Source organism: Thalassoglobus sp., from assembly GCF_048270125.1.
GTDB lineage: Bacteria > Planctomycetota > Planctomycetia > Planctomycetales > Planctomycetaceae > Thalassoglobus.
The window spans coordinates 173015-230685 of the sequence record NZ_JBLWTN010000001.1 but is presented as its reverse complement, the minus strand read 5'-3'; the positions used below and the strand labels follow the sequence as shown (position 1 = coordinate 230685).

Sequence of the window (57671 nt, the reverse complement as noted above, 5' to 3'; positions counted from 1 at the left end):
CAGCCCGCAACGACTTTGTTCCTTTTGTTCACGAACTCGTTTTTCGATTCGCGGGGATGGAAACCGCTCACAATGTTCATGTCGGCATGCCTATTCAAGTGGAACTGCAGGAAGATCAGCGACCGCGCGATTTCCTGGTCACCGGGCCGGGAATCGAAGGTGCAATCCCTGAGTTCGCACGGCAAGGAAAAAACAACTTTGCGTCATTCAGCGAGACATCGATCCCCGGGCGATACACTTTTCACGAAGTCAATGCCCCGCAGGATTTGGGTATTCCATTTGTCGTGACAGATGACAGGGAAGAATCAAACCTGACACCTTTGAACGATCTGGCGTGGGAATCACTGCTCGGAAAGGATCGGATGCGGAAGATCGATACGATGAGCGATCTGACGAAACGGGTTCAGGCAGAGAATTCCCAGACAGAATTATGGTGGGTGCTTTTATTATTTTTACATGCGATGCTCATCGGTGAGGTCGCCCTCACAAGAAAGATGCTTCATGATGGGCACGCAGAACTGGAAACTGACATCCCGGCGGACTCTTTGGATGCGGTCGGTGCATGATTTTTTCTGATGCCGAATTCATAGCAAATCCCGATCAGTGAATCTCACATTATTTTGACGGTTGCTGAAATGAGAGTCTTCGATACTCTCCATTCAAATCATCGCGCCACGAGCGGACGACATCGATCTCAATTACATAGTAAGCGTTAACACTGTAAGCGTTTCTCATGCAAACCATAGAATCATCAGCAACACCTGCGACAGCAGTCTCTTTCTGGCGACGGCTCAAAGACCTTCTCGGGCTGATCCGTTTTAGCCACACCGTATTCGCTTTGCCGTTCGCCCTCCTTGCAGCGGTCCTCGCGTGGAGGGACTACCCTTTTGAAATTCGACACTTGATCGGGATTGTGCTTTGCATGGTGTTTGCCCGTTCGGCGGCGATGGCATTCAATCGACTGATCGACCGAAACATCGATGCCGAGAACCCGCGAACTGAAGGTCGGCACATCCCTGCTGGAATTCTCTCCGTCCGAATTGTTGTCGCGTTTACATCTGTTTGTGTCGTTGGATTTGTGCTTTCGACTCTCTTATTCTTGCCGAACGTCTGGCCGGTGATTCTCTCCTTACCAGTTCTCGGATTTCTGCTGGGATACTCTTATACAAAACGATTCACGGCGCTTTGCCACTACTGGTTGAGTGCTGCTCTTATGCTCTCCCCCATTGCTGCCTGGATTGCGATTACAGGGACCCTCTCTTGGACACCGGTATTGCTGGCTGCTGTCATTTTCTTCTGGGTTGGCGGATTTGACATCATCTACGCCACGCAAGATCTGGAATTCGATCAATCTGTAAAGCTGCATTCAATTCCGGCGAAAGTCGGCACGCGGAACGCACTCATCATTGCTTTTCTCAGTCACGTCCTGACGATGGTATGCCTGTTCGGACTGTGGTCGATCGCTGGCCTGGGAACAGTTTTCCTTGTGGGTGTCATTCTGGTGAGTGGGCTACTGATTTACGAACACTGGATCATCAGCCCGGAAGACATGTCGCGAGTCGGCGTCGCGTTTTTCAACATCAATGCTCTCATCAGCATCGGCCTGTTTGTCCTCGGAGCAGCGGACATTCTCGTGACAAATTTTTTCAGTAAGACGTAGGCACATTTCACTCATTCACAAAATTAAGATGCTTTAGAGCAGTTTGCTCTACCGTGTGCCCGTGAAGAACGCATTTCTCTAGAAAAAATGCTGTTCGCCACGAGGCAGATCCTGCAAACCAATTCGAAAGATGCTCTAGAGGCAGTCCGAAACCTTCTGGAATAGCTGCTTTCCTCAAAGTTCTAGGCTTTGTGAACGTTTGCGTTCTCATGCTGGTTCTGGAAGTGAAAGCTCGGAACAGCGTATCCCAGTTCTGCTTGATGAACGAACTGTGACATCTCCCAAGCTGTGACGAAGTGGAACCTGAGCTTCGAATTTTCCTGGCTCATCGATTCGAGTTCACGATAAAATTGCTGCATCGGTTCACCGAGCATCGTGTCGATGTTTTCGTTTTTGCAACCATGGGTATGTAGTTTCACAAACCGCCAGTTTGGTTGTCCCGCAACAGTCACTCCCGCATTGAGCCACAGCTTCATTCTTTCAGCTGTTCCCGGGCGATTGCCGTGAAGGTCTCCATTTTCGATTCGTGGGATCAGCCCATATTTTCGAGATTTCCAGTCCAGGGTGAGCGGCCCCTGTATCATCAACAGATGGTCCTCGGGTGGATGAATCCCGACTCGTGAGCGGATTCCGGTGTCGTGTGACTTCCTTTGTCTCGGACGATCTTTCGCATAATAGATGCTGTTAATCGTGCTCGTCTGTGTTGCACTGGGAGCTGATGGAAGAGTGAAGTCGGCATAGCAACCGGTTTCCATCAGTATCGTCAATTCCTGATCGACTCCGCAGCACGCACCATCAGGGCGAGAGTTGCACAGCGACCAGTTTCCGTGAATGAACCCATAGACGATTTCCCCTGTCACCGGATCTTTTCGCAGTAATCCATGCCGGTGGTACAGCGTCTCCCGAAACGAATTCAGCTTTTCGCGAAGTTGCTCGGGCGTATCATCATGATGATGAAGATGTACGTCGACATCTCCAAAGCCAGCTTCACAGAGTGGCTTGATCCCATCCAGATACTCAGGTCGATATTCATCCTGAGGAAAGAAGAATGTGTACTGAGGCGGTCGCCCATTAACATCGCGGAATTGCTCAAAGAGTCGCGGATATTCTTCTCGCCAGCGCGAGACGCGATGATTCGCGGTCTCTTGTGAGGCACCATAGCATTCTGGTTCCCAGTGGTCGCAAATCGCAATGAAGACATCAATGACGTCGTCAGGATGGATTGCCGGTTTGTGCTCTTTGGGAAGGGCGTAACTGCGAATCCAATACTGCATGTTGCGAGCACGAATCAACAGCGCGAGACCAACTGCACAGGACACAGCAAAGCAGCTTGTGGCGATCAGAAAGAATTTCATTATCAGCTTCCTTCCGGATCAAGTTGAACGTCTCGCCCCATGAATAATGATCGAAACCGCGAAACGCTTTGCGATTCCTGGCGAATAGTTTGATTGAGCAAACTGGCGAGTTCCCCTGCCAATTGCCGTCGATGAAAATGATTGATGTTCCAGTCTCCTGACGAATACTCAACACCACAGCGATGCTGTTCAACGAGAAGGCTGAGTTGATCGGCGATGTTGCTAATCATTTTCGGTTCGCAGAGCACAGTCCCCGGAAGGTCTCGCACGACATCCCAAACATCACCTTCGGGGGCGACAACAAACATTGGCCGTTTGGCCGCCATATATTCAAACGTTTTGGCGTTAATGATTCTTTGGGTCTTTGGGAGGTCTGAATTAATCATCAGCAAACTGTCGGCAGTCCGCATCAATTGGACAGCCTGAGTATGATCAATGAACGGCAACCGGCTGACGGCAACTGCGGTCTCTTTTAACCGGTCAACAATGGCCTCCTGCTCTTCTGTTCGTCGACCGGCCAGAAGTAACTCAATTTCATTGGCGATGGCTGGGCTTGTCTGATTCAACATTTCCAGCGCGTTGACTACGGGCTCGATAGAATTCAGGTTCCAGAGAGTTCCGATAAAGGCCAGACGAAACCGCGATGTTCCGTTTCCAAAGTCTTCTTTTTCGAGCGAGACATCCATCGGAAAATCATCCGGGTCGAAACCGTTGTAAATGTGCGAGGCGACGGCGTCGCTGCCCGCCTGATTGGCGATTTCGCCAACGGCAGCGGCGCTGGAAGGAGTTGTTGCAAGAATAGACCGCGCGGCTTTCAAAGCTTTGTGTTGTTGGCGAGTTTGTATCCAGTTGCTAAGCCGGCTCTGTGATTTGTTTTCCCAATATGCATTACTGATGTCCCACTCATCCCGGTAATCAAGAATTAAGGGGAGCCCAGTTCTCTTCGCCAGCTTGGCACCGAGCAGTAAAGAAGAAAATGGTGGGCCGGTGGCGACAATAGCATCGTGATGGACATCCTTAAGGATTTTCAATCCATCTCGGTACGCATGCGGATGCCACAGAACTTGCGAGTCTGGCTGAAGCAACGTGTTTCCGACCGCACGAATTCCGGACTTGATTGCTGAGACCAGAAGATTCTTCTTTCCCGTTCCCTGACCTCCTGAAACTTTCTTTTTGAGACCGTATCCCGGCTCGTAAGTCTTCGCTCGTCGAATGAGACTTCCTGCGGGAATGTCTTTTAACAGTGATTGATCGTGGAGCGGAACCGAAGGATTCGAAACTGTTAAGATTGTCGAGTTCCAACCATGCTGCGGGAGGTACTTTACAAACTTCGTGACACGATGAACTCCCACTCCCCCTACCGGTGGAAACTGGTAGGCGACAAACAAAACGCGATGTTGTTGCGATGTGATCATGAGGTGAGGTTTACTGACTGACAATCGGGATCTCTGAGGGGAGATTTTGCATTGAAGCCCCTGTTCGGGAAGAGGATTTCTCCGAGCGAAGTCTCTCAAACAGACTTGCCGTTTCGAGAGCCGTCTTATCCCAGGTACGGGCTTGATATTGCCGGGCATTCTTTGCATATGACTCGTCGAGGACTTCGACAATCGCCTTCGCGAGCAAATTGGAATTCTGCTTGGGTACCAGCTGTGAGTATCTGGAATCAGCAATTTCCGAAATGCTTCCGACATCGGTGGAGACGAACGGAGTCCCGCAAGCCAGGGATTCCCGCAACACGTTCGGGAGTCCTTCTGAATCGCTGGACATCACAGTTAGGTCCGCAGCTCGATACCAGTCGGCGATTTGATCATGACCAATCGTTCCTTCAAAGCGAACCGACTCACTGAGGCCACATTGCTCGACTCGCATTTCCAGACGGCTGCGCTCGGGGCCATTTCCAATAAGATGTAACTCAAATGGAAGTTTCTGACTGAGGAGTTCTGAAGCCGCGTCGATGAGAACATCAAGTGCTTTTACTGGAACCATTCGCCCGACCCAGACGAGATGTTTGCGTTCTGAGCTCAGCTTCAATTGTTGTTGAGACTCGCTTCGTGATACGTGCTGATGAAAGACTTGCGGATCAATCCCCTGATAGATTGTCTGAACTCGATCAGGATTTGCTCCCAGCTCAATCACGGAATTTCGTAATCCGTCGCTGACGGTGATTACAGTCTCTGATTGCAATAAGACGTCTCGAACTCGAGGGCCTCGTTTCGGAAGATTGGGCAGAATGAGTACGTCGCTTCCTCCGACAATAACCGCCGAAGGAACGTTCGCCAATTGGGCGGTGCGAACACCAACTTCGCCCTCGGGGTGAGCCCAGTAACTGAGAACGGCTTCAGGCTGAAATTCATTGACCGCTTTTTGAACTTCTGATTTGACCGACCACCACATCTGGTCGCCCGACTTTTCCTGCATGACCTTCGGTGTGTACCAGAAAGTTGGATAACTGGCTGCGAGGTTTGAGGATTGCAGTTCATTCGGCAACTGATAGCGATTTTTTTTCAGTCGGAATGGAATCGCTTCGGTAAACGCTCGAGGAGCGATCACACGCACCTGGTGCTCCTGCGACAATGCTTGGCAAAGCGCAGAATTGTACGTCCCGCGAGCCGGTGAGCTCGCGTCGGGAAAGGTCGTACTGATAAAAAGAATGCGCATGATTATAAGGAATGTTGTACTTCCATCGGGGAAAGAAGGCTTCACACTTTGACTTTGGACTCTGTTTTGCCTGTCAGCCAGCGATAGTTTGGCGAAGTCCCTCTTCTGTCGAAATCTTTGGGGTCCAGTTCAGTTTGTGCTTGGCTTTCGCATTAGAGTACCGCACCGGCTTCCACATCGCTTCGCATTTATGCTTGGTCAAAACGGGGGGAAGTTGCCCCTCAGACCAATTCAAATACCATTCGTACACCTGCGACATCGGACCGAGAGCCCCGCGAGGAATCCACAGGCAGCGAGTTTTTTTTCCTTGCCTTCTCATGGATCGCAGAATTTGTTTTCCAGTCGGTAAGTTGTCATCGACAAGATTAAAGACTTCGCCCTCGATGTTTGGCACGAGCCCAGCGAGTTTGATTCCATCGGCACAGTTTTCAACAAATGTGTAGGGAAGCTCCTGCCCTCCTCCCATCCGAATGAGGAACGGACCGACTGGCAACCCGACACGACTGGTCACAGCGGATCGCCCCGGACCATAAATCACTCCCGGGCGAACGATGACTAGCGGCAAACCTAGTTGTTCGCTCAATTGTCGCGCGACAGCTTCCTGGCGAACTTTGCTGAATGTGTATGGGTCACGCTGTTCGGGGTGTAAATCGATTGGCGTATTTTCGTCGAGTGTGCCCCATCGCTTGACTGACTGCGTTCCATAAACTCCCAACGAACTGATCAAGACAAACCGTCCGACGTTAGCAGTCGCTGCAACTTCCATGAGTTCGCGAGTCGGGATGACAGTGTTCAAAAACATTGTTGACGCACTCCCTCCCAGAGAGGCGGCCAGATGGTAAACCACATCGCTGTCGGCAAAGTGACGACTGACAAACTGCCGGTCGGTCAGCGATCCTCGGCAGAATTCAATTCGTCCGTGCAGATTTTGGTCGATGTTTTTCAAAAGCTCTGCGGTGCAGCTTGAGTCTCGAATTAGACATCGAACATGAATGCCGTCTTCTTCGAGAAGGGAACGAACGAGGCGGCGTCCAAGGAACCCGGTCGCTCCTGTCACTGTCGCAGTGGTTGGCACCGGGGAAGTGAGAGAGGTTTGAGCTATGGACATGTGGGGACCTCTTCAAATCGAGTTGAATCTGATGTTGACGCGGAGTTCGATTTGTCCGTTGAATTCGTTAGGCTTTGTTCGCGGCAATGATCAAAAATCCGATCCATTAACAATGTGACGCGATGGACTTCATGCGGCGGAATCGGGGGTGCGCTTCCTGTTTGAATCGACTCGTAGAATCTTTCGCATAGCGTTTTCATTCCGGCGAAGTAGTGAATATCCGCTTTGGCAAATCTCCAGAGGTTGTTCGAGAGGTTCCAGATGGAATTCCGGAAATGCTTCCAGGGAAGTTCCAGCTTGGCGAACGCGCCAGGGAGTTTCGCGATGGAGTTCAGGCGAACAGTCTGGGCATCGAAGTCGACTTCGAGCGTCCCTTTCGCACCATAAATACGTGTGATTCGTTGCGGTGGAATTCTTGTCGAAAAGGTCAAGCTTCCGCTTTGACGTCGTCCTTGAAAAGAGATCTGTAACTCTGTCGGGAAGTCGTAATCTGACTGCGTGTACCAATTCCCGATGAGTTCCGGTTGATCATCTTCCATTAAATCAGTGATGCGATACAGCGGATGGGAGATCGTGTTCTGAAAGAGTCCCCCAGGCAGCTTGCGGACCCAATGATTCGGATTGGCAGCGACAAGGGCCCCGAAGTTTCCTGCGATCGGGTAACCCAGGATCGATTCGATATGCCCAACCTCTCCGATGAGCCCCTGTTGAATCCATGCATGACATCGCATCCACATTGGATCAAAAAGTTGATCATGGCCGACACAGACTGACCGGTTTGCTAACTCAGCAGCGGCAAGGACTCGAGCCGATTCAATTGCATCGAGTGTGAATGGCTTTTCGACATAGACATGACATCCAAGGTTCAGCAACTTGATTGTCAGATCGGCATGAGTATGTGCCGGTGTTGTAATGTGGACAACATCCGGTCGAACCTCCTCAATCATTCGGTCCAGATCGGTGTAAGTGTGCGGAATTTGAAACCGTGCTGCTGCCTGATATGCAAGGTCCTCATGGATATCACAGACAGCGACAACCTCTGCGGACTCGATCCGAGCAATCTGCGAGAGATGTGCATCGGCGATTTGTCCACAGCCCAGAAGGGCGACATTTAATTTTGGGGTCTGCTGTTTCATTGGCGAACCGTTTGTTCTTTGAGTTTCATTCCCAAGTTTCTGAACTCGGTCAAACATTATTTACGACAAATTTGTGGACCTGATATTCTTCGCAACGCTAACAAAATCTCTGACCTCGCACTGAGACTTCGAGATCTTGCACAGGCTCGGCTTGGGCTAATCATTTCTTTTTTCGTAGAGCTCTGAATACAGTTCTTCGTACTGGCGGATCATGGTGCGGATATTGAAATGCTCCTCGACGCGTTCGCGAGCAGCTTTGCCGATTTCCGGCCAGATAGCCCGTTCTTCAATCATGGCAATCATCTCATGAGCCAGCTGGTCCGGACTTCTCGGCGGGACCAGTTTACCGGTCTCTCCCGGCACAACAATTTCCGGGCTACCACCGACAGCGGTCGTGACGATCGGCAGGCCGACAGCCATTGCCTCTAGCAAAGTCAGTGAAATTCCTTCAGTCGTGGAGGACGAAACAAAGAACCCGGCGGTTGCCAACAGGTCATGGACGTCACTTCGTTCACCGAGAAACGTCACGTTGGAGTTCATCCCGAGTTCATTAGACAGGTCTTCAAGCTGTTGACGCTCTTGCCCGTCTCCAATGAGTATCAACTGAAACTCAGGGTACGATTCCAAGACAATTTTGGTTGCGTGCAGCAGTGTCGCGTAATCCTTCTCTGGAGAAAGTCGTCCGACAGAGATCGCTGAAAGCGAGTCGTGCGGACCTCGAAACCGAAAGCGTTCAAGGTCGATGCCGTTCCAGATACAAGTCATTTTGTCGGCGTTGGAGCGGTTTTGATCCTGGCAAAGTTTGGTTGCATCTTCTGAAACGCCAACAACTCGAGTTGTCAGATGATTCGCCAAGCGGAACTGCCAAAGCGATTTTCGGTTTGGTCCGCAACCACGTCCGTGCTGGCTGTTAATCACAATTGGCACCTTCGCAAATCTGGCAGCGAATGCTCCATAGAATTGCGGGTACGTGTTGTGCGTGTGAAGAATGTCAATCTGATGTTCTCTGAAAAGCTGCGCCAGTCGCTTCATTCCGGTCAGTTTGCCAATTTTTGAAAGGCCAATCTGATCGATCTGAAAACCAGATTCCCGAAGTTCCTGCGCCGGATGGCCAATCCCTTCGAGGGCAACAAAGCTTAGCTCGAACTTATTGGAATCGTGAAACCGACCATAGTCGACAAGCAGTCGTTCCAGGCCACCGGTTTCGAGAGTCATGCTGAGATGGCAAACTTTGAGACGCTTCACCGAAACAGGGTGTCCCTCTTCGTTTGCCTGAGCTGATTCAGGAATGTGTTCAATTGTTGTCTTCATGTTTGTGGTCCTACTGGAGCACGTTGTTCGAGTTTTGAACGATGTTGGTCTTCAACGAAACTGGGCTTTCGTAGTGAAAGCTGAGCCTGAACGGTTATTGAGTCGCAGAAGTACCCTGAATAAATCGCTTCATTTTTCGATATGTCTTGACTGTTTTCGTTTTAAGCGACGGTCGGTTGAATGTAAGCCAGCACAACTGGTTGCAGTGCGTCGACAGGTTATTCTTGTGTTGCTTTTCTCCGACCAGAAAATCGTAGGCTGAGAAGCCTCGCTTCAACGCCTCTTCCATACAAAGGTAGTGCGTGATCAGTCCGATGCTGGGGTATTTCTCAAAGGACTCAAAACCAGAGAGGTAGTCGAGCATTCTGTTTTGGTCGACAAGTAGCATCAGGCAACCGACAGTTTTCGATTCGTGCCGAACACGAAACAGGACCAGTTTTTCCTCTGCGATGAGTTGCACGATGAGCTGTCGCTGAAAATTCAGAAACTTTGGATTGGCAAACGCTCCTGGTTCACCTGTGGCGTTCCAACGTTCCTGGTGAAGTTCGACTAGCTCCTCAAAAATTTCTGCACCTTGCGCGAGATTCGTTGCCCATTCCGTTTCGAGTTTTCCGAGTTTCTTGATTCGTCGACGAATATTCGAACGGGTACTTTTCCCAAGTTGAGAGATGACATCAGAGTTCTTTTCTCGAGCTTCTTCGAAGTCAAAATAGAGACTGTCTCGATAGCGAATCGCAGAGTTCGGGAAATGAGTTTTCCATGGTCGGAGTTCGTCTTCAGCGAAGCCGTCTAAATTAAAGACTTCCCAACTGGTGTCGTTCGAAATTGTGTTGACGAGCCCATTCAGAAACGCCTGCGAATACTCTGGTTCAACCAGAAGGCGGTTGTATTCGACCTTGATTGTTCCCTGAAGAGCCTCTCCCGCGGTTCCGACGTGTAGCGTCTTTACTGGAAACGGTCCGTATTTCTGTTCAATCCCGGCAGTCAGCAATGCGATTCCGCGAACTTGATCGTCAGCTTCTCCGACCAGAAAGCGGAATGGAACTTCGTCACCGTAATTGTCGATCCAACTCTGCACCCAGGCAGGATGAGTCGCCATTGAGGAGTTCTCAAGCCGATGGGACAACCGGCTCCACATGTTCAATCCTTCACTCGCTTCAGAGGCTGTGTACGTCCTCCATGTCAGCGCCGCTGAACTCGTCTGCGTGACGTTGTTTTCATTTTGCGTCAGTGTTGATTGCATTTGAATCTTCGCACTTAGTGTGTGGCTGTTTTCGGATAGATCGTTGTAAGTGGAGGCCTGTTCCGATCGAGGATGTGGGTGAGGTATCGCATTCCCAACAGCACAATTCCTCCGCCCGCTGTGACTGCGAGTAATTGCAACCACCCGGGACTCAGTTCGTATCGAGAGATTAATTCGCAAAAGACCAGCAGTCCGATGAGTGCTGGAGTCTGGAGTACGACTGCTTGATGGAACAGATTTCTTCGATCCAGATAAAGCTGCTTCGTGGCATAAGGAAGAAACACAAACAGTTCGATGAGTACGATTGGGATGAGCGTTCCAATCGCCACGCCAACGATCCCCCAGTATTGGATCAGGATAAGCGAGAGAATTAAGTTGAATGCTGCCTCAGCGATATCGATAAAAGCAGGAAGTCGGACCTGTCCGGTACCGAGCAGTGCTTTTCGTGTGACAACCATTGGCAAAGCGACCATCTGTGCGCCGACCAGAATTGCCATCACCAAGGCGCTGGATGGGTAATGTTTTCCAATCCAGGTTTGAATGAGCATTTCGCCAAAGTAGGTCGCTCCGATGAAGAAGCCTCCGGAAAGAAGAAATGCGACTCCCATTCCTTTGGCGACTATTTTTCCGAGTTCATGACTCCCCTGCTTTGCATGAAGTTCACCCGCCTTGGGAAGAATTGCTTCACCAATTTGTGCGATCGGGATCTGAATCATCTGAGCGATTCGCAACCCAATCTGGTACGGAACCACTGCAATTGGCCCAAGTATCAATCCGATCACGACCGTGTCGGTAAAAAAGATGAGATACTCAGCAACGAGAGCGATCGCATTAAATGCACTAAAACCAAAACACTCTTGCAGCACATCCTTACGAGTATTCCAAGGAGCTATTGAAAGAGTTGGAATCAACCGATAGGCGATGACCGCACTGATTAAATGCTCAGCGAGAGTCACAGCCAAAAAGATGAGAGCGAGAGTGATCAACCCATATTGCTGCTGTAAACAAAGCAGAACAAGGACGAGACGAGTGATACCGATGCCAACCTCGATGCTGCGTTTGATGTCCAGCCGCTGCATCCCGATCAACACACCGCCGTACACACTGCCGATCATTCCGAGCGCGATGGTACCGCCGACGATTAAAATCGACAGACGAATTTCCATGAGCGATAATGAGTCCCATTTATTCAGGCTCCCTGCCCCCCAGGCGAAACATGCGGTCACCAACAAAGCGATGATTGCTGTGACGAAATAAACAGATTGAATCGAACTGACAAATTGATTCAGTCGTGTCCATTCCTTGCGAGCGGACAGGTCAGAAACATAACGACAAATTGTCGCTCCGAATCCGCCATAAATCATCCCTGAATACCCTGCGACGGCGTTGATAAAGACCCACGCACCGTACTGCGATTCCCCCACCGTCCCGAGGATGTACGGCATCAAAAAGAAGCCAATCATCACGGTCACGAGGTGGGCTGCCCAACCGGCCAGAATGTTTTTCCTGAGTGTCATTGAGGCAGTCTTTATGTGGTTGCAGTCCGAGGTTCGCCAAGAACGAAATTGGGCAGGAAGGTCGCCAACCAGTATTTCAGTGAATTGAGCGACGGTCGTTGACGGAGCAACTTCCCGTAATACGAACGAGCGAGCCTTAAATTGCGTCGCCAGAATAACGCTTTGGCATATTCCTCATAGAGATCCGCTTTCTTAGCCTGGACCATCTCTGCTGGAAGATTGAGTTGACCAGCGATCACATCAACATTGTGCAACTCTGCCTTGATGACTCGCTCATACTGCCCGGACAAGTTCCCTTCGGCAGGGGTGTAATGAATCAGGGCTTTCTTGACCGTTACGATTCGATAGTCAGATGCAACAATGCGAAGCCACAAGTTGTAATCTTCAGCACACATCATCGCCCGGTCTTCTACGAACTCGCCGACTTCAGTCAAAGTTTTGCGATTCAGAACGACAGTTGAAGTTCCTATGTAGTTGTGCTTCCAGAGTGTTTTGAAGTCGATCACTTCAGATTCGAGTTCAATGTCTTCTTCAATTTCATAGCAGTGAACAACTCCAACATCCGGCTTGCAGTACGGAAGTTGAATTTCCGACTTCTCAGGCAGCCAGGTGTCGTCCGCATCGACCAGTGCAATCCAGTCGTAGCTCGCTCTGCGAATTCCGTGGTTCCTCGCCGCTGCGGGACCAGCATTGTCCTGCATGAGCAGACGAACCTGATCTCCATATCTGGAGACGACGTCACAAGTCGTGTCCGTAGAACCGTCATCGACAACGAGGACTTCACTTGGTGGAACTGTTTGGGCAAGCACACTATTGAGTGTTTTTTCAATGGTGTGGGCCGCATTGTAGGCGGGAATGACCACGCTGTATTTGGGAAGTTGGCTCATGGATTCATAACTCTCGTTCTTTGAGACATCAACGCTTAACCGAAGCGAGCAAAAACGCGGACAAACAAATACGCACAAATCAGCACGCCAAAACTGCAGGCGATCCAGGGCTGCGCGGTTCGGGAATTTAAGATGAGTAATGGACGTGGGCTTGGACGACAAAAACCGACGAGGTTGACGAACGAAGCACAAATCCCAGCGATCATGTAAGTCGGCGGAACGTAACATCGAGACAGGGAACACATCCCCATACACCAACAGGCCAACATGGCTGCGATGTACGGGAAGAGCCTTCGTAATTCAGGCTGATGAATTTTGAATCCATTCGTTTTCATCAGGAGAAAAGTGAAAGCAGGAAGAAAGAAACAGCCAAAAAAGAATGTTCCTCCAACAAGCCCCAACTCAACGAACGCATGGACATAAGAATTGTGTGCGACGTGTGTTGAGATTTCCGTGTACTGACCTTCTCCGATTCCAAAGATGACTCGGGTGTTGCGAATGGCCATCAAACCATCGCTCCAGATTTGAATCCGCTGCTGTCCCGTTCCACTGGAAACATCAATATTGGCTGCTCGTCCCAATGCGACGGGAACAGCGGCGGCACACAGGGCCCCAATTGTCAGAGCCACCTTTCCTCCGTAACGAGTGCAAAGCCATGCGAACATCGCAATCATCGCTGCGAGAAGCCCTCCGCGAGAGTACGTGTAGTACATCGCGACCGCCATGATCATCAAAGGCAAGATCCACAGCATCCGGAACAATGAGATGTTTTTATCAGTCAGGAAGTAAATCGAGATAATCGACGTCACCACGATCAAAAGCGACAAGTCGTTGGGATCGTGAAAGATTCCCAAACCGCAAATCCTGAAGAACCAGATTTCGTTCCCGTAACGATCAACACCGTTCCGGTCAGGAATGTGACGCAGAATCGTCCGTTCGTCGGGAGGAAGCTTATGCTCGATATCCAGCACTTGCTCCAGGTTCGGATTGTTCAACCACTCCGCGTTGAAGCTGCGGTAGTCCACGACGCTGTAAGCAATCATCAATGTCGAGCAAATGGCCGTCGACATCAAAAAGTACCGCAGGCGAAGCGGCGATGTGATGACAGAAACCAGCACCAGGTAATACAGCGTGACCTTCAGCATTCCGATCACAGCAGTATCGATTTTGTCGAAATTCCCCGTCGACAGCCGAGACAACGCCACACAGATCGTGACAGCAATCACGCACAGATTCACCGGCTGCTGGATCAATGACTTCCATTGTACCTGATTGTGAATCCCCTGAATGGAGAACAACAATGCCAGAACAATAAACGCGAGATACACCTGCACATCCCCCATCGCCGGAAATAGTTCCGACGGGCGAATAAACAGCATGGCGTTGGCCAACAGAAAAAAGATGTATCCGAGCAAGTTGTTGCGAAATCGAGTTGACGGTTCAAAAAGTAGCAGAGTCCTCTCCTACGACAGGAAAGTTCATGTGTAACTATGAACCGCTCCCGATGTTGCGGATTGTTGAAGCGGGGTGAGATACGAAAAATACACGTGGGGAGATGCGACAACATTGAAAAACTTGATTCAGCCCTATTATCCGAATATTGATTAAAATCCCCCAAGCTGTTGCAATACTATCTTTCAGGAGCGAGCTTCCACTGAAATGTCTGTCGCGACTAATTCACACGACAATTGCCGGAAACAATCCCGATTTTTGTGTCGAACTCATTTGAACACGCGGATGTGTTCTTGATTCATTGCGATTGGAGTGAAGCCTTTCCTGCGAATTGTCGATTTCATCGAATAGAACGACTTTTTGACAACGCTTGAAGTACGCGTTCGGATGGCCTTCAAGTTCCTCGACAAATGGCTTCAACGCTCAAACTTGTTGAAGCACGGGTCTGTGATCTCAGAAACAGGCTCGTTGGAAAAGATTGGCAAATTCAGATGCCTGCAAAGGCAATCAATAAGGTGAACCGGCGAATGTCCAAGACGACGAGTGCAAAAGCCAAACAATCTTCCCAGGGACCATTAGTGATCTGGCATGGGATGACTGTCCCTCGGATGTGTGAGCTGCTTTCCAAAGGGCCAAATTTACACTGGACTCGCGCCGGACATATCGCTTTTCTCCCATTCATGGGGCTGTACAACTCGGTCATGTCAGGCGCGGAGTCTTTGATCTACGGCTCTCGTATTAAGAAGGTGAAACTCGAAAAACCTCCTGTTTTCATCTTGGGGTTCTGGCGCAGCGGCACAACCTTGCTGCATAATCTGATGACCTCTGACCCACAGTTTTCGTATCCTACCATGTACGAAACGCTGTTCCCTTCTCACTTTCTGCTGACTGAGAAAATCAATACAACACTGACTGCTCCCTTCGTGCCGAAAAGTCGACCGATGGACAACATGCCAGTCGCATGGGACGTTCCTCAGGAAGATGAAGTCGCTCTGTGTATTCTGACTCTCATTTCTCCCTACTCCCTCCTCGCATATCCTCACGATGTTGATGAAAACATCCCGTCGCTGCATGTTGAATCACTCCCTGAAGCGAAGAAGCAACGCTGGAAAGATGCGCTGGACCGTTTCGTTCGAAAGTTGACTGTCCGGTCGAAAAAACAAATCGTCCTGAAGTCACCTTCGCATACCTATCGGATAGAAACTCTTTTGAAGATGTATCCTGATGCAAAGTTCGTTTACATCTATCGAAACCCGCTGGATGTCTTCAACTCAACATGTCACCTGCGGCGGACAATGATTCAGGAAAACACATTGGGACGCCCCATCTTCAAAGATGTTGAACAGGAAGTGAAGCGACTGTATCGACTCGCATTTGATCGATATCAAGCAGACAAGCAATTGATTCCCGAAGGTCATCTTCACGAAGTGAGATACGAAAGCCTGGCAGCTGAGCCAGTCGAAGAGATGGAAAAGATTTACTCCTCTCTCAATATTGATCACGTCGACCAAATGAAGAAGGCGGTTGAACCGCAGGTCGAAAAGCTGAAAAGCTACAAGAAAAACAAATTCGACCCCGATCCCGTTATAGCCAGAGAAATCTACACAGAGTTCCGCGATGCCTATGAAAAGTACGGCTACGAGCCACCGCTCCCGGATCTTGAATAGGAAGCTTGCGAAGTCGTGCCGAGCTCTTGCCTCGTGGAGAGCATCCATGAAATCGTAAATCCGACCATCATGGGCATAACTTGCGTTGAAAACGCAACCGAGGGATTTCCCCAGTGCGAGTCTGGTGGTCTACAAGACTATGCTGCCAGTTGCCGACTCTACAGCAGTTTGCTGTACCGTGTGCCCGTGAAGAACGCATTTCTCCAGAAAAAATGCTGTTCGCCACGAGGCAAAACCTGCAAACCAATTCGAATGATACTCTATCCCAGTGGAATGGGCTCCGCGTTGAACAGCGGGATCGGTCGATTGCTGAGATCGTACCAGTGGGCGTTTCTGGAAAACCCGAGTGTTTTGTAGATCGTGGCAGCGAAGTTGTCGGGTGTTTGCTTGTCGCTCGTAGGGTGTCCCCCCTGCTTGTCGGTGGAACCAAGAACCTGTCCTCCCGAGACCCCTCCGCCAGCGACTAGCATTGTCTGCACAGCTCCCCAGTGATCTCGACCAGGCAGAGCATATGCACTTGGAAGTAGTGAGATTTTCGGGGTCCGACCAAACTCTCCCGCAACGATGACTAATGTGTCATCAAGACGTCCCTCGTTGTGCAAATCATCGAGAAGTGCGGAAAGCGAAGCATCAAATGGTGGTAAAAGATAATTCTTCAGATTCGGATACATGTTCCCATGTGTGTCCCAGGTTTCGTTGTTACCCAGATTCACCTGAACGTATCCGACTCCTTCGCGGGCTAGTCGATTTGCCAACATCAATGACCAACCAAAGGTGTTACGTCCGTACCGATCAAGATCTTCAGCGGGTGCATCGGTCACGTTGAAAAGCTTCCGCATTTTCGGATCGGAGAGCATCGTAATCGCCCGACTCTGATAGCGTTCCAGAGAGTCTGTTTCATGGAGTTGATCAAGCAGCGGACGGACCCCGCCAATCTGTTCGAGAAGTTGCAACCGACGGTCTGAGCGAGTCGAATCAATCCCTTTAGGCGGTGCGAGGATCGGAGTCTGGAACTTCAAGGACTTATCGAGTTCGCCACCACGTTGATGATGAAAGCCGAATTCTGGCCAGGCTCCATATGTGAGTGCGTTGAAGCGGGAGGCTGCCAGGAAGTGAGGCTCTCGATGTGCTCCCATCACTCCTGCAAACTGCCCGGGAACCACGCGACCGGTGCGGTGAATCAATCTTTCTGGCAAGACAATCGAAGGGGGAAGGCTTCCAGAGTCTGGAAGCAATGCACCAATAATCGCAGCCATTGACGGATGATCGGTCGGTTTCGGTCGTGAAGGATCAAACCCTGTCGGCAATTTACTTTGCCCGGAAAGCATCACCATGTGACCTTGCGAATGCTCGTTGTACGTGTGCGAGAGACTCCGGACGAGAGCCCAGCGTTCACTTCGCTGGGCGAGCATCGGCAAATGTTCGCAAATTTGCAGCCCCGGTGTCGCAGTCGAAATCGGCAAAAATTCACCGCGAATATTATCGGGAGCCCCCGGCTTCATGTCGAAGCTATCCTGTTGTCCTAATCCACCAGAGAGGAAAACATAGATGACAGATTTCTTAGGTCGACCGGTCGAATTTTTGTCGGCAGCCCGACTGATATTTGTTGCTCCGAATCCCATCACTCCTAATGCAGATGTTCCTAGAAACTTGCGGCGGGAATGAGATTTCTCAAGCGGATTCAGATGCGGCATCGGAGCCTCCGATGGAATTGGTGGGTGGATTGATGAGATCAAGCATTGCAGATTAGAAGAATTCGATCAAGTTCCATCAACGAACAGTGATAACATGAGGCGACATCAGTTGAAAAGATGACCGATCAATGGGTCATCGCGTAAAAGATAATGTTAATGCCCATGGGGTAAGCTTTTTTCTCTGAGAACTCATGGAAATACCATTCGTTTTCGCCTTCTCGTTCCCAGCCATCCCCCAAGTCGGTGTTATGACAGATTATGACCATCAGTCGACGCTTGTCGTCGAAGATACCGCGATAGTGAACTTCCTGAGCGTCTTCTCGCTCCCAGGTAATTCCATATGGCCGTCCTTGAATTGCAGCATTGATTGAAGGAACTTGCGGTTTTTCCTTGATTTCGTAGACGCAGTCAAAGATGGGGTGCTCCAGTGGGATATCTTCAATTTCGCGGTCAGGAAAAACTTTCTTGATCTCGGTTTCAAAGTTGTACCACTCTTGTTCTCCCCAAAAATCGTCGAACATCGCAAAGCCGCCATTCATGAGATAGCGACGAAATTCTTTCACTTCTTCAGGGGTAAAGTTCAGGCCTCCATTACCTCCGAATCCACCTCGACGACTAAAGCCTCCACCCGGTTCACAGAAATAGACGAATGGATAATTGAATAACCGCTTGTCAGTCAGCTCCAGAACAATGGGATCGGGATTCACTTTGAGTGAAGTGAGTTGCTGAAGGCGAAACGAGAGATTCAAGTCACTGTCCGGATAGTCAGTGCTCCAACGGCCTCGATCACCTTGAATCGCGTTGTAACGGATTCGCACGAACGTAAAGACATCCGAGGGAAACTCCTTGTCTTCTTCCCAATCTGGAACTCCCTTCCTGTCGAGATAGAAACGGGTCCCATCGCCTTGCGGTTGAAACATCCGTCCGCGTCGATTTTGGAACTGTGCCGTGCTTTCGGCTGAGAGACTGAATAGAGCGATGACGATGAAAAGATGATTTCTCAGCGTGATGATCAATCGACTTTGTTCAGCCATCGTGGCAACTCCGTTGCTGTCCAAGTTGAATTCCCTCTACCATGATGTCACTACGTTATCAAATACCGAGCGAATCACAACGTTTCAACAGGATTGACAGGTCTGAAGTTCGTCAGGACTTCTAAGAATTGATCGCTTCAGTAGTCGCAACATCACTCTCACCGACCAAAGCTTTGGGGTGATCGATCCCCAGTTCTTTCAGGTAAAGTTTTTGCATTTCCAGAATGCCCGCAACTGTCGGTGCGTTTCGCTTTGCGTCCCAGAATGAGTCTCGTTCCGGGTGTTGCTCCCAATGGTCCCAGTGATCAATCAGAATTCCGGAGTATTCAGCGACACATCCCCGAATCGCTTCGAGGTAAATCAAACGGTCTATCTGCTCTGCCGAATCTTCCTCGTACTCAGAATAGGGCGGCGTACAGATTACCGGCATCGCTTCGAAATTTTGAATCTGTTTGATGATCCCAATCAGCGAACGCTCAAACTCCTCACACTTTTCGACGCCACTTTCGCAATCAGCGAAGCCACACACCAGAGTAACGACATCTGGAGAGAACGTCGCAAAACGATCTTTCATCTGCACTTTGACATGTTCAAGATGAGCATGGGCATAGGTCGCATTCACAAAAATTTCATTTGTCCTGCCGAACTCCGTCTTCGTCCAGTCAGCAACGAGACGAGGGAATGTTTCTGAAGAGCGGAACGCCGAGCAATAATTCGAATCGCCGGAAAAAATCCAAGTCATCGGCTCATCATGCTGAAGGCGTTGATAGAGCGCGCTCGGACCGGGACGAGATGGGTCAAACGCTTTAGGAACGACAATTGGTTCCTTAACCACAGGAGGGACTTCGATCTCACTTTTGGCCGGACCTTCTGGTGGCGGATAATTTAAAGCAATCGCAACCCGTCTACGGCGATTCGAGCGACCAGGAAGTGAAAAGGAGGAACGTCCCACAGTAATCAAAAAGCCTAATTGAAGAGATTGAACTGAAATGGTTTCGAATGATGAGCAACTTGAATTTTGCGACAGTTTCACAAAGTAAATCAACCGTTGTTGATTCCATTAGTGCCGCGAACAGTGAAATAGTCAAGAAAAACGTGCTAAATGGAAAGGTTTTGCCACGAACTCTGTCGGGGTGATACCTCATCACGCAAAACCGTAAGAGTCTATGATAACCGAACTGTCAAAATGGGGGGAATAAGTAGACGTCGCCTATTGTGTAATTCGTTCGATGCCATCGTCTCCAGTCCCCTTCGAACCGATTCTAGCCCCAAGAGTCCTTGGACCGCACTGACAAATTTGCCGATGTGACTCTCATAGGGACCAGGAAGGTCCAGCTTGCGGAAACTCTAGTTTCCAGTCTCTCAAATCAAAATTATTCTAAAGAGATATCGCGGCAGGATGACCGCTCAATTTGCAGGATCTCGTTCACTGGATGATCGTCGCCGTCGCCGTTTGGCTCAGGAGTCGACCGAGGAAGTTGCGCCCCAACCTTCTAAACAAAAAACGCAGGTAAAGAAGTCGCCCGAAGAAGAGTCGAAACCGGAAAAGGTGAGTCTGGTTTCGGATGTCGTCGCTGATGAGAGTCTCGTTCCGAGTGCTCTCTGGAAAGTGATTGCTTTTGCGGTCAGCGGCCTCTCGCTCTTGTTTGGTCTCGTCTGGATCAACCTCAAAGAGCCTGCTCTCAACGGCATCGAGCGTTTACTTTCCCCAGCTCATGGAAACGCCTTTCAACTTTTCAGCGTTCTCTCGTTGATGCTGGCTTCTCAATTATGTTTTACCATCTGGTGGTACCGCTCGCGGAGTCGTAAAGATTTTAGCGGCCGATATCGCATTTGGGCCTGGGCTGGCAGCTTTTGGGCCCTCGCATGCGTTTCGACAGGTCTGCGACTCCATGAACCGCTCGCACAGCTTGCCTATGAACGCTGGCCAATTCATAGTTGGAGACCAGAACTCCTGTACTGGTTTGTTCCGTTTTCCGTCTGTGTGATGGCACTTCATCAACTTCTCTCTGTTGATATGCGGCACTCCCGAAGCAGCCGCGTGTTGTGGAACTTTACGCTGATCATCGGACTCAGTGTTGCGGGATTGAACCTAGGACTTGACCTATCCGTCTCGGAGCCGATTCGAGAGCTCGCAGTCGCTGCTGCGACAGCGCTATGGCATTTCTGGATCGCATTTTCCCTTCTCTTCCATGCACGTTTCGTGGTCCATGTGACAAACGAAGCCGCGCCGCGTGGGGTGTCACGCATGAAACGAGCAATGTACTGGTTCCACGGAAGAACTGCCGGAATCCGCGGTAAGCTGGGCGTCATCCTGGAGAAGCGTAAAGGCAAAAAATCAGACAAACAGAAACAAAAATCACTTTCTAAAACAGAGAAGTTCGAAGCTAGAAAGAAGCTGAAGGAAGAAGCGAAAGCGGCTCGCGAGAAAGCGCAAGCTGAGAAGCTTGCTAAACGAGAACAAGCAGAAGCTGATCGCAAGGCAGCCAAAGAGGCAAAACAGCAAGAGCAGCTACAAGCTCGCGAAGAGAAAGAGGCTGCAAAATCAGCCCGTCTCAAGCAACAGCAAGCAGAGAAAGAAGCCAAGCGCGCGGAGAAAGAAGCTAAGCAGGCCGAAAAGAAGACCGAAGCCAAACAGCCAAAGCCTTCCAAGACGTCAAAACAGCCTAAAGAACCCGTTGCGCAGAAGAATTCAGAACCGAAGGCGTCAGCTGAAAAACCTGAGCCACCCGCTCCCGAACCAAGAACAGCTTCAGGGCGGAAACGAAAACGTGTGCTGGGCAACTCGACACGTATCGATCGCCCTGAAACGACCAAGCCTCCGCACGTTCCAGCTAAGCCAGAGCCCCAGGATTATTCAGACGAATACGATGTCGATGAATACATGGACAACGAAAATTACGACGATTACGATTCACCAAAAATGAGCAAGAAAGAACGTCGTCGTGCTCGGAAAAACAAACAGCGCTAAACAATTTTCGCTGCCAGTCGTGCCTGCAAAGGTCACTTCCATGACTTCATAGACTGTTCGGCACGAGGCGGAACGTAAAGACGAATATTTGATTTGCTCTAGAAGAGCACTGGTCTTTATACAATTCGCCACGTGCCCCCCCAGTGCCTCTGAAGACTCAAACTCTCAAGACAATTCAGCACTTCATTAGTCTGATCGCTGACAAGCTTTTCTTATTTGTCCTGTTTGCTTCAGTCAGCCGTTTTGACTTCTTGATGCTGGATTTCTCCATGTTCGTCATTCCAGAGGAAGGTAAGCTTGCTCGATCCTTTTTCACTTTTTGGGGTTAATTGAATCTCCAGAAAACCTCCAGACGCTTCCCGTTGAGAGTATGGTTGTTTGATCGTGGCTTTCGGGTCTGTCGATTTTGGATCACCAGGCAATCGACCGGGACGCGAATTCTCATCGATCAGCGCTCCACAGGAAAACTCTTCAATGCCGCTGGGGTGGATCGAATGATACTGCCAGTGCCGATCTCCGCAGACGATGTAAAAATTTTGCTTAGCAACGCCAGATTCCTTGAGCCAATCGAAGAATTCATCTCGCTCATGTTGGAAACCCCCGACGTTTGTATGATTGTCGGTTTTGCGGAGATCGTCGGGGCCGATCATGGGAGTTGGTGAGATCAAAATTTTGAACGCAGCGTCGCTTTCTGCGAGCGTTTTCTTCAACCACTCCTTTTGTTCTTCGCCCCAAATCGTTTTCTCCGGACCATCGGGTGCTGCGTTATCGCTTCGATAGACCCGGCCTTCCGTGAACCAGAGTTGAAGATCCTTACTGATGCGATGTGTCCGATAGGTTTTTGCTTTTTCGTCACCGTGGGCAGCCATCGGAAGTTGCTCAAGCATCATCCGGCGGGCGGTTTCGGGAGTCGGCTCGTAATCACCGGAATTGTCTCCATCATCAATACGGTAGTCGTGATCGTCGACTTCCCAGTACGTCGGAACCTTCGCAAAAAGAGAAACGAATCGTGGTTGACGGAATTGCTCATGCCATTTCTGGCGAAGTTCTTTCACCGTCTCCGCTCGCGGATTATCCGGAGTGTCGTAATAGACATTGTCTCCCGTCCCCACAAAGAAGAGCGGCTTTTTCTTCAGGATCGTATTCAGTGCGGGATAGCCTAGATGTTTGTCGGGACCAGCGTAGGGCTGCGGGAGTTCACGATTGTTTTCAATTTTGTGTTGCTCTAAATCAATCCGATCGTCCCCATGAAATTTCGCGAAATTCATTCCGGTGACCACCACAAAACTGAGCGGCTCATTCTGCACAGCCCCGTACAGAGTGCTGAAAGTTGCCGTCGGGCCAGATTGAAGTGAGTTTTCGTCAGCTCCGATTTCTGTTTTGCAGGTGTACTCGGTCCCCGGTGAAAGTCCATCCCATGCAGTTCGGGCGATGAAATCGTAGGTTTCCAAAGCTTGCACGGTGACTGCATCGCCGAACTGTCTGTCCCCTTGATAGAGCGTAAATCTCACAATTCCGGGAAGGCCTGGGAGGTCCCTTTCGATGAGTTGACTCCCTTGTGTCAGACGGACCTGCACGAATGCAGATTGGTCAGTAAGTTCGCCGACCATGATCCCCTGCCCAGCCATTAATGAGGTGTCCGGAGTCTTGTCACTGGAATCGGCTTCGGAAGAAATTGAAAAATCCTTCGCACATCCACCAAGAAAAATCGACAAGCTGAGAATGTAAAACAGACGGTGTGACACGATGATTCCCTCCAAGGCAAATCCAATAATGTTCTTTACGTCCTGCCTCGTGGCGAGCGGTCTAGGAAATTGTGAAAGCACGATTCACTGGCAGGCAAGCATTAAGAATTCTCTGGCTACTGATAAGACACTCGCATCGTACCATCAATTCTCTTTGATGCACATCTATCGAAAGGCTGGTTTCAAGGAAAACGGAGGCTGCTGGCGAAGCGTTCGGGCTTCTTGCTTAAAAGTCGAGCCCCGGTATCAGCGAGTGTGGTTGAACTGAAATCTATAAACATGCTTAACCAATCGGCACGCCGAGAGTCTGGTCGAATAGAGACTCGGAAGGATGTTGAGTCCGTCGATGTACGAATTCCACTCTTGGTGAAATGTCCGGAAATTCGTCTGTCAGTATCAGAACTGAACGATTAGAGTGACGTCTCTATCGATGAGAGTTTCCCAGAAGGCAAGTGACGATGTCGAAATATGACCTGATTGTGATTGGTGCGGGCGGTTTTGGAACAAGTGCCGCGTATTACGCTGCCAAACGTGGAAAGAAGGTTCTGGTCCTGGAACAGTTCGAACGTGGTCATCGTCGCGGAAGCTCGCATGGTGAATCGAGCATCATTCGAAAAGCGTATTTCGAGCATCCCGATTCTATCCCGCTTCTGCAACAGGGATACAAGCTCTGGGTCAAGCTGGAAGAGATTTCACAACGTGAGTTGATCTCGCCTTGCGGATTGATGCTGGCTGGTCGCCCTGACTGTAACGCCATCGCAGGGTCTCGATCCGCATCACAAATCCATGGATTGGATCTGGAAAACATTTCAGAAGCCGACCTTGAAGACAGGTTCCCAGGTTTCAACATCCCGGACGGGTATGATGTCGTCTATGAGGTCGACGGTGGCGTGCTGCACGTGGAAGATTGCGTCGATGTGTTAACGAGTCTTGCAGAGAAACGCGGTGCTGAATTTCAGTGGGACGAAGCGGTGACGCACTGGGAGTCGGACGGAGATCACGTCAAAGTCTGGACCAAAGAGACGACCTTTGAAGCTGACGCATTAATCATTACAGCAGGGGCTTGGTCATCGAAGCTACTTGGTGAGATCGAAGGATTCCCGCAGCTGAATGTTTTGCGAAAGTTGATGTTCTGGTTCCCAGTCACTTCTGACGCTTACGACTTCAGCATGGGCGCATCAGGATTTCTCTTTGACATGCCCTATGGCGAATTTTATGGTTTCCCCTGTCTCGACGGGCAGGTCATCAAAGTCTGCCAGCACTCAGACGGAGATCTCGTCACGGCCCCGAGCGAATTAGATACCGAACTTTATGCAGAAGACTTGGAACCGGTTGCCAGATTTCTGCAGGAAGTGATGCCAGATGTTCAGGCAACTCCGGAATCACATTCGGCTTACATGTACACAATGTCCCCGGATCAACAATTCATCGTCGACCAGCACCCGAGTTACCAGAACGTTGCCTTCGGCGCTGGATTCAGTGGGCACGGTTTCGAATTTGCTTCCATCCTTGGAAAGGTTCTTTCCGATTTGGCAATTGACTACGAGACCGAATTACCGATCGATTTCTTACGAATGGATCGGTTTGCATAAGTCTTTGAATGGCATGCCTGACGACCAGCGATCACAGACTTTCGAACATGTTCCGCAGTCAATCTTGAGTATCAAACCACCATTCGAGTAAGGCACGGAACGGTGGAGTCAAGTTGTCTGGTTTCCTGTCGAGAAGTTGGCGTAACTCCGGGAGTGTGAAATATTCAACCTCTGCGATTTCACCTGGGTCTGGTTTTGGAATTTCGTCAGTGATCATCTCGAAGAGAACTGAGTGCTCATTCGCAGTCAATGAAGAAGCAGGGAGCTTTGTCGACCAAGTCAGTTCACCGGCAAGGTCGAGCTCTTCTTTGAGTTCACGATGCGCTGCCTGTTCGTAATCCTCTCCTGTGTCGAGATGACCTGACGCGGATGATGTATAGCAGTTCGGAAATTGATCTTTCGTGTCCGACCGCAAATGGACCATCAACCTCCCATCGGATCGCCAAATCCAAATGTGGACAGCTCGATGAAGCAGACCGCGCGCGTGAACTTCCGCACGCGTAGCCTGCCCGATCACTTGATCGTATTCATCGCAAACATCAAAAATTTCTTCCGTCATTTTTTCGACTAGAGCATCTTTCGAATTGGTTTGCAGGTTCTGCCTCGTGGCGAACAGCATTTTTACTAGAGGAACGCGTTCTTCACGGGCACACGGTAGAGCAAACTGCTCTAGAACACTTTCGTCTCTCTGGTGTCCGAGGAGAGTCATTTCCATGTAGGAAATCACACATACCCACGAGTCAGAACGCTTACATCATCTTCAAAAAGAGGCTCGGACAAATCCAGGATTTGTCATTACGTTCTGTTTCGTGACAATTCGTGAAAAGTAGACTATGAAGTCACCAAAGTGATCTTTACGGACAGGGTAAACAGTAAAATGCTCTTCTCAACTCTGATGGGCATGGCTGACCGTTTTCACCCATTCATGGGCCATCAGTTGTGCCCCGAACGGTGAGGGATGGACGCCATCCTTTGCCCAGTGCTCTGGCGGAGCATAATTGATCGCTTCATCGAACATGGACTGAAACGGAACAAACACCGTGTGGAAATCATTCGCAACTTTAGAAGCTGCTTTTCGAAACTGATCAAAGAGCGGAAACCATTTGTCGTCGACCGCACCGCACTTGAGAACAAACGGCTCACAGATTACCAGTTTGACCTCGGGGAGTTCCTTCCTGGTTCGCTCGAGTAATGCCCGGAAGTCAGTCTCGTACGTTTCCACGGTTCCGTCGTACTTTCCATTGAGATAATGCCAAATATCATTGACGCCAATTAAAATACTCAGCACATCCGGCTTAAGTTCCAGGCAATCCTTATCCCAGCGGTCAGCGAGCTGAAAAACTTTGTTTCCGCTGATCCCACGGTTGTAGATCTTCAACTGAGCCTCTGGCATTCCAACGAGCAGTTGCGATGCAGCCATCCAGGCATAGCCATTTCCGAGTGCTTTTTGATTGTTCGGTTTCCCTGCTTCGGGACGACTGCGACCTGCATCAGTGATGGAGTCCCCTTGGAAGAGGATTGTATTCCCCGGTTGAATGAGAGAGTCACCGTGCTCTTTCTTTTCTTGAGCGGAAACCGGATTGGAGTTGGAGACTGTGCCGACAGTTGCTGCTCCGGCGACTCCCATTGCCAAAGTTTTGATGAAGTCTCTGCGACCTGAATGTGCCATCTTGTCCTCTTTGAATGGGGCTTTCTTAAAGCGTTTTCAATGCTTGTCGTGAACCTGTTTTTTTCGGAGGCGACAAGTCTTGAAAAGACTCTGATGTTTGAAGAATCGTTAATAGTCTTCTTCTTCGTCACTTTTTTTGCAAGACGCAACCCATTTTTGGAGGTCAGAATACATTTCTTCGACGAGTTCCTTGTGCGAAGCAGAAATGTCTCGTTGCTCGCCGGGATCAGCGATGAGATCGTAAAGTTCCCAACTCTTCCCTTTGTCGGTTGTGATGAGTTTGAATTGTTGAGTGACCCAGGATTGTGAGTTTCGATATTGAAATCCTATCGGAGAATCTCTCACTTGCATCGGCTTCTCGGTCAGTAATGGTAGCAGTGAAATTCCATCTAACGGCCGCTGATCGGGGAGTTCGATCTCAAGAAGGTCAAGAATCGTCGGAAGATAATCACTGGTGAGAGCTGGTAGATCTGTCTCCGTGCCGGGTGTCACATGCCCCGGCCATTCCAGGATTCCAGGAACTCGAACACCTCCCTCGTAAAGCGAACGTTTCCGCCCTCGAAATGGTCCGGCCGAACCGGGAGCCTGCCCGCTCTCCCCTTCAGGCCCATTGTCAGAGCAGAACCAAATCATTGTTTCCTCTGCCACGCCGGACTCTTGCAATGCTTGCCGTAAACGCCCGACTTGTTCATCCATAGCGCTCACACATCCATAGTAATTTCTCTCGTAGCTTGTGAACTTCGCATACGGAGCCACATGTTTTTCACCCGCGACGACTGGGAGATGTGGAGCATGAAACCAAATGGCAGCGAAGAATTTCCGGTCGCTTTTGACAGCGTTGTGAATGAAAGGAATCGCACGGTCCATGATCAATTTAGAATCATCCCCTTCCAGGTTGTCTGTGACGGCATTTCCGTTCTCGTCCCAGTAACGCGTTCCATAGTTGACTGCCATAGACTTATCTTGAATGTAGTCCCATCCCTTTTGGCTGCCACCTTTCGGCTTAATCATCGGGTCGAACGTCGGAACTTTCGACTCAGTCACAAAGCAGCGGTCATAGCCGTTCATTTGCGGTGTCGAAAAGTGCTTCTTTCCACGTGGCCCACCACGATTGGCGTCTTGCACAACTGTCGTCAGTGTCCCCAAATGCCATTTCCCGAAATGCCCCGTTGTGTAACCTTGATCCTTGAGAATTTCGGGGAGGGTGATTTCTTCCGGTTTCAGGTGTCCTGCGTTGGCGTTGTAAATTCCGTATCGATACGGGTGCCGTCCCGTTAAACACGATCCACGCGTTGGGCTGCAAACCGATCCGGCTGAATAGAATCGATTGAACTTCAACCCCGCTCGAGCCATTTGATTCAAGTGAGGAGTTTGAATAGCAGAGTCCGGGTTGAACGCCTGAATATCGCCCCAGCCCAAATCGTCGCACATCACAAGTATGATGTTCGGCTTCTCGCCAGCCGCGATGGGCGTGACAATACAAAAGAACAAAGCAAGAAGTCGGTGAATCATTTGCTGAACTCAGTTGAGGATTTCCGATCAGTCCTTCCCCGCAATGATCGTTTTCACGATCGAATCGCTACTCTCCACGAGACAGGACGTTGAGACCAATGTTCTGTTTGCTTCTGTAGCCGGAGGAGAAGTTGTACACCGCAGTTCGCGACGTGTCGCTGTGTGAATCCCACATTTTTGGAGGGGCTCAGCTATCCGCACATTCTAACACAACGGACTTAATACAGATAAATTTGCGCAAGTAGAGCTTAATGGGGAAGAAAAGTGAATCGCTGCGAAGAAAACGACAGTGGAGAAATAAAACGAGCCTCACCAGGACGGGCCTGACCTGGGAGGCTCTGAGCGTTAGTGATACGGGCCAGAACCACTAACGCTGTTAAGAGAATCATCTCCCCATCTGGTCATAAAGTCAATGTTAAACTTGTCACTCCCTTGAAAAATCGTCTCCATTGAAGATGTTTCTTGCCGACAAGAATCTTCGACCGAAATCGTCTTAAGAATGAAACTCAACAACGACAACAACAAAAAATGCGTAACCATATTGCCATCAATAACTTAAGAAACAGAGTAAGATCTAGACATCAAGATCGTGAATGACTCGTGGAATTCAACCACCTTCAAAAGCGGCGAAGGTAGAGTCAGAATTCAGAGACTAATCTCACAGTTTTCTTCGATTCAATCGGCAGAAACTGACCTCAGGCCTGCACTTGATCAGGCTTTCCTCAGAAAATCCAAGAGGGGCATCGTGCTCTGCCTGCCTCGTGGCGGACGGTCCTGAGAGTCATAATTACGAGTCACGCGAACACAACAGACATTGGAAAGTGCGCTGGAGAATGATTCTCAGTATCAACTGGGAGTTATTGATTCGCAATTGACTGTAGCGACTCCAGTTCTTCATAGAAGGCAGATCTCAGTTGAATTCGTTCTGCAAACTGTGAGATCAGTCGTTCAATTTCAGAGACCTGCCAGGATTGGATTGCTTGATCTCGAATTCGCCAGGGAGCCTGTGCGATTTCAAACGCCTCTTTCGGAATCGCAATTGCTGCAGCGGAGAGTGAGCTTAACCAATGAATGACAGCCCGGTCTGTGCGGGAGCCAACCAGTCCACGGGTGATCCGCATATATTCCTTGGCAAACGAAATTGACCAGGGAGTCGTAACGAACGGGAGAAGCTGAGAAATTGGAGCGTTCGTCGGATCAGGTTGATCCTGCACCAATTGCAAGATTGCTCGTTCCAGATTCGATTGCTCAAGCCGTCCAGCGAGTCGTCCCAGCATGGCGATTGCCTGATCTTGAACAACAGTATGTGGATGCTGAGTCATTGCCGACCAGTACTTCCACAACGGTTCCCCCCAGTCGAGCGTCTCAGGATTTGAGGCGTCGCATGCTCCCACCGCTCGAGTCCAACCGGTTATGACTGAGTGGGAGAAATCGTCGTGCAAGATCGCGTTGATGAGTTCCAAGGGTGAAGATTCGAAGAATTCTGTCCAAAACGCAGGACGAATACGAAAGACAAGCTCTTCTGTCCAGAAGGCTCGCTTTCCTTGCCCCCCCGAAGCTGAGAGAGGGATTCCGTCCTCCTCCCAATCGCTGGGTAATTCTCGAGGAGGTCGGCAGACGAGTTTCAGCTGAGATCCCGTTGAGGGAATTCGTTCAAGAAGTTGTGTTGCTCGTTGAAGATGCCGAGCAGATACCTTTGAAGTTGGAATTTGAGCAAGCAGGTCGGTCGCGACTTGCTTCACAAACTTGCTGCGATCATTGACTGCTGACTTCAGAAACTCTTCATCGTCCTCGTTCAGATTGGTTGCCATTCGCTCAAGTAACTGGCGTCGCACATCCGCTTTCTCTTTCTTAAAGCAGTTCTGTAACCAGATTCGACCTTTTTCTGCATCGAGCAGACGAACTTGAGTCAGCACTTCGCAACGTTGTGGAAGCGTCCCTTCATTCCATTGCTCTTCAAGGATTTTGGCATCGACTCCCCCATTGATTTCAGAATCAAGAACCCATTCCCATTCCGGATTCAATCTCGCCAGCCAAACCCCTCGATCGTCGATGACTGGGCGAACTGCCTGGCGCAATTCTGGATCATTCGTGCTGAATAAATCCGGAAGAATACTGTCGGGGATGTTGAGATTCAGTTCCTCGAGAATTCTTAGGAATTCGATGAGGACTTTGGATTGCGACTGACCAAGTGCCGCTCGCATCACCTGGTGAAAACGCTTCGACCAAACCTTAGTTTCAACATTCGGAGCTGCCGGAAAGGGGGCGACTTGAACCGTAGGCTGGCCTGCCAATTCATAAATCGACCGACGTCCGATCCTTAGCAACAGCTCGGATTCGGCACTCATGACCCCATGCGAATTTACAATTTTATCTGTCGGGCATGAATCATCCAGCGGGACACCTGGCAGCTTTCTTGTGCCGACCAATGCAGCTTTGAAAAGGTTATTCATGAGCAAATCCTAAACTGCTGATTCACTAGCAAGCTCCAGGGTGTGAAGAAGTTGCCATTCCATTCCCCCATAACATCAACCTGCTGCCCACCAGTCATCGCGAGGATGCGGTACGTCTCCTGCGACTTGAAGGGAACCCCGTAACCGTGCTTGTCTCTCAAGTACCAATCACCGTTGTGTTGCGCGATTGAAACCTCTTTCAGCAGACAGGTGCAACTCGCCAGCCACGGATTTCTGGCAAGTCGATCGGCATAGGAAGTAAGAAAGTCGTCGATCGAGTCGAGATAGAACAGGTCCTCGGCTGAGACCGGCTGTTCCTCGCTTCGCTCTGAAATTTTGGCCCTTTGCAGAACTGCTGCTGGATAGAAAACAAGCTTGCCACTAAAGGATGTTCCAGGCACGATCGATTCGGCGAACCCTTGCTTGCCCGGAGCAAACTGCAAAAAAAGTGCTTCCTGCCGAGTTTTGCGCCCCACTGCCCAAGAGCGTTGCGTTGTGAAGCGTTCTTCATCTTCGATGCGTTGCCCGAAGATGAACCAGTCGTCCTCAATTTCAGTTCCAGAGACTTCCAACTCGGCCTGTGAAACGGTCCATCCAATCAGCTGGCGAACATCTGCCTGCAAGCTGGGAGAGAGTTCCCCTTGATTCAGATAAGCGTGAACGAGTAGTCGGATTCGACCGAGCTCATTCGTCAATCGCTCTGGCCAGTCGCGTGAAGAGTTCGGAATTTCCGCAAGCTTGTAAACTCGTGATGCCAGCCCTTTTGCCTGAGCGTCGACAAGGCGTCTGGCTTGCGTGTCCCAAAAAAGAAATGGCTGAGCTTCCAAACCAGCGACCCCATTCCGAATCAGATCATCCATCCAGACGATCAAATGCTGGAGCCCTTCGGCGATTCTCGCTTCTCGTTCACGAATACGTTTCGCCTGTGCCTCCGGATCGACAGGTTTCGCGGGTTGTTTTTTTTCTACAGACTTTTGTTGCTCGCGCTGCCGCCGCTTCTGAATCCAGTCTGCGACCCAATCAGGTGAATCAGTGATCGCAAAGGCATCCGGAGTTGATGTAAAGAGCATCAAGAGTGCCAGGACGTGTTTACATGGGAACTTCCGACTCGGGCAGTTACAATGAGAGCCCAGATTCTGAAGATCGACGCGAACCTGATATCGACCTCCTGCGCACTTCCCCCAAATTGCGACGTCGCTTAAGCCGGGCGAATTCCAGTGATTCAGCGAGACAATTTTGTTCGCAGCTATAACAGATTTTTCATCGGGAGCCATTTCCCGAACTTGTTCCAGCGAAAGTTGCATAAGAGTTCCGTGATCGTATTGATTTCATCTCATCATGTTAGACCATCTTTCGAATTGGTGTACAGGTTCTGTCTCGTGGCGAACAGCAATTTTATTGATGAAACGCGTTCTTCACGGGCACACGGTAGAGCAAACTGCTCTAGCCACTTGGCGAACAGAGACAACGGCTTCTCAGCTCGGAAGCTTCTTGAGATTTTTGTGAAAATGTCCACGTTGGGTTTCGTCGAAAAATGCGATTCGCCACATGAAAAGCCTCTTCACAGGGAAGAGAAACTTGAAAGACTTCCAAAAGTCATCTCAAGTCAAAGAATTAATGCTCTCAGTAAGACGCACGTTTTCTGAAGAAAGAGTATAGTTACGGGAAATTTGAATCTCTTCAGTTCCGTGGAACAATCTAATTCAATGAATAACGAAAAGTTAACAGTTGACCGTTGGGGAGACGTGACCGTTGCTCCAGGGGAAACGAAAGATGTTGAGGTCCGGTTTTCGGAAAGTTACAGCGGAATGAATTTAACCATTCCGATTCAAATCCGGCGGGGAATCGAACCGGGACCGACAATATTTGTCACGGCAGCCGTTCATGGAGATGAAATTAATGGAACGGGAGCCATTCGACGCTTGATCACAGAAGAGTCCATTCAATTAAAGAAAGGGAATCTGATTCTGGTTCCCGTAGTCAATGTGCTCGGCTTCGAACGACATTCTCGGTATCTCCCGGATCGCCGCGACTTAAATCGTTCGTTCCCCGGCAGTGCGAAGGGATCGCAAACCAGCCGCATGGCTAGATTCGTATTCGAACAAATCGTCTCTCGTTCCGACTTTGGAATCGATTTGCACACAGCATCGGTACGAAAGACGAACTTTCCAAACGTGCGTGCCGATCTCTCGAATCCCGATTTGATCAAGCTGACCCACGCATTCGGTTGTCCTCTCACAATCAATGATGCAGGTCCCGAGGGGAGCTTACGCCGGTCCGCGTGCGACGCCGGTTGTCCGACGTTCATTCTGGAAGCAGGTGAAGTCTGGAAAGTGGAATCGACCGTCACCGAACAATCGGTCCGAGGTTTGAAGAACGTTTTCATTTCCTTGGGAATGATCGATGGGGAAGTGGAACTACCACCGTACCGGACAATCATTGAAACCACACGATGGGTTCGCTCGGACACAGCTGGTTTTCTGCAATTTCATGTTGCTCCCGGAGACTTTGTCAGTACTGGCTCACCGATCGTGACTACATCCAGCTTGTTGGGGCAAGTTCAGCAAGTGATCGAATCGACGGAAGATGGTATCATCCTGGGCATGACCACGCTTCCCATGACAGCCCCCGGGGAACCTGTCTGCCACATCGGTTTGATCAATAAGGGGCAGTCAAAAATGGAAAAAGTTGTCGATCAACTTCCGAACGAGGCTCTCCAACTTCGTTTGAGAAACGATCTCTCAACCAGTTTCAACGTCACTGAAGTTGCGGATTTCACTGAAGATCCACCAGATGATGTTCCTGAACCATCGGAGGACGAAATTCTATGAAAGCGATGATCGTCGGAGCAGATGGTCAACTCGGAAGCGCCCTGCAAGAGATCTTAGGGGATGATGCGATCGCACTTGGTCATGCAGATATCGACATTACATCTCCAGAGTCAATTTCGAGTCAGTTGGACACGTTCGATCCAACAGTCGTGATCAACGCAGCTGCGTACAATTTCGTTGACCAGGCAGAGGACGAGCCGGAAGTTGCTTACAGAGTCAATGCTCTGGGGCCTCGAAATCTGGCGATCGAATGTCAAAAACGTGACAAATGCCTCGTCCACATCAGTTCCGATTACGTCTTCGGACTCGAGTCTTCATTGACACCTTGGACCGAGATGGACACTCCCGGACCTGTTAGTGCATACGGGATGAGCAAACTGTCGGGTGAGTATTTCGTTCGCAGTTTGTGCTCAAAGCATTTCGTGGTTCGCACGTGCGGGCTGTATGGGCATGCAGCACGACGAGGAGCCGGGAAAGGCAACTTTGTCGAGACGATGCTCCGCCTTGGAACAGAAAGAGAAGAGTTGCGGATCATTGACGATCAGAAATGCACACCCACAAACGCTCATGATGTAGCTGTCACTCTTTGCGATCTGGCAATTACAACTTCATATGGGCTGTACCATGCAACAAATCGGGGAGCTGCAACATGGGCCCGTTTTGCAGAAGAGATCTTTGCTTATTTAAAGATGCCAACAAAAGTTGTGCGAATCACTTCGAATGAGTATCAGACCAAAGCACGCCGACCGGCAATGAGTTTGCTGAACTGTTACAAGCTCGAAGCCGTGTTACAGAATCCACTACGCACGTGGGAATCAGCTCTTCACGAGTACCTCGATCAACGAACTGGTTGACGTCGCTCAAACTAGAGCAGTTTGCTCTATCATGTGCCCGTGAAGAACGCATTTCTCCAGGAAAGATGCTCTAGAACCAGTCAGAAAACTATTGGAGTGGTCACTTATCTCAGTGTTTAAGGGAGCGAACTCAGGTTTCAGGATCAGTTCTACGAAAATGCTCTGACGATGCTTCGACCGCGCTCTGTATCGTGCGGTCTCTCAACTTGCGCCTCGATCATGCTTTAATGAACGAGAGCACATTTCAAACGACCGGCAAGTATGCAGATGTTCTCAAGATTGCACGGAAGCCACAGCTTTACGGGCGGGCTGGAAGAGCCGGACCTTTGTTCTCCAGCTCTTGAATAGTTGGAATCGGCTTCGGTGGGTCGGGCTTCGGTGGTTTCGAAGTTGGAGGATCATTCTTGAGTTCTTCGGGAACAGCCGGAATTGAGTCGGGAGCCTTTTCAAAAACTCGTCGAGCGCGTTCTTCACCTGTTATTTCGCCACGATTTTGGTTTGGCTCAGGGGCTGGAGGAATAAATGCTGGCGAATCTTTCCCAAGATCGAACACCCGTGGCGAGTTCGGTGCTTCCTGATTTGCCCCAGCAACCGCCTCTTGATCAACGAGAGGTGTCAAAAACGCAATGAGATGTCGCTCAACTCCATTTAATCGAATCGCTGTCTCCAGAAGTCCTTTGGCACGGACGTCGCCATCCAGCATCATCACGACTGCAAGCAGGAAAAGTCGGTTCGGATCGCGAACGTCTCGATTAGTCCATTCGGCAATGCGAGTTTTGATGCGATTCTTTTCATCACGCTTGGCCAAGTCGTCGTTGGGGGCGTTCAGCCCATAAAGTTCATCCAGCGTCACTCCACTCGATGGCCATTCCATATCGAGCGTCGTCGCTGTTTTGAGTTGTTCGACAGCTTCTTCAAAGCGGCCACGTGCAGCCAGAGAAATTGCTAAACGATAACGGGGATCTGCCTGATCCGGTGCGATTGAAGCAGCCTCTCGATAACGTTCCCCAGCTTTACGATAATCCGTGATTGCAAAGGCTTCGTCTCCAAGCACTCTCATCCGCAATGCACGCTCACGTTGCTGAGGAGTCGATTCTTCAACAATTGGCGTGGGCTCAATTGGAGCATTTAAGGGGTTGTTGGGAGGGAGAAAATCATCTTGAGGAAGAAACGGGTCAGGTTGAAAACCTCTTCCGATCATCGTCTGCCCAACGCCTCCAGTTTGAAACGGAACATGATTGATTGTCGGGACTCCCGGAATTGCACCAAAGTATCCGTATGCACCAAATTGAGAGTAGATAGGCCCCGGGTAAATCACGTTTGGAGTGGCGTAAATCGGGACATTCAATCCGTAATATGCGGGGGCGTATGGAGTCCCATAAACCGGAAAGTACGCTCCCCCGGCGTAACCTGGGAGGTATCCCCCCCCAGAGTAGTTACGAGAGACTCGGCCATTCCCACCATGCCATGGTCGACCGTACCTCAGCTGATATTGATAATGTGCCTGCGTCGGACCATACGGGCGACCAGTCGACCCATAAACGAGTGGGTAAGACTTCCCGGCACCTTGTGCTTGAGCATCTTGCGGTACAGAGATCGCAAAACTGAAAGCTGCAAAAATTAACGCTGCAAGCTTCAATGGCACAACATTCAGTGCTGATTCTATTTTCATTTGGCTGACAAACATGTGAGGCCTCAATTCAATCTCAGCTCACAAATTGGAACTGGTAGGAGTTCTGGTTTCGACAGCAATATTTCGTGGAGATAAGAGTCCCTTCGCGCGCATTGCGGTCGCTGTATTATACTCTCTACGATTCGTGACATGGTAGGATTCTCTGCCGAATTGAACCAGAAAAGTACATCAGACGTATGGAAAACAACGGGATATCACACAAAATTGCGTCATTGGAACGCGTGATGGGCTTCTTCACGCTGCTTCTCGTGCTTGTCACTTTTCCGTTATGGAAGCCATTGGATTCGACTGCATCGCCACAAATTCCGTGGTTCGATTTCCTCTGTCAGTTTCCACAATCGATTGAGACAGGCTTTCTGGCAGCCTTGATTCTTGCCGCAATTCTACTGGTCTTCTCAGCAAAAAAATCGCTGACCCGTCGAGTCACTCGCGTCGTCTATCTTGCTTCGTTCATTGGATTGGTCCTGCTTGATCAACATCGACTCCAACCCTGGACGTTGCAGCTATTACTTTTCTCAGTCGTCTTGTCGCTCGCACCTCGTCGAGATGGCCTGAGTTGTTGCCGCATCCTTGTTGTCACTCTTTATGTTTACTCATCGATTTCAAAAATCGATCTTGCATTTTTGGATGGACAGGGGCAGTTGCTACTGGATGGGTTGTTCAAGCCGTTCGGTGTCAACAATGAAATGTGGTCGAGACAAACGAACCGGGCTCTGGCAGCTTCGCTTCCGCTTGGCGAACTCCTGGTCGCTTTCTTGCTGGTAACAGATAGATTCCGTCGCATCGGATTAGTGGGAGCTACTCTCATGCACCTTATGATTCTCGTGGCGCTGGGGCCATGGGGATTGAATCATGAGTACGGAGTTCTCATCTGGAATGTTTATTTTATCTTTCAGAATTTCATCCTCTTCCGAAAACCAATCGAAGCGGTCGAGGCAACTCTCTTGTCACGAAAGGTCTCAAACTGGATTGCTATCGGAGTTACAGGACTATTCGCATTTCTGCCCGCGCTCGAAAACTGGGGATGGTACGATCATTGGCCCGCCTGGGCTGTTTATTCCGCCCGACCTGAGCGTGTCGAAGTGCTCGTCGACGAATCGATTGTTCCTTCTCTCCCTGCTTCTCTTCAAGAATTGTGCGGAAGACCGGCTCCTTTGGACGTCCGAGTGCCCATCGTACTGGATCGCTGGTCATTCCAAACACGGAACTGCCCGATCTACCCGCAAGCTCGATACCGGGTGGCGTTGGCAAACGCGTTATTGAGAAAACAGGTCGACAGTCAGTCCATCACAATTGAAATTTCATCGACACCAAACCGCTTCACCGGAAAGCGGGAAAAGCATGTTTTTCACGGCTGGAAGGAAATCGACCAGCTGCGAAAAAACTATCGTCTGAACACTCAGGCCAGAATTCTGGAGTGAACCGAAGCCTTACCACATTCCATATCGAGGAGAGAGAGGATTCAGGCTTGTGAACTGTTCCAAAAGCTCCTTCGACTGCTCATCAATCTCTTTGGGGACTTGAATTTTTATAATGATGAATTCATCTCCGACAGCTTTCGTTTTGAGATTCTTAAACCCTTTCCCCTTTAATCTCAGCTTCGCGCCGGATGACGTCCCCGGTGGGAGAGTTAGCGTCACTAACCCTTCATCCAAAGTGGGAACATCAATTTTTGCACCGAGGATTGCCTCTGAAACAGAGACGGGAACTTCAAGGACAAGATCGTTTCCCTCACGCCGAAAATAAGGATGGCTAGCCACGTTCACGGTGACCAGAACATCTCCCGGAGAGCCTCCTTGAAATCCAGCTCCCCCCTGCCCCGCGAGTCGGATCGACTTTCCCGATTCAATTCCAGCAGGAATTTTAATCGAGATGCGTTCAGCGGTCCCTTCGCGCGAAAGCGTTAAGTCATAATTTCCTCCGCGTGCAGCCAGTTCAAACGGCACGAGAATCGAGGTTTTCAGATCCTGCCCACGCCTTGGCTGAGGACGACGTCGCCCGCCGCCCCCCCCGCCAAACATCCCACCGAAGAGATCCTGTAAGTCGACAGCTCCGTCTCCACCAAAGATGTCTCGCAAATCGACATCGACGGGACCACCACTACGAAATGGACTTCCTCCGCCGGGAGCCCCGCCACCTCCCGAGACATGCTTCCAATTTTCGCCGTACTGGTCGTACTTTTTGCGTTTCTCCTCATCTCCCAAAACATCATAGGCCTCAGCAGCCTGTTTGAACTTTTCAGAGGCAACAGCATCATCGGGCTTTGCATCCGGGTGGTTTTCCCTTGCAATTTTCTTGAACGCCTTACGGATCTCTTCCTTAGATGCCCCGCGGGATATACCTAAAACTTGATAGTAGTCCATGTTCGTCACAATACAATTTCAGCTACAAGGTTGCATGCTGCCAGCCCCGGCGAGCAGTTTTGAACCAATTCAGAAGACTCACTCAATGAGAAATTTTCTCACTGTGAGAGAACTGATTGCGAGAGAACTGATCCGAGTACCTGAGTGAAACCTCTGTAGCACTGAGGAAAACCTTCAACGCAGAGTTTACCGCACCACTTTCCCGAGAGGGACTCAGGACTCATATCAATACATACAGCTCAGTTCTTTTTTATCGAGTCGCGAAAGCACATTGTTCGCGAGAAGCGACTTAAAAACAACGTTGCAGCCATCAGAATTTTCGGGATTTCTCACTGCGATACATTTCTTTCATCTCGTAAGGAATCTGAACTCCCGATTGCCCAATTTGCAAGCCCCGACGGGGCTATCGATGCCAACAAAGTACAATGAGATGCACAAATTGGATTTCCAAGAGAAACGACTCGGACTCCAATTTGCGAACCGCTACGGTACTTTTCGAATGGCTAGAGCAGTTTGCTCTACCGTGTGCCCGTGAAGAACGCATTTCTCTAGTAAAAATACTGTTCGCCACGAGGCAGAACCTGCAAACCAATTCGAAAGATGCTCTAATCGGGTTCTGCCTCGTAGTAATCAGGCTACGAACTCATTGAATCGAACTTCACGGGTACGAAAAGCGTTGAAAATGCAATAAAGAAAATCCGATACTGGTCTTTACGTTCTGCCTCGTGGCGAGCCGCCTGCGAACTCATTGGATCGAACTTCACAGGCACGAAAAGCATTGAAAATGCTTTAATCGGGAGTTGACAGCTTCCGTAGATTTTCAAGCCCGCGTTTGAGCAGAGACGCTACTGCCTGAGAGGTGCGACCGAGCTTCGCTGCGATTTCTTCAAGCGTCTTGCCTTCAAGGTGTCGCATTTGAACCGCCGATTTTTGGTCGGTGGGAAGCTGGTGAATCAGCTCTGCGAGTGATTGAGACTGTTCAAGCTTGATTGCTTGCTGGCTTGGTGAGGACTGATCATGATTTGACGGAACCTCTCTGAAATCGTTGCTTCGCTCTTTTCGGAGATTACGTTTTTCTGCCCCCAGATGTTCTCGCAATAGATCTTGAATGTTGTGTCGGTGTATCTGATAGATCCACGCGACAAACTCTTGCTCACTTTTACCTTGGAAATCGTTGACTTTTTTGCAAGCCGATAAAAATGTTTGCTGAACAACATCAGACGCATCGACCCTGGCTGCGATTTTATAATCAAGTTCTCGCTCAGCCAGTGCTCGCAGTTGATCTCTGTGAGTATCCAACAGCCTGCCAAGCGCAGATTCATCCCCTGACTGTGCTTTGGCAAGAAGTTCAAGAAGTTCTTCGTTCGGAGATTCCGACGACATGATTGGAAACTCTCATGGAGAGATGCGGAAACAGGAGATTAACTTGTCGGCTACTTTAGAGAAATCAATGGTTTTCCTATATCCCAATTCGGCAAAACACATTGCCCGCGCCAGTTACTCCTCTTCATATTTCTTCTGATATTTTTGATGAAGCGTTTTTTGTTTGTCGCCCAAATCAACGGGACGTCCGCCTATCCATGCTTGCTTCACCTGACTTGATGTTTCCAGAGGGTTTCCGGTACTCACGAAGAGTGTCGCATCTTTCCCAACCGAGAGACTCCCGACCCGGTCATCCACCCCGAGGATCTCAGCTGGGCTGAGCGTGATTGCTTTTAGTGCATTTTCTTGTGAAAGCCCAAACGCAACAGCCGTTGCCGCATGATACGGCAGGTTGCGAACGTTGTAGCTGCTCGAGCGATCATAGCCTGAAATGCAGAAACGAATGCCCAGGTCTTGAAGTTGCTGTGGCAGCGTGAACGCAGCGTCGTAAGCGTCGTGGCGATACAACGGTTTGCGGTGAATCGCGGAAAGGATGACAGGGATATCATGTTTTTTGAGGAGCTCCGCACATTTTGGGGCGTCGTATCCTCCGAAAAGAATCAGCTTGATATTTTCATTCTTCGAGAAGGAAACGGCTCGGTTGATGTCTTGCCATTTATTCGCTCGGACAATGATTGGTTGCTGGCCAGCGAGCACCGGGAGCATCGCTTCGAGACGCAGGTCGTGTCGAAGTTTGGTCTTCGATTCGGCGGCCAATTGATACCGGCGTGCCACTTCAAGAAATTCGTGAAGCTCTTTCGTTTCTTTTTCATTAGGGAGCGAAACGATCATGGCAGCTCGGGGCTTGACTGTCATCTCTTCAAATGTCCAGCCGTCAAGCTGCATGACTGCCGCTTGACCTGAGATCAGGCCACCTGTCGGGACGCTCATGTTTAGGAGCACTCCGTTGCTGCGCGTCACCGGAATCAACTCGCTGTCAGGGTTGAAACTGACCTGCGCGAGGACGTTCGGGTTGAATTCGCCTGCTTCACGGTGATCGTTTGATGCTCGTACAGCATTGACTTCGACTAGCCCTATTTGGGAATAAGATTCGAAGAGACTTGGATAGATGTGCATTTTATTCGCTTTGACGACCTGCACTCCTTCCGGGATTTCAATGTCAGCACCCACATCTGTGATCTTTCCCTGATCGAAAATCAACGTCCCGTTTTCGATGGGGGCGGAGCTGACTGGATAAATGGTCCCTCCGACAAGTGCAACGGGCGTCTTTGGCAACTTCCCGGGGATTTGATCCGATGCAATCGCTGAACATGAGACCGTACCGTGAACTGAAAGTGTCAGGACAATTACTGAGAAGAATATATGTTGAAACATGATGACCACAGAACGATGAGGTGAATGGATATCAAAAAATCAATGAGTCTCGCCGCGTGTAATGAGATCTGCCCGTGAACCCTGAATTTGCTCTCTAGAACAATGAGAAAATTTCTCACTTCAGTAGTTTGCGGAAAAGTGCTTAATGCGAATGATCATGATGATCGTGTCCGTGACTCTCGCAAAATTCATCATGTCGAGGCCATTCGGAACTTGGATCGTGGTTCTCTTCTCCCAGTTTCATCATGGGGGCACGAGTATCAAGGATCTTCTGGATCAACGTGTTCCGCATTTTTGCGATCACTTCTCGTTCAGCAAGTTCTTCCTCCACATCGAAGTATTTCTTGCCGTCGATCCAGGTTTGTTCGCAGCGACTGAAGTTCGACAGTGGTGGCCCCGACCAGATGACGAGATCCGCATGCTTGCCAGCTTCAAGTGAGCCGACATGCTTATCGATGCGGAGCTGAATGGCAGGGTTGAGAGTGACAAATTTCAGAGCTTCCTGAGGTGGGACATTTCCATATTTCACCGCTTTTGCAGCTTCCTGATTCATGCGTCTCCCGAGTTCTCCGTCGTCCGAATTGAACGAGACGACGATTCCCTGCTCGTGCATCATGGCGCCGTTGTAAGGAATCGCATCCTGAACTTCGACTTTGTAAGCCCACCAGTCGGAAAAGGACGAGCCTGTCGCTCCGTGCTTTGCCATGGCATCGGCAACTTTGTAGCCCTCCAGAATATGTTGGAAAGAACCAATCGTGATTTTATATTCGTCGAGCGTGCGGATCAGTGTGAGGATTTCGTCTTGTCGATAGCTGTGACAATGAACCCATCGCTCGCCACTAAGAATCTCAGAGATCGCTTCCAGTTCGAGGTCCGTTCGTGGAGGGAGTCCCTGGTGAGTGTCAGCGTACTCTTTCTTCCGAATTGCGTACTCCTTCGCTTCTTGAAGTTCGTCACGCATAATCTGCTGAACGCCCATGCGAGTTTGAGGATACCGACTTGTGTACTTGTCTCCCCAGTTGCTCTGCTTGACATTCTCGCCGAGTGCGAATTTCACTCCTGCGGGAGCTTCAGGAAAACGTAAACCTTCGTAGTTTGATCCCCATCGCATCTTGATCACCTGATTCTGGCCTCCAATTGGGTTGGCTGAACCATGCAGAATGTTCGCTGTCGTCAAACCGCCCGCTAATTGCCAGTAGATATCGATATCGTCACAGTCAAGGAAGTCAGCAATGCGAACTTCCGCAGTGACAGCTTGAGCGCTCTCGTTGATGCCGCCATCGGAAGCAATATGTGAGTGACAATCAATGAGTCCGGGGGAGATGTGTTTTCCTGTCGCGTCGATGATGACCGCATCTTCAGGAATTTTGAGGTTCTTCCCGACTTCGACAATCACCCCATCTTTCACCAGCACAGTTCCATTCTTGATGTTTCCAGCTGGGCCACTTGTCCAGATCGTTGCACCTTGAAAGACGACAAGTTTTGCGGTTTGCGGCTCCTCTTTTCGTCCAAACGCACCGAGTGGGTAGTTCACTGGAAAGCTTGCTTGCGAACTCCTGGCTGCGAGAGCGTTCTTCTTGTCCAGCTTCTCTTCCTTTTCTTTTTCCGTCAGTTCTTCGTTCTCAAGGATCTCTTTCTCGACCTCTGACTTTTCCTCGGGGGGGGCTTCAGCCGGTTGATTCAGAGTCATCAGCACTGAAGAATGTTTTCCGTCCGGCCAACTCAGAGTTCCCAACCATTCTTGAGATTCCTTCTCAAGCACTATCGAGAATGTCACCATCCCTCGTGAGTCGAAGCTATCCCCTAAAAATTGTCCAACCAGGCGACCATCCTCCTGAGAGAGCTTCTTCACTTCGACGGCATCTTCAAACTTAGGCAACGTTTGATCAGGACGGACTTTTGCCTTGAGCGTCTCTTCGCCTTTGATGTTCATCATCAATGCGACTGCATCGTCTTTCGGCCCATTGGTCAGGGCGAGTTTCCAGTCTCCCTGCAAATCGATCTTGTCATCTTCATCATGTTGAACGCGATGTCCCTGAACCCAGGTTTCAACAATTTTGGTTTCATCATCAAAGAGGTCGCCATCGGTCAAGACGAAGCTGGCGAGCTTCCCCGGTTCGAGCGTGCCGAGCTGGTCACTCACTTGAAAACGTTTTGCAGGAATGATCGTTAGAGAGTTCAAAGCCGCAGTAGCTGGGAAACCTCGCTTTACTGCAATTCGCAGATTCTTGAGGAAGTCTTTCTGGCTCTCCAAACGATGCGTGGTGAGTAAAATTTCCAAACCGCTTTTGTGCAACTGAGCCAGATTTCCCGGTGCATGATCCCAATGCATGAGCGACTCTAAAGTTGCCGAGCTCGCTGCTTCGGGACTGGCAACGTTGGGAGCTTTGGGAAAGGCGACCGGCACAATGAATGTCCGCCCCGTATCTTTGATCTCCTGTAATCTTCGATACTCGTTTCCACTTCCGACAATTATCAGATTCAGTTTGAACTCTCGGGCAAAGTCATTCGCACGCAACGCGAAAAGTTCATTGCTCGTTTCCAACATGACTGGCAATTCTCCGCTAGCGAACAGTTGCATTGCCTGAAGTGTTGAGTTCGTTTCGGGTAGAGGCAACGAAGGATCTTGCTCAACGGCTTTGTGAGCATCGCGATACCAGAGTGCGTCATAAAAAGACTGACGCGCCAACGCGACCGCCCCCATGGGAGAGTTTGGATAGTTCGATCGATCTCCGCTTCGGCGAGGAATCGTCAATTCACCATTCAGGGCAACTCGATCTTTCAGAAGAAGCTGATGCGGTTCACCTTCACCAAGTGAGTAAAGTGCGCTTTGACCTCGAAGAACACCAGCTTCGGGAGCGACTAAACGCGCGACGAAACCTTGCTGACGCAAATTGGACGCTCCAAGATGCGATTTTTTGATCGCTGAGCTGACATGAAAATCAGCCCGAATTTGCGGGTTCCAATAAGCTGTCGCAGGTCGTTTACTGGCAGCATCCAGAGCAACCTCAGCGAAGGAATCAATGAATCCGGGATAAGCAACTTTTCCTGTTCCGTCGATAACTTCGGCATCGGCGGGGATTTCCACATCTGCACCGGCAAGTGTGATTTTCTGATCACGGACAACGAGCGTCCCCTTCTCAATCACTTGTCCCGATTCCTGAACAATCCGCAGCCCAGTAATTGCATAAACATGCGGAGGAGATTCTCGCAGCCCTTCGACATGATTTGTACTGCCGACTTGCCCCCAAACCAACGCAGGCAACAGGCAGATCAGCCCAACGGAAAGGGACCTCAAAGTGAACGACATGATAAGGCAATCCTGAAAAGAAAAGCTCAAAGGTGTGAATCAAAAGACCAATAGTGAAGAGTTCAGCGACCAGATACCAGCAATTCGACAAAGATTCGGGAATCTTGTTGAGAAACCGAGTCGAAAGAATCACCGCCGCGTTGATTCACTGAGCTACAACCGGGGCCGCTACAACCGGGACCGTATTGTCACCAGCTTCAAAATTCGACGGACGAGCGAAATGACAATGCCACCAATGACAAGCAAGATTCCGATCACCAGATATGGAAAATGCCCGGGCGTTTCGGGATCGCCTCGGTAGGCAACCAGGAACAGGTACGAAATGACAGAAGAGATGGTCGTCACTGCAACCAACCGAGGTTTGTACCACATGCTGCTGGTCACAATCAGAAGTGCATAACCTGTAACCAGCGATTCAACCGGCCCCTCCGCATTAGCAACCGCTGCGGTAAACAAAGCAGCGTCTGCTGCGATCCATGTTCTCCGAATGAATGGGACACCGCGCGACATTAATTTCTGAAAGACAACCGAGATCACCGTCCAGACGACGAGAATCGAAATGACAGGCAAATAAGACTGGCGATGTCCAGCTGTCCGCCAGTCAACGATTTGCAAGATCAACGCGACAATCAGAAACGCTGCTAAGTGAACAACAAGTGCCGGTTCTCGTCTCGCCCAACGCCGGAGTTTGGTCCACCAACCGACCGAATTCAGAGCGATCGGTTCTCCTTCCTGAAAGTGTTGCAAATCATTTGCAAGTTCTCCCGCAGATTTGTAGCGATGCTCCGGTTTCTTTTCCAAGCATCGCAAGCAAATTTGTTCCAACGGTTTCGGGACATTAGGATTGATCTTCCCCGGTGCCGGCGGTTCAGAATCTCGCAGACGCAAGATTTGGTCGAGCGGACTCTCCTCCACAAAAGGAGGACGTCTTGTTAACAGCTCGTAAAGAATCGCCCCTAAGCTGTAAATGTCGCATTGAGCGGTAATTTCATTGATCTTCCCCCACGCCTGCTCAGGCGCCATATAAGCTGGAGTTCCCAGAATGGTTCCTGAAACCGTTCTTTCACTGTCGGCCTCGTATACTTTCGCCAGACCAAAGTCGGTCACAAAAGCATTGTGTTGATGGTCAAGTAGAATGTTGGACGGCTTCAGATCACGATGAATGATGTCTTGTTTGTGCAGATAATCGACGGCATGTGCGATTTGAATGACGTAATCAATCGCTTGAGAAATCTCCAGCTCCTGGCCTTTCAAATGTTCTGCGAGCGTTTGACCTTCGATATATGTCATGACAAGAAAAGGAAATCCGTCTTGCTCTCCGGCATCGTGGACACTGACGATATTCGGATGTCGCAACCGTGAGGCTGCCCGCGCTTCCTGATAAAACCGACGCACCTCCTCATCCGTCGCAAATTCGCAAGTCCGAATCATCTTGAGTGCGAAGTGACTTTGAAGCGTTATGTGACGAGCTTTGTAGATGATCCCCATTCCGCCACGGCCGATTTCTTCTTCAAGACAGAACGAGCCGAAGTTTCGCGGGAGTTGTTGCATCATCGATGAAGAAAAGCCCGCTGTGTCCCCAAGTAGCGTCTCGTTCTGATCAGTCACCGGAGCCACCGCAAACGAATCCAGACGATTCATGCAATCCAGCATCTCTGAGAGTTCTGGATGTCTGGCAAGGAGATGCTCTGGGATTGCAAGCGGTTTTCCAACCTGCATTGCGAGACAGTGTTGATCAAGAAACTCCAGTACCTCGTCGTCAAAATCAACTAGCTCGTCGCCGGACTCGTTTTTTCTTTCTTGACTGGCAGACATTATATGCTTCATTCAGATTCAGAAACGTCGTGGTTTTGAGAGAGGATTTCTTGTAACTGCTTCAGCGCTCGCCCCCATAGCATTTGGACCGCCCCGCGTGAACGTCCCATTCGTTCAGCCACTTCATCGAATGGTAATCGTTGCAGATTTCTTAACTGTATCACTTCTTGATAGTCCGCGGTGAGTTCTGCAATTGCATTGGCGAGTTCGAATTCTCTTTCGTTTTGAATCATCAATTGCGACGGTGTTTGCAAATGAGCAGAGAGGTCGACGCCGGGGGCAGATCCATTCGGGAACTGTGGATTCAACCGAATTTCTTTTTTTACATTTCGTTTTTCAGTGCGAAACTTGCGTATGAAGTCCTGCGTGTTGTGAGCCAGAATCTGTCGCAGCCAACCGAGCCATTCCGCTTCAGAAACCCCATCAAAATTCTGAAAGCCTTCGTATGCTTCCAGCATCGTTTGTTGAACGAGATCAGACGCATCAACCTTGGCCCGCATCCATGTTTCCACATTCGTGCGAGCTATGACGCTCACATAATTGCGACAGGATTCAAGCAACTCATCTCGGGCTGCAATGTCTCCGGCACGGGCAGAATTGATCAGATGATGAATCCTGGAATGAATCTCGCTGTCAGACTCGTAGTCGTTATGCATGAACTGCTTCTCACGTTCCGCTAGAGCATCTTCAATGCTTGTCGTGCCCGTGAAGTCCATTTTCATGACTTCATAGACTGCCCGCCACGAGGCAGAACGTAAAGACCAATTGGATTTGCTCTATAGCATCTTCGGAAATGATACCGTTTTCCGACTTGTGGTGTACAGTATTTCCTCTCATGAAATATGTTCTACACGAACATATTTAGAGCTGATCCTGAAACTTGAAATTGCTCGCTTACATGTAGAGAAAAGTGACGATTCCAGCGTTTTCGGATTAGTTCCGGTCGGTCTGCAATCTCATTCCATTCGGTTGCCTGAACCGCGCTAATCGTGCCCCTCCTCAAAGAATTCAGCGGTAGTCATAACTGCTCCCAATGGGATTAGAGAGCCTCTTCCACTACCTTGCGAAATTGTAAACTCACAAGCCTCGACGCATCAAGAAGCTTGAATTTGTCATTCAACATCGTTCGAAATCGCATTCGCAAATCTGGCTCGCAGTGAGAAACGGCGCAGTCTTGAAACTGTTTTTTATTGAATCAGCGAGGAACTGGAGAAATCTTCAGTCACGATTCCGCTGACTGATGAGAATTTCACCTCTCGGGCAACTCCTACAACCGTCATGACCTGCCTTCGAGTCCGATTTCCTCGAATCATTCTTCATCCAATGTCAGAGGATTTCGCTCGGCTGCTCAATGCATCCCAAACTAAGGGAAGAGACCTATTCATTTTGACCAGCTGTAAGCGAGGACGCGGATGCAACCTGGGACATTGACCGATATCGACAATCTTCTCATGAGTCTGGGAAACGGAGAAGATATGGAAGTTGAACCGAAATCTGCGTCACCGATGACATCGGAGGAGGCTCAGGAATCCCCATCGGCCTCTACTGAAAACACTGACGAAAATCCTGCTCCGAGCGAAGACTCCAAGGAAACGGTCGCAAAAGAGAAAACTCATGCAGAGAAGATCGAAGAAGCTCGTCGCCTCCCTAAAGTCTCGGACGCAGTTGCCAAACTGACTGGAGAAACTTCGATCCGCCGTTTGAGCATGAACAATGGTGTGTTCATCCCGCCGAGTCCCGATTCATTGAGCGATGCTGGGCTGAGCCTCAGCGAAGTGATGAATCTGATCTTGAAGTACCTCTATAATCGTGGAGTAGAGACCGGGTACAAAACCGCCTTGCAAATCGGGCTGAAGTTCCCACTCGTGGAAGGGATTTTACGTCAACTCAAAATTGAGCGACTTGCCGCTTACAAAAACTCCATTGCTGGCGGAGACTATCTCTATGAATTGACGGACTTGGGACGTGATCGCGCACGCACACTTGCAGTTCAGTCAACTTATTTTGGAACCGCACCGGTTCCACTTGATCAATATATTGAAAGCGTCAACGCGCAATCGCTGGCAGGTCGCAAGCCTACTCTGAAAGCCATCCGCAGAGCCTTTGCCGATCTCGACATCAGCGACCGAATGATTTCGAACATCGGGCAAGCGATTCATTCAGGCCGTGGAATGTTCCTCTACGGTGCTCCAGGAAACGGCAAGACAAGCATGGCAGAACGTGTCACCAAATCCTTCGGTGATACAATCTGGATTCCACGGTCAATTGTGGCTTCGGGCGAAATCATTCGACTATATGATCCCAACCGCCATCGTCCCATTAAGGCCGAAGGTGACTACGAACAGGAAGTCGACGGTCGCTGGGTCCAAATCGAACGGCCAACCATTGTCTCTGGTGGAGAATTGACAATGGAGGATCTGGAGATCACTTACATTCGTAAAACGGGTGTTGGTGAGGCTCCACTGCAACTGAAGTCAAACTGTGGAACGCTCTTGATTGACGATTTCGGTCGACAACGCATGAGCACCGACGAACTGCTTAACAGATGGATTGTGCCACTAGAACAACGGATCGACTTTCTTCATATGGAAAGTGGTCGAACAATTCAGGTTCCGTTTGACCAGTTGATCATCTTCTCCAGTAACCTGGAACCGCGAGATCTTGTCGACGACGCATTTTTGCGCCGGATTCCCTACAAGATTGAAGTCAAAGATGCATCGGAGATCGAGTTCCGGAATCTCTTCATCAAGATGGCCAAGAAAGCCCGTTTCGAGTGTTCGCATGAAACGGTGGACTATCTCATCCAGCATCACTATGTCGGAGCCAATCGCCCCTTCCGTTTCTGTCATCCTCGCGATTTACTCAGACAGGTCGAAAACCGCTGTACTCTCCACAATCTCCCACACGAGATCACCAAAAGCGCCATTGATCAGGCAGTCGAAAACTACTTCTCGATCATGTAGGCCTTTGAGAGCACGAAGGTCTCTGTGAGATTACGCTCTTCCAAGACTTTGAAGCTACTCGCTGGCATTTCAGGAAGACCGACGGGAATTATCGAACAACGCTTTCGATTTGATCGACATGCAGTACCACCTGCGTCTTGATGAAATTGTCCGGGGCCGACTTGAACCGCTGGCGGTTCTCATTCGATGTGAACAGGTAAAGTCGTTCGTCATAGAATGCGCCGAAGCCAATATCACCTGCGACGGCACGATCTGTCTCCCAGACAACGACAGGATCGCACCCCAGGAACTGAGGCACATATCGGCCGGGGGATTCTTTGAAACGCTTCAGTGCTTCAGCGCTGACAAATCGATATTGCTGCCCCTTGTACTGAGCCTCAAACTGCTGGCTTCCCTTCTCCCAGCGGCGAGACTTCCACAATGTCACCGGGCAATAACCTTCAAGCATTAAACCGGAAACTGAGGCTGGCTTGACCGGCTGGTCTTTCTGAGACAACGACTCATTCGGATTCATTGCCGGAGCAGCATTTCGGAGTGCAAGAATATCCGTGTAGCGTGTGCGAGCACGCATGACCAGTTGGATGTAATCGTTGACACCACGATATCCGACTGATTGCATAATCTCTTTTCCAGACGGCTCAATAAACAGATCCGTTGGCAAGCTGGTTACCCCAAAACGGGATGTCAGTTTAGGGTTGTGTTCAGAATTAATTTTCACAGCGACGACAGAATGTTGAAGCTGCTGCTGAACTTGTCTCGACGGGAAGACCTGGCTCTCCATTTGCTTGCATGGATTACACCAATGGGCATGGAAGTGAATGAGTATTGGCCGATTCGTCGATTGGGCAACCTTTTGCGCCTCGTCGAAATCGGTATACCACACACTTTGGGCTTCAGCTGTCGATTGGTAACAGGAATTGAGCGTCAGGACAGCAAGACAAGAGAAAAGCAGCGTCTTCATGATGACCTCATCTACTAGAGTTTTGTCAGCCAAGAAGAGTGCCGACTCACAAGGCTCAAAGCGTTCTCAAAAGTTGATATCGGTCAGACTCGCCGGTAGAGATCGGGCAGAATTCTCGGATCTAGTGATCACTGATGCTTTTTGAACGGGGATTTCGACTTAAGCCGATAAGTGAAGTTGGACCACTTATGCGGATGAACGAACAGAAGTCGAGCTGGAGGGAGTCACCCGTTTTGAATGACGATAAAACAAAGAAGTTAAGAAACCGCCAACAACGTTTCGCGGTGTCACCTCAACACGTTGCGGTGACGCCAGTTAGTCTTTGACTCAACGCCGATGCTGGACTCAGAGGACCTCTCTTCGAATCTCTTCCTCGCCTTCGCTGGCATGCTGCTGGCGATTGGAACGCTCATGGTCTACAGCGCGAGCATGTCAACTCAGGGCGCGAATGTTGAACAGCTCTACCTTTCAAAGCATGTCATCTTCCTGGGAGTCGCACTGCTGTGCGGCGGGATTGCGTCTCAAATTCCGGCACATTTCTGGTATCGACTTTCACCAATCCTCTATCTTGCAAGCGTTGCTTTGCTGATCGCTGTCCTGATTCCGGGTCTGGGGCACAAAGTGAACGGAGCGCAACGGTGGATCAGAATCGGTTCGATTTCAATACAACCCTCAGAAATTGCCAAGATTACGCTTCCTCTGATGGTCTGCCGAATGCGATTTTTTCGCACCGGAGAATCACGCGAAACAGGTCTGTTCCCCTACTTTCAACTTCTTGCGATGATCGGGTTGCCACTAAGTTTGGTTCTCATTGAGCCAGACTTGGGAACGACATTGTTTTTGTTGATCACATCTGCGCTGGCACTGTTTTTCAGTCGCTTTCCACTTCGTTACTTCTTTATGTCTGCAGTCGCATTGGCTCCACTGGCCTTGAGCGCCATTGCTCTCAAGCCTTACCAACTCGCGCGAATTCGTGGGTTCATACAAACTTGGACATCCCCCGAGGAAGCCCCTTATCAAGTTCGGCAATCATTGACGACACTCGGCGTGGGCGGACTACAGGGAACGGGATTGGGGAAAGGCTGGCAAAAACTGAGTTTCTTACCAGAAGCGAACACCGACTTCATCTTCGCTGTGATCGGAGAAGAACTTGGACTGATCGGAACTCTGGGTATCATTGCATTATGGGCAGGACTTTATCTAAGTGGTCTCAGCTTGATTCGACAGTCATCTCAAACCGGTTTTGCCTCAGTCGCTGCCACAACACTCCTCACGCAACTCGTGCTTCAGGCTGCCTTGAATGTGGCAGTAGTGACCGCAATGGTCCCACCTAAAGGAATTTCACATCCATTGATTAGTTATGGCGGGAGCAATCTGGTAACAACGGTCTCAGCTCTCGGACTCATTGTGAGCTTGACAAAAAATCGCGACACGAAAGCCTCTGTCGCTCCGGAAGAGCAACATCACAAAGAAAAGAACCTTGAACACGAATTCTCTGCCACTTCAGCTGCCTGAATTTTCGTTTCTTTTTTGTGGAGGCGGAAGCGGAGGTCATCTCTTCCCTGCCCTGGCTGTCTGTGAAGAATTGACTGAGCGATTCGGGATTGAATGCCGATTTCTCTTCACAACAACGGGGAAGCAAATCGAAACGAGTCTGCTCGCCAACCAGAAGATCCAACTTGAAACAGTTCACATCCCCTCTTCCCCGCTCGGCAAGCTGAAACGACATCCCATTCGGGAATCGAGAGTTTTACTTTCCGCCTTTCGACAAGCCCGCAAAGTCATCAAAGAGTTTGCCCCCACGATCGTCATCGGCCTCGGAGGATACGGAAGCATCCCGGGCATCCTGGCAGCCAAAAGCCTCTCGCGACCGATCCTTCTGATGGAGCAAAACACCATCCCCGGAAGTGCTAACGTTTTTCTCTCTCGGTTCTCAAATCGAATCTGCACAAGTTTTCCGGAAACTTCGCAATATTTTTCCTCAAAACGTGCCTGCGTCGAAACGGGGAATCCCGTTCGGAAATCAATCCGGGAATTTTCAGAGTGCCGCACCCCCACTTCTCCACGCACACTCACAGTATTAGGGGGGAGTCAGGGAGCAGTCGCAATCAACGCTGCAATGCAATCGCTTGTTGAGCAATCTCCGGAACTCTTCAAAGGCTGGACGATCTTTCATCAAACCGGATCGACTGAGAACGAGAATATTGAACGAGCCTACAACGCCGCCTCGATCTCGGCGGTGGTCTCCCAGTTTTTCACAAACATTGAAGAGGTTCTCAACCAATCGACCTTGGTGATCAGCAGAGCAGGAGCGACGACCTTGGCTGAATTGGCAGTCTTAGGGAAACCCGCGTTGCTGATTCCCTATCCAAATTCTGCGCGCAATCATCAAGAAAAGAATGCACAGCATTACGCCAAAAACAAAGCAGCCATCATTGTCCACCAAAACACCAATGCCGAAATTTTTGCAACTCAGCTCAAAACCGAACTGAGCAACATCATCTCCTCGTCAGAATTGCAAAAGTCGATGAGCCAACAGATGCACCAGCTCGGGAAACCTGATGCCGCTGATTCAGTCGTCCAGCAGATCATCGATCAAATCCAACTCTGCCAAAGATGAGCCCCTCTTCACACCGCCTCCGTTAACACCACATAAAACAAAATGCCCTCGGTTTGAAGAATCAAATCGAGGGCATTATTTGATGCGGAGCAATCATTGATCAAGATTCCGACGCGGTTGTTTTGAGCAAGTCATTGGTGACGAACTCACGAATCTCGTCTCGGACACGTCGGTAGTGGTCGAGTGCTTCTTCTTCGCTTGCTGCCTCTTTTGCCAGTTTAGGAGGATCATCAAATCCGACGTGAACAACCCGGGCTTTTCCTAGAAATCCTGGGCAGTTTTCATCGGCGTGGCCGCAGACGGTAATGACCACATCGAGTGGAATGTCTTCCAGTGAACTTGCCAGCTTTGAAGATTGGCCTGTAATGTCGACGCCGGCTTCCGCCATCACTTTCACAGCATTCGGGTTCATGCCGTGGGCTTCGATCCCGGCTGAGTAAGCGTCGATTTTGTCTCCATGCAAATGCCTGGCCCAGCCTTCAGCCATCTGGCTGCGGCAGGAGTTTCCAGTACAGAGAAAAAGAACTTGAGTTTTCGACATCAGTGAACTCCTGATAGGTGTTATCGTATTTTGCGAATTGAAATATTGCGAATTGCAGTTTTAAATAGGCTCGAATTGAATCAGCTCTCGGAAATCAGCGAAGAGGTCATGTCCCTCAGGAGGTCGATTCCAACTGGAGGTTCCGTGAGCATCGGAATCACTGCAAGTCGCTGTGACTGAACGTCTCGCACTTCACTGATGAACGGCCATTCGCCAGCCCGTCTCTGCTTTAAGACAGGATCCGTCACTGCAAGCGGCGTAAGGCTTTGGTTAATAATCCAGGCGAACGGTTCGATCTCAGCACGCCGCAGATCTGTTTGCAACTGAGTCGCTTCGTGGACAGGAGTCGCCTCAGGAAGGGTCACAACCAGAACGCGCGTGAACTCCGGGTCCCGTAATCGAGGCAAGAGATTCTGCACTGATTCCGACATCTCCATCGACTGCCGACTCACTTCACGGTGATAAGCCAGAGCTGAATCGAGCAGCAGAATTGTGTGTCCGGTCGGGGCAGTGTCGAGGACCACAAACCGATCCGTTCCTTCCGCAACAGCTTGGGCAAAGGCTCGGAACACTGCAATCTCTTCCGTGCAGGGAGAGCGCAGGTCTTCTTCGAGTAAGGCACGCCCAGCATCATCCAGACCGGCTCCTGCAGTTTGCATCACCTCAGCGGTGTAGTCCGCAGTCTCCTGCACCGGATCAATTCTGCTGACAGTCAGATGTGGCATCGACTCAGCTGCCAGTGTCGCCATGACATGGGCAGCCGGATCAGTTGTCGAGAGATGCACTTCGTGGCCTCTATCTGCCAGGGCGACTGCAATACTCGCTGCCACTGTCGTCTTGCCAACACCACCTTTGCCCATAGAAAGAATGACACCATGTCCCGGAGCTTCCAAGTCATCCAGTAATGATTCGAGACCGGGGAGCGTCGAATCGACTGCTTGCGACTCTTCAATTGTGGACGTGACTGCCGTCTGGTCAGAGCCAATCATTCGTAGCAATTCAATACCGAGCACATTTCCCGCTGTCAAAGGGACATCGCTGCGTGGCAAATCTGCGAGTTCGTCGGGCATGTCATTTAAAACCCTCGCAAAACGTGTTTCCATTGTCAGTGCCAATGGATCACTTTTATCGGTGGCTACGAACAGACCATTCACGATCAGCTGCTGATTATCAACACCCAGTTGACGGAGATCGCGACTGGTGCGAGCAGCTTCTTTCAACGCCGAGGCATCGGGCCGCGTCACCAATACCAGTGTCGTGCTTTTCTCATCCGAGAGAGTAGCAACCGACTGTTGATACAATTTCTGCTGATCCTGTAGACCCGCGAGAGGTCCCAAGCAAGACGTTCCCGTAGTATTCGTCTCCATGAAACCGGACCAGGCAGACGGAAGCGTTAGCAAACGCAATGTGTGACCTGTCGGTGCAGTATCAAAGATGACGTGATCAAAATCAGTCGTCGACGCTTCATCTCCGAGAAGACGGGAGAACTCATCAAACGCAGCAATCTCCAGTGTACAGGAGCCAGAGAGCTGCTCTTCCATACTGGCGACAGCAGCCTCAGGCAGTACTCCGCGATACGGACCGATCATACGTTCGCGATAGGCTCGGGCCGATTCAGCCGGATCAATATTCATCGCGAAAAGACCGGGAACGCTGTCAATCGGCGTTGGCTCATTCCCGATCTGGGTCGCCAGCACATCGTGCAGGTTGGACGCCGGATCAGTGGAAACGAGCAGCACCCGTTTCCCTTGATCTGCGAGTTGCACTGCGGTCGCGCAAGCCATCGTCGTTTTGCCAACGCCACCTTTACCGGTGAAGAAAAGGATGCGAGTCGGATGTTTGAGGTGCTTCATGACAGTACCTCAACAGCAGCCAGAGCTGCCGCAGCAGTCTCCAGCCATATCTAAAACCACAGGCAAAGTGGAAGCATTCAATTGCGTTGCTGTCCATAATGCGAGATTCTCTCGTGCCGGGTACTCGCTGCGACTCACAACTTGACCATCCACCAGCACCAGCGGCAAGCAGTCAACCCCTTCTGTTTGCAACATCTGCTGAACGATTGGATTGTTGGCGTATTCTGCGGGTTGCTGTCCCAGATTGAACCGCTCGACTTCATGACCTTTCGACTTCAACCATTCCAGGTCGCTGGCGAATCTGGGTAACGCTGGGTCAACCTGAGGACCACAGACACCAGTCGAACAACACATTGCAGGATCATAGATTTGAATTTTACTCATTGTCTTTCTTCCTTTTTTGCACCTATCGTCTATCGTCGAATTACGATAGGATTCGTTAAAAAAAATCACAGGTCCGAGATTAACTGTTTCAATTCTGCGAGCATCTCTCGATTGATGAAGTAGCAGACCTTGGGGCCGTCAATCTCACCCTGGATGAGCCCCGAGTCCTTCAGGATTTTCAGATGCTGAGAGACTGTCGACTGAGCAAGTGGCAGTTCTGCAACAATTTCGCCACAGACACATGCTTCCCGGTTGATCAACAATCGAATGATTCGTACGCGTGCCGGATGCGCCACCGCCCAAGCCAATTTCGCTAAAACGTCAGCGCTTTCGTCGACAGGTAACTTCACCGGTCGCGAATCACACTTTTGTTGACGTTGCTTGCCTGTGGACATTTAAGCCTCTCAAACCTATCCATCGTCGATCTACGATGAATAGTAACCGCTACTTTTTGATGAGTCAATAAAAGTGGCGAAATTTTTCTTCCATCTCAGCGATGCAGAGACTTGTCTCACCGAAGAATCGACTCTTCAGCTGCAAGCGGCGTCAAGGTGGCGCATCGTTTGCTTTTAATGCCGATGCCATCGAATTGCGATTGATCGCGCGTCGACTGGGCACAGGCAGAGAGTGGTCACGCAGGAAATTGTCACACCTCAGACAGTCTTGCTCCACGACGAAAAGCCTCATTGTTAATTCAGCGAGAGTGCTCAACCCCATCGAGAAGATGAAACAGAAATGGTTGGTGTCATGCAGGCATTTGTGATGCAGGGAATCGGACAGACCGAGTTCGTGGACAAGCCAATCCCTGAACCGGGGCCCAACGACGCTGTCGTGAAGACTACTCGGGCGTTGGTGTGCACTTCTGATGTACACACCATCAAAGGAGCCATTGGAGACCGCAGCGGATTAACGCTCGGTCACGAAGTGCGTGGTTTCAAAGAGCGTGCTCACCAGATTTGAACGTCTTCTCTGCATCAAGGTTATTGTGCCAACACTCGCGATAATCAGAGGGAACTGTAAACTGGGATGGTTCGCAAAATCCCCTTTGGATGAACGAGGATTGTGGACGGTACGAGTTCGTGTTGCTCGCTTTTGGTTGAAGCATGCTCCGGACGCTTGTTGCACACTCGATTCTGGCGGAGTGCTCATACTTGTGCATTCCCCTTGTGCATTCCCCTTGTGCATTCCCCTTGTGCATTCCCCTTGTGCATTCCCCTTGTGCATTCCCCTTGTGCATTCCCCTTGTGCATTTCCCTTGTGCATTTCCCTTGTGCATTTCCCTTGTGCATTTATGAGCTGGCAATCGGTGTGCGATTCAGCACACTCCAGGCAGTTTAAGAACGGCATATCATTCGCCATACGAATGAAAACGGAAATAAAATTTCACTTTCCGAGACTTTGGAAGCGACGTACTCACCAAACAGCTTTGGACTCACTTCATGCCTGTTCACTTTCTCGACAAGATCTTTTCCCCCAAGCGAATTGCCGTCATCGGAGCCAGTGATAAACGATCGAGTGTTGGTTACAGCGTTTTGCAGAATCTGATTGGGACAGGCTACGATGGCGTTGTCTATCCAGTGAATAATAAACGCGAGGCAGTTCAGGGAGTTCACGCCTATCCGAATATTGCCGCGTTGCCGCATGTCCCTGATCTCGTAATTGTTTGTACGCCAGCGGCGACAGTGCTGGATCTGGTCCACCAGTGTGGTCGTGCCGGTGTCGGAGGGATGATCATTCTGTCTGCGGGATTTAAAGAAGTGGGCGAGGCAGGCAGAGCGCTGGAAGATCAAATTCGCAAAGCGAAGTCAGAATATGACCTTCGAATCATTGGGCCGAATTGCCTTGGCGTCATCGCACCGCATCGGAAATTGAATGCCAGTTTCGCAGCGTCGATGCCTCGCCCCGGAAGTGTTGCGTTAATTTCTCAATCCGGTGCGTTATGTACGTCGATCCTGGACTGGGCGGAAAAAGAAGGCATTGGATTCTCGCACTTTGTCTCCATCGGCAACATGGTCGATGTCGGCGTTGCTGACCTGATTGATTATTTTGCTAACGACCTGCA

The 57671-nt window shown here is 50.0% G+C and carries 44 protein-coding genes (2 of these 44 running past the window's edge); 13 read left to right on the top strand and 31 right to left on the bottom strand.

Features of this window, described 5'->3' with window-relative positions:
* Both ACN0YR_RS00775 and ACN0YR_RS00770 read left to right on the top strand, forming a co-directional pair.
* Positions 1 to 566, top strand: the end of a protein-coding gene (locus ACN0YR_RS00775) for a vWA domain-containing protein (RefSeq protein WP_417847295.1). It extends 1705 nt beyond the left edge of the window; the window shows 566 of its 2271 coding nt (coding positions 1706-2271); its start codon lies beyond the left edge, outside the window; the stop codon is at positions 564 to 566.
* Positions 567 to 733: 167 nt separating this feature from the next.
* Positions 734 to 1660 carry a UbiA-like polyprenyltransferase gene (locus tag ACN0YR_RS00770; RefSeq protein WP_417847294.1) on the top strand — a complete coding sequence of 309 codons (927 nt, stop codon included), beginning with the start codon at positions 734 to 736 and terminating at the stop codon, positions 1658 to 1660.
* Positions 1661 to 1842: 182 nt separating this feature from the next.
* Here the strand turns inward: ACN0YR_RS00770 and ACN0YR_RS00765 are convergent, their stop codons facing one another.
* The 10 genes from ACN0YR_RS00765 to ACN0YR_RS00720 all read right to left on the bottom strand — a co-directional run bounded on the left by ACN0YR_RS00765 (position 1843) and on the right by ACN0YR_RS00720 (position 14254).
* Positions 1843 to 3015 (bottom strand): hypothetical protein, encoded by a 1173-nt coding sequence (locus ACN0YR_RS00765; RefSeq protein ID WP_417847293.1) that lies wholly within the window; start codon positions 3013 to 3015, stop codon positions 1843 to 1845.
* A gap of 2 nt (positions 3016 to 3017) precedes the next feature.
* On the bottom strand, positions 3018 to 4430 hold the full coding sequence (locus ACN0YR_RS00760; RefSeq protein ID WP_417847292.1) for a hypothetical protein: 1413 nt from the start codon (positions 4428 to 4430) through the stop codon (positions 3018 to 3020).
* Between the two features lie 10 nt (positions 4431 to 4440).
* Positions 4441 to 5673: a glycosyltransferase gene (locus ACN0YR_RS00755; RefSeq protein WP_417847291.1), complete on the bottom strand. Its 1233-nt coding sequence runs from the start codon at positions 5671 to 5673 to the stop codon at positions 4441 to 4443.
* Between the two features lie 73 nt (positions 5674 to 5746).
* Positions 5747 to 6781 carry an NAD-dependent epimerase/dehydratase family protein gene (locus tag ACN0YR_RS00750; RefSeq protein ID WP_417847290.1) on the bottom strand — a complete coding sequence of 345 codons (1035 nt, stop codon included), beginning with the start codon at positions 6779 to 6781 and terminating at the stop codon, positions 5747 to 5749.
* Complete coding sequence (locus ACN0YR_RS00745) at positions 6772 to 7917, bottom strand: Gfo/Idh/MocA family protein (RefSeq protein ID WP_417847289.1); 1146 nt, start codon at positions 7915 to 7917, stop codon at positions 6772 to 6774. The genes ACN0YR_RS00750 and ACN0YR_RS00745 overlap by 10 nt, the downstream gene beginning before the upstream one ends.
* Before the next feature lie 156 nt (positions 7918 to 8073).
* Positions 8074 to 9228 (bottom strand): glycosyltransferase, encoded by a 1155-nt coding sequence (locus ACN0YR_RS00740; RefSeq protein WP_417847288.1) that lies wholly within the window; start codon positions 9226 to 9228, stop codon positions 8074 to 8076.
* 94 nt (positions 9229 to 9322) lie between these two features.
* Entirely contained in the window at positions 9323 to 10471 is a 1149-nt protein-coding gene (locus tag ACN0YR_RS00735; protein WP_417847287.1) for a GNAT family N-acetyltransferase, read from the bottom strand.
* Positions 10472 to 10485: 14 nt separating this feature from the next.
* Positions 10486 to 11988 carry an oligosaccharide flippase family protein gene (locus tag ACN0YR_RS00730; RefSeq protein WP_417847286.1) on the bottom strand — a complete coding sequence of 501 codons (1503 nt, stop codon included), beginning with the start codon at positions 11986 to 11988 and terminating at the stop codon, positions 10486 to 10488.
* Positions 11989 to 11999: 11 nt separating this feature from the next.
* Positions 12000 to 12875 carry a glycosyltransferase family 2 protein gene (locus tag ACN0YR_RS00725; protein ID WP_417847285.1) on the bottom strand — a complete coding sequence of 292 codons (876 nt, stop codon included), beginning with the start codon at positions 12873 to 12875 and terminating at the stop codon, positions 12000 to 12002.
* 35 nt (positions 12876 to 12910) lie between these two features.
* The gene (locus ACN0YR_RS00720) at positions 12911 to 14254 is read right to left on the bottom strand and encodes an O-antigen ligase family protein (protein ID WP_417847284.1); all 1344 of its coding nucleotides are present in this window, start codon (positions 14252 to 14254) and stop codon (positions 12911 to 12913) included.
* A 600-nt stretch (positions 14255 to 14854) separates the two neighbouring features.
* On the opposite strand from ACN0YR_RS00720, the gene ACN0YR_RS00715 reads away from it, so the two are divergent.
* Positions 14855 to 15994 (top strand): sulfotransferase family protein, encoded by a 1140-nt coding sequence (locus tag ACN0YR_RS00715; protein ID WP_417847283.1) that lies wholly within the window; start codon positions 14855 to 14857, stop codon positions 15992 to 15994.
* A 260-nt stretch (positions 15995 to 16254) separates the two neighbouring features.
* On the opposite strand, the gene ACN0YR_RS00710 is transcribed toward ACN0YR_RS00715, so the two are convergent.
* The 3 genes from ACN0YR_RS00710 to ACN0YR_RS00700 form a co-directional block, all read right to left on the bottom strand.
* Positions 16255 to 17688 (bottom strand): DUF1501 domain-containing protein, encoded by a 1434-nt coding sequence (locus ACN0YR_RS00710; protein ID WP_417847282.1) that lies wholly within the window; start codon positions 17686 to 17688, stop codon positions 16255 to 16257.
* Between the two features lie 125 nt (positions 17689 to 17813).
* Positions 17814 to 18608 carry a DUF4159 domain-containing protein gene (locus ACN0YR_RS00705; protein WP_417847594.1) on the bottom strand — a complete coding sequence of 265 codons (795 nt, stop codon included), beginning with the start codon at positions 18606 to 18608 and terminating at the stop codon, positions 17814 to 17816.
* Positions 18609 to 18843: 235 nt separating this feature from the next.
* Positions 18844 to 19674, bottom strand: coding sequence for an SGNH/GDSL hydrolase family protein (locus tag ACN0YR_RS00700; RefSeq protein ID WP_417847281.1), 831 nt, complete (start codon positions 19672 to 19674; stop codon positions 18844 to 18846).
* Between the two features lie 447 nt (positions 19675 to 20121).
* Here ACN0YR_RS00700 and ACN0YR_RS00695 point away from each other — a divergent pair, with 447 nt between their 5' ends.
* Entirely contained in the window at positions 20122 to 21693 is a 1572-nt protein-coding gene (locus ACN0YR_RS00695) for a hypothetical protein (RefSeq protein ID WP_417847280.1), read from the top strand.
* Between the two features lie 230 nt (positions 21694 to 21923).
* Here ACN0YR_RS00695 and ACN0YR_RS00690 read toward each other — a convergent pair whose 3' ends face one another.
* Positions 21924 to 23438 carry an alkaline phosphatase D family protein gene (locus tag ACN0YR_RS00690; protein ID WP_417847279.1) on the bottom strand — a complete coding sequence of 505 codons (1515 nt, stop codon included), beginning with the start codon at positions 23436 to 23438 and terminating at the stop codon, positions 21924 to 21926.
* A 458-nt stretch (positions 23439 to 23896) separates the two neighbouring features.
* Between ACN0YR_RS00690 and solA the strand changes: the two genes are divergently transcribed.
* Positions 23897 to 25030, top strand: a complete 1134-nt coding sequence (solA, locus tag ACN0YR_RS00685; RefSeq protein ID WP_417847278.1) for an N-methyl-L-tryptophan oxidase — start codon at positions 23897 to 23899, stop codon at positions 25028 to 25030.
* Positions 25031 to 25088: 58 nt separating this feature from the next.
* Here the strand turns inward: solA and ACN0YR_RS00680 are convergent, their stop codons facing one another.
* The 5 genes from ACN0YR_RS00680 to ACN0YR_RS00660 form a co-directional block, all read right to left on the bottom strand.
* Positions 25089 to 25745 carry an NUDIX hydrolase gene (locus ACN0YR_RS00680; protein WP_417847277.1) on the bottom strand — a complete coding sequence of 219 codons (657 nt, stop codon included), beginning with the start codon at positions 25743 to 25745 and terminating at the stop codon, positions 25089 to 25091.
* Between the two features lie 171 nt (positions 25746 to 25916).
* On the bottom strand, positions 25917 to 26699 hold the full coding sequence (locus ACN0YR_RS00675) for an SGNH/GDSL hydrolase family protein (RefSeq protein WP_417847276.1): 783 nt from the start codon (positions 26697 to 26699) through the stop codon (positions 25917 to 25919).
* A gap of 108 nt (positions 26700 to 26807) precedes the next feature.
* Positions 26808 to 28211 carry a sulfatase gene (locus ACN0YR_RS00670; protein WP_417847275.1) on the bottom strand — a complete coding sequence of 468 codons (1404 nt, stop codon included), beginning with the start codon at positions 28209 to 28211 and terminating at the stop codon, positions 26808 to 26810.
* 857 nt (positions 28212 to 29068) lie between these two features.
* Entirely contained in the window at positions 29069 to 30664 is a 1596-nt protein-coding gene (locus tag ACN0YR_RS00665; protein WP_417847274.1) for a DUF5691 domain-containing protein, read from the bottom strand.
* Positions 30661 to 31968, bottom strand: a complete 1308-nt coding sequence (locus ACN0YR_RS00660) for an SWIM zinc finger family protein (protein WP_417847273.1) — start codon at positions 31966 to 31968, stop codon at positions 30661 to 30663. Before ACN0YR_RS00660 ends, ACN0YR_RS00665 begins: the two co-directional genes overlap by 4 nt.
* Before the next feature lie 402 nt (positions 31969 to 32370).
* Between ACN0YR_RS00660 and ACN0YR_RS00655 the strand changes: the two genes are divergently transcribed.
* Together ACN0YR_RS00655 and rfbD are read left to right on the top strand one after the other, a co-directional pair.
* The gene (locus tag ACN0YR_RS00655; protein WP_417847272.1) at positions 32371 to 33495 is read left to right on the top strand and encodes a succinylglutamate desuccinylase/aspartoacylase family protein; all 1125 of its coding nucleotides are present in this window, start codon (positions 32371 to 32373) and stop codon (positions 33493 to 33495) included.
* Positions 33492 to 34349, top strand: a complete 858-nt coding sequence (gene rfbD, locus ACN0YR_RS00650; RefSeq protein ID WP_417847271.1) for a dTDP-4-dehydrorhamnose reductase — start codon at positions 33492 to 33494, stop codon at positions 34347 to 34349. Before ACN0YR_RS00655 ends, rfbD begins: the two co-directional genes overlap by 4 nt.
* A gap of 298 nt (positions 34350 to 34647) precedes the next feature.
* Here the strand turns inward: rfbD and ACN0YR_RS00645 are convergent, their stop codons facing one another.
* Entirely contained in the window at positions 34648 to 36036 is a 1389-nt protein-coding gene (locus ACN0YR_RS00645; RefSeq protein ID WP_417847270.1) for a tetratricopeptide repeat protein, read from the bottom strand.
* A gap of 182 nt (positions 36037 to 36218) precedes the next feature.
* Here ACN0YR_RS00645 and ACN0YR_RS00640 point away from each other — a divergent pair, with 182 nt between their 5' ends.
* Positions 36219 to 37463, top strand: coding sequence for a MauE/DoxX family redox-associated membrane protein (locus ACN0YR_RS00640; RefSeq protein WP_417847269.1), 1245 nt, complete (start codon positions 36219 to 36221; stop codon positions 37461 to 37463).
* Positions 37464 to 37472: 9 nt separating this feature from the next.
* Here ACN0YR_RS00640 and ACN0YR_RS00635 read toward each other — a convergent pair whose 3' ends face one another.
* From ACN0YR_RS00635 to ACN0YR_RS00610, 6 genes are all read right to left on the bottom strand, one after another.
* On the bottom strand, positions 37473 to 38405 hold the full coding sequence (locus ACN0YR_RS00635; protein WP_417847268.1) for a DnaJ C-terminal domain-containing protein: 933 nt from the start codon (positions 38403 to 38405) through the stop codon (positions 37473 to 37475).
* 789 nt (positions 38406 to 39194) lie between these two features.
* Positions 39195 to 39788 carry a sigma-70 family RNA polymerase sigma factor gene (locus ACN0YR_RS00630; RefSeq protein WP_417847267.1) on the bottom strand — a complete coding sequence of 198 codons (594 nt, stop codon included), beginning with the start codon at positions 39786 to 39788 and terminating at the stop codon, positions 39195 to 39197.
* 114 nt (positions 39789 to 39902) lie between these two features.
* Positions 39903 to 41162 carry an amidohydrolase family protein gene (locus ACN0YR_RS00625; RefSeq protein WP_417847266.1) on the bottom strand — a complete coding sequence of 420 codons (1260 nt, stop codon included), beginning with the start codon at positions 41160 to 41162 and terminating at the stop codon, positions 39903 to 39905.
* Positions 41163 to 41304: 142 nt separating this feature from the next.
* Positions 41305 to 44472 (bottom strand): amidohydrolase family protein, encoded by a 3168-nt coding sequence (locus ACN0YR_RS00620; RefSeq protein WP_417847265.1) that lies wholly within the window; start codon positions 44470 to 44472, stop codon positions 41305 to 41307.
* Positions 44473 to 44640: 168 nt separating this feature from the next.
* Entirely contained in the window at positions 44641 to 46287 is a 1647-nt protein-coding gene (locus tag ACN0YR_RS00615) for a serine/threonine protein kinase (protein ID WP_417847264.1), read from the bottom strand.
* Between the two features lie 8 nt (positions 46288 to 46295).
* Entirely contained in the window at positions 46296 to 47003 is a 708-nt protein-coding gene (locus ACN0YR_RS00610) for an RNA polymerase sigma factor (RefSeq protein WP_417847263.1), read from the bottom strand.
* A 696-nt stretch (positions 47004 to 47699) separates the two neighbouring features.
* On the opposite strand from ACN0YR_RS00610, the gene ACN0YR_RS00605 reads away from it, so the two are divergent.
* Entirely contained in the window at positions 47700 to 49250 is a 1551-nt protein-coding gene (locus ACN0YR_RS00605) for an AAA family ATPase (protein ID WP_417847262.1), read from the top strand.
* A gap of 88 nt (positions 49251 to 49338) precedes the next feature.
* Here the strand turns inward: ACN0YR_RS00605 and ACN0YR_RS00600 are convergent, their stop codons facing one another.
* Positions 49339 to 50211, bottom strand: coding sequence for a thioredoxin domain-containing protein (locus ACN0YR_RS00600; protein WP_417847261.1), 873 nt, complete (start codon positions 50209 to 50211; stop codon positions 49339 to 49341).
* Positions 50212 to 50547: 336 nt separating this feature from the next.
* Here ACN0YR_RS00600 and ACN0YR_RS00595 point away from each other — a divergent pair, with 336 nt between their 5' ends.
* Entirely contained in the window at positions 50548 to 51726 is a 1179-nt protein-coding gene (locus ACN0YR_RS00595; protein WP_417847260.1) for an FtsW/RodA/SpoVE family cell cycle protein, read from the top strand.
* Complete coding sequence (gene murG / locus ACN0YR_RS00590; protein WP_417847259.1) at positions 51692 to 52831, top strand: undecaprenyldiphospho-muramoylpentapeptide beta-N-acetylglucosaminyltransferase; 1140 nt, start codon at positions 51692 to 51694, stop codon at positions 52829 to 52831. The genes ACN0YR_RS00595 and murG overlap by 35 nt, the downstream gene beginning before the upstream one ends.
* A 100-nt stretch (positions 52832 to 52931) precedes the next feature.
* On the opposite strand, the gene ACN0YR_RS00585 is transcribed toward murG, so the two are convergent.
* From ACN0YR_RS00585 to ACN0YR_RS00570, 4 genes are all read right to left on the bottom strand, one after another.
* Entirely contained in the window at positions 52932 to 53372 is a 441-nt protein-coding gene (locus tag ACN0YR_RS00585; RefSeq protein WP_417847258.1) for an arsenate reductase ArsC, read from the bottom strand.
* A gap of 80 nt (positions 53373 to 53452) precedes the next feature.
* The gene (gene arsA / locus ACN0YR_RS00580) at positions 53453 to 55225 is read right to left on the bottom strand and encodes an arsenical pump-driving ATPase (RefSeq protein WP_417847257.1); all 1773 of its coding nucleotides are present in this window, start codon (positions 55223 to 55225) and stop codon (positions 53453 to 53455) included.
* A gap of 9 nt (positions 55226 to 55234) precedes the next feature.
* Positions 55235 to 55609, bottom strand: coding sequence for an arsenite efflux transporter metallochaperone ArsD (arsD, locus tag ACN0YR_RS00575; RefSeq protein ID WP_417847256.1), 375 nt, complete (start codon positions 55607 to 55609; stop codon positions 55235 to 55237).
* Positions 55610 to 55674: 65 nt separating this feature from the next.
* A complete protein-coding gene (locus ACN0YR_RS00570; RefSeq protein ID WP_417847255.1) occupies positions 55675 to 56004 on the bottom strand; it encodes an ArsR/SmtB family transcription factor in 330 nt (109 codons plus the stop codon).
* Positions 56005 to 56344: 340 nt separating this feature from the next.
* On the opposite strand from ACN0YR_RS00570, the gene ACN0YR_RS00565 reads away from it, so the two are divergent.
* Together ACN0YR_RS00565 and ACN0YR_RS00560 are read left to right on the top strand one after the other, a co-directional pair.
* Positions 56345 to 56569 carry a hypothetical protein gene (locus ACN0YR_RS00565; RefSeq protein WP_417847254.1) on the top strand — a complete coding sequence of 75 codons (225 nt, stop codon included), beginning with the start codon at positions 56345 to 56347 and terminating at the stop codon, positions 56567 to 56569.
* 479 nt (positions 56570 to 57048) lie between these two features.
* A protein-coding gene (locus ACN0YR_RS00560; protein ID WP_417847253.1) for a GNAT family N-acetyltransferase crosses the window boundary here: on the top strand, positions 57049 to 57671 show its beginning. The gene runs 2182 nt beyond the window's last position; 623 of the gene's 2805 nt are visible here — the first part of the coding sequence; the start codon lies at positions 57049 to 57051; its stop codon lies beyond the right edge, outside the window.

Coding starts and splice junctions, on each gene's coding strand:
- ACN0YR_RS00750 (WP_417847290.1), bottom strand. CDS start 6,781: ATGTCCATAGCTCAAACCTCTCTCACTTCCCCGGTGCCAACCACTGCG.
- ACN0YR_RS00630 (WP_417847267.1), bottom strand. CDS start 39,788: ATGTCGTCGGAATCTCCGAACGAAGAACTTCTTGAACTTCTTGCCAAA.
- arsA (WP_417847257.1), bottom strand. CDS start 55,225: ATGAAGCACCTCAAACATCCGACTCGCATCCTTTTCTTCACCGGTAAA.
- ACN0YR_RS00710 (WP_417847282.1), bottom strand. CDS start 17,688: ATGCCGCATCTGAATCCGCTTGAGAAATCTCATTCCCGCCGCAAGTTT.
- rfbD (WP_417847271.1), top strand. CDS start 33,492: ATGAAAGCGATGATCGTCGGAGCAGATGGTCAACTCGGAAGCGCCCTG.
- ACN0YR_RS00665 (WP_417847274.1), bottom strand. CDS start 30,664: ATGAATAACCTTTTCAAAGCTGCATTGGTCGGCACAAGAAAGCTGCCA.
- ACN0YR_RS00610 (WP_417847263.1), bottom strand. CDS start 47,003: ATGGACTTCACGGGCACGACAAGCATTGAAGATGCTCTAGCGGAACGT.
- ACN0YR_RS00760 (WP_417847292.1), bottom strand. CDS start 4,430: ATGATCACATCGCAACAACATCGCGTTTTGTTTGTCGCCTACCAGTTT.
- ACN0YR_RS00645 (WP_417847270.1), bottom strand. CDS start 36,036: ATGTTTGTCAGCCAAATGAAAATAGAATCAGCACTGAATGTTGTGCCA.
- ACN0YR_RS00720 (WP_417847284.1), bottom strand. CDS start 14,254: ATGCTGTTTATTCGCCCGTCGGAACTATTTCCGGCGATGGGGGATGTG.
- arsD (WP_417847256.1), bottom strand. CDS start 55,609: ATGAGTAAAATTCAAATCTATGATCCTGCAATGTGTTGTTCGACTGGT.
- ACN0YR_RS00740 (WP_417847288.1), bottom strand. CDS start 9,228: ATGAAGACAACAATTGAACACATTCCTGAATCAGCTCAGGCAAACGAA.
- ACN0YR_RS00625 (WP_417847266.1), bottom strand. CDS start 41,162: ATGTTTCAACATATATTCTTCTCAGTAATTGTCCTGACACTTTCAGTT.
- ACN0YR_RS00765 (WP_417847293.1), bottom strand. CDS start 3,015: ATGAAATTCTTTCTGATCGCCACAAGCTGCTTTGCTGTGTCCTGTGCA.
- ACN0YR_RS00745 (WP_417847289.1), bottom strand. CDS start 7,917: ATGAAACAGCAGACCCCAAAATTAAATGTCGCCCTTCTGGGCTGTGGA.
- ACN0YR_RS00725 (WP_417847285.1), bottom strand. CDS start 12,875: ATGAGCCAACTTCCCAAATACAGCGTGGTCATTCCCGCCTACAATGCG.
- ACN0YR_RS00620 (WP_417847265.1), bottom strand. CDS start 44,472: ATGTCGTTCACTTTGAGGTCCCTTTCCGTTGGGCTGATCTGCCTGTTG.
- ACN0YR_RS00705 (WP_417847594.1), bottom strand. CDS start 18,608: ATGTTTCAACCGCAAGGCGATGGGACCCGTTTCTATCTCGACAGGAAG.
- ACN0YR_RS00675 (WP_417847276.1), bottom strand. CDS start 26,699: ATGGCACATTCAGGTCGCAGAGACTTCATCAAAACTTTGGCAATGGGA.
- ACN0YR_RS00670 (WP_417847275.1), bottom strand. CDS start 28,211: ATGATTCACCGACTTCTTGCTTTGTTCTTTTGTATTGTCACGCCCATC.
- ACN0YR_RS00585 (WP_417847258.1), bottom strand. CDS start 53,372: ATGTCGAAAACTCAAGTTCTTTTTCTCTGTACTGGAAACTCCTGCCGC.
- ACN0YR_RS00680 (WP_417847277.1), bottom strand. CDS start 25,745: ATGGAAATGACTCTCCTCGGACACCAGAGAGACGAAAGTGTTCTAGAG.
- ACN0YR_RS00735 (WP_417847287.1), bottom strand. CDS start 10,471: ATGCAATCAACACTGACGCAAAATGAAAACAACGTCACGCAGACGAGT.
- solA (WP_417847278.1), top strand. CDS start 23,897: ATGTCGAAATATGACCTGATTGTGATTGGTGCGGGCGGTTTTGGAACA.
- ACN0YR_RS00660 (WP_417847273.1), bottom strand. CDS start 31,968: ATGCAACTTTCGCTGGAACAAGTTCGGGAAATGGCTCCCGATGAAAAA.
- ACN0YR_RS00615 (WP_417847264.1), bottom strand. CDS start 46,287: ATGTCTGCCAGTCAAGAAAGAAAAAACGAGTCCGGCGACGAGCTAGTT.
- ACN0YR_RS00565 (WP_417847254.1), top strand. CDS start 56,345: ATGGTTGGTGTCATGCAGGCATTTGTGATGCAGGGAATCGGACAGACC.
- ACN0YR_RS00695 (WP_417847280.1), top strand. CDS start 20,122: ATGACCGCTCAATTTGCAGGATCTCGTTCACTGGATGATCGTCGCCGT.
- ACN0YR_RS00600 (WP_417847261.1), bottom strand. CDS start 50,211: ATGAAGACGCTGCTTTTCTCTTGTCTTGCTGTCCTGACGCTCAATTCC.
- ACN0YR_RS00570 (WP_417847255.1), bottom strand. CDS start 56,004: ATGTCCACAGGCAAGCAACGTCAACAAAAGTGTGATTCGCGACCGGTG.
- ACN0YR_RS00755 (WP_417847291.1), bottom strand. CDS start 5,673: ATGCGCATTCTTTTTATCAGTACGACCTTTCCCGACGCGAGCTCACCG.
- ACN0YR_RS00715 (WP_417847283.1), top strand. CDS start 14,855: ATGTCCAAGACGACGAGTGCAAAAGCCAAACAATCTTCCCAGGGACCA.
- ACN0YR_RS00595 (WP_417847260.1), top strand. CDS start 50,548: ATGCTGGACTCAGAGGACCTCTCTTCGAATCTCTTCCTCGCCTTCGCT.
- ACN0YR_RS00640 (WP_417847269.1), top strand. CDS start 36,219: ATGGAAAACAACGGGATATCACACAAAATTGCGTCATTGGAACGCGTG.
- ACN0YR_RS00635 (WP_417847268.1), bottom strand. CDS start 38,405: ATGGACTACTATCAAGTTTTAGGTATATCCCGCGGGGCATCTAAGGAA.
- ACN0YR_RS00730 (WP_417847286.1), bottom strand. CDS start 11,988: ATGACACTCAGGAAAAACATTCTGGCCGGTTGGGCAGCCCACCTCGTG.
- ACN0YR_RS00655 (WP_417847272.1), top strand. CDS start 32,371: ATGAATAACGAAAAGTTAACAGTTGACCGTTGGGGAGACGTGACCGTT.
- ACN0YR_RS00770 (WP_417847294.1), top strand. CDS start 734: ATGCAAACCATAGAATCATCAGCAACACCTGCGACAGCAGTCTCTTTC.
- ACN0YR_RS00605 (WP_417847262.1), top strand. CDS start 47,700: ATGCAACCTGGGACATTGACCGATATCGACAATCTTCTCATGAGTCTG.